Below are 56253 nucleotides of genomic sequence, written 5' to 3' on the forward strand. Positions count from 1 at the left end.
GACAACCACCTGGGACATGCCATCCCGATCCCGCAGATCCAGGAAAATTACCCCACCGTGGTCACGGCGGCGGTGTACCCATCCGCAGAGTGTAACTTCCTGATCAATGTGAGATTCGTTGATCCCACCGCAATAATGACTGCGCATATCGGTTCCCGTTACGTTTAATGTGTACGTTTGACTTTGAATTCTGGGCGATCGGCGCCCGCATCAGGTGGGGGAAAGGCCTTCCGAAAAACGCTCGAGACATCCCTGTGCGCTTCTGCTCCGCCATCCATGGCTCCGCAAATTTTCGGAAGGCCTTTCCCCCACCTGACGCTATTGTGTTCCCGACCTCAAAGATGTTGGCCCGGCACAAATGAAAGCCGCTCATTATAAACATATTGGGATTGAAAATCAGGCGTCAGGCACCGCAAATCGGGCGTAAAGGTGACTATCAAAAAACCGGGGGCTAGAATGCATGGTTTGACCGGCGGATGGAGTTGTAAGTTGGCCACCAGAGCGGAACAGAAACAGAAAACCCGGCGGGCGCTGATGGACGCGGCCCTGGCACAGCTGAGCGCGGATCGGGGCTTTGGCAGTCTCAGTTTGCGGGAGGTTGCCCGGGAGGCCGGGATTGCGCCAACGTCGTTTTACCGGCACTTTGCCGAGCTGGATGAGCTGGGGCTGGCATTGGTGGACGAAGGCGGTGTGGCGCTGCGGCAGCTGATGCGGCAGGCCCGCAAGCGGATTGTGCGCGACGGCAGTGCTATTTCTACGTCGGTGGATACGTTTATGGAGTATCTGGGCAATAACGCCAATCTGTTCCGGCTGATGCTGCGGGAGCGTACCGGGGTGTCGAAGCCGTTCCGGACGGCGGTGAAGGTGGAGATTGATCACTTCGTGACCGAGCTGGCCGATGATTTGCGCCGGTTTGCCGAGGAGCAGAACAAGCCGCTGGCGGATGCCCGCCTGGTGGCCGAGGCCATGGTTACCCTGGTGTTCAATCAGGGCGCGGAAGCGCTGGATGCCACACCCAAAGAGCGGGAGGAGCTGAAAGCCAAGCTGAAGACGGAGCTTCGGATGATTCTGGTAGGTTCCCAGACCCTGGCGCAGTGGCAGCAGGGCCGGGAGTAATACCAAAGAGTACTCAGGCCAGTTGCTGGAGCAGCGGCTTGAGTTTTTCCTTGATCTGTTCCAGTTCGCCGTCCTCGTAGGGAACCGGCGGCTGCTTACCCCATACCGGGCCCGGCCAGGCCGGGTCGCCTTCAAAGCGTACGATGTGGTGCAGGTGAAGCTGCGGCACCATGTTGCCCAGCGCCGCCACGTTCATCTTGTCGCCACCGAAGATCTCCATCATGCCCTGGCTCAGGGTCGATGATTCTTCCAGCAACCGTTGCTGTTGCTCTTTGTCCAGCTGGTAGATCTCGCGAATATCCGGCACCACCGGCACCAGGATAATCCAGGGCCAGGTGCGGTCGTTCATCAGCAGGATTTCGCACAGGCGGCTGCGCCCCAGGTTATGGGTGTCCGCCGCCAGGCGTTCGTGCAACTGGAACATCACCCCCCTCCCCGGCTCAGAGCGCCGAATGGAACTGGTTGCGGCCGCGGCCGATGGCGTAGTAGATCAAACCATAGCGCTCGAGCATTTCCGGCTCGTACAGGTTACGACCATCAAAGACCACCGGATGCTTGAGGGTGTTGGACACCACGTCGAAATCCGGGGAACGGAATTCTTTCCACTCGGTGCAGATGGCCAGGGCATCGGCGCCTTTCAGGGCCTGTTCCTTGGTACCGCACAGGGTCAGGCCATCCTGGTCACCGTAGATACGCTGGGTTTCTTCCATGGCTTCCGGATCGAAGGCCTGCACGGTGGCCCCGGCTTTCCAGAGGTCTTCCATCAGGGTGCGGGCCGAGGCTTCACGCATGTCGTCGGTGTTCGGCTTGAAAGCCAGCCCCCACAAGGCAATGACTTTACCCTTCAGGTCGCCCTGGAAGTAATGGCTGATCTTGTCGAACAGCACATGCTTCTGGGCGTAGTTCACCGCTTCTACGGCATTCAGCAGCTTGGATTCGTAATCACAGTCTCGGGCGGTGCGGGCCAGGGCCTGGACGTCTTTCGGGAAGCAGGAGCCGCCGTAGCCGCAGCCGGGATAGATAAAGTGGTAGCCGATACGGGGGTCGGAACCGATACCGCGGCGCACTTCCTCGATATCCGCGCCCAGGCGCTCGGCCAGGTTGGCCACTTCGTTCATGAAGCTGATCTTGGTGGCCAGCATGGCGTTGGCGGCGTACTTGGTCAGCTCGGCGGAACGGATGTCCATGAAGATCATCCGGTCGTGGCTGCGGTTGAACGGGTAGTAGACTTCGCGCAGCAGGTCCGCGGCTTGCTCGCTGTCGGTGCCCACCACAATCCGGTCCGGCTTCATGAAGTCGTTGATGGCCGCCCCTTCTTTCAGGAATTCCGGGTTGGAAACCACATCGAAATCCAGCTCCAGGCCGCGATGATCCAGCTGGGCACGAACCGCTGCTTTCACCTTGTCGCCGGTGCCAACCGGTACAGTGGATTTGTCCACCACCACCTTGTAATCATCCATGTACTGGCCGATGGACTTGGCCACGGCCAGCACGTATTGCAGGTCGGCAGAGCCGTCTTCATCCGGCGGCGTGCCCACGGCGATGAACTGCAGGGTGCCGTGTTTGACGGCTTCTTCGGTATCGGTGGTAAAGGACAGACGGCCCGCTTCAACCGTGTGCTTCACGATGTTATCCAGGCCTGGCTCATAGATGGGGATCTGGCCGTTCTTCAGTTTTTCAATCTTGCCCTGGTCGACATCCATGCACAGCACGTGGTGCCCCACGTCCGCCAGGCAGGCACCCGTCACCAAGCCAACATAACCGGTTCCGAAAATCGTGATTTTCATGTAACTGTTCCTGAATTTCGTTGAAAAGGGCGTCAATCAGAGGCTTTTTTCTGCAGCCAGATCTTTTCCCAGGCCAGCGCGGTGCGCACGATGGTATTGAGGTCATCGTAATCCGGCTGCCAGCCCAGAACTTTCTTGATTCGCGTGTTGTCGGCCATCAAGGCAGCCGGGTCTCCGGCGCGGCGGCCGGTTTCGGTGACCGGGAAATCCACACCGGATTCCTGCTTTACCACATCAATCACTTCCCGCACGGTAAAGCCGCGGCCGTAGCCACAGTTCAGCACCTGCGATTCCCCGCCTCCGGCCATATAATCCAGCGCCATCACATGGGCCTTGGCCAGGTCTTCCACGTGGATGTAATCGCGGATGCAGGTGCCATCGCGGGTTTCGTAATCCGTGCCGAATACGCTCATGCCCTCGCGCTGCCCGGTCACGCACTCGCTGGCCACCTTGATCAGGTGAGTCGCTTCCGGCGTTGCCTGGCCCAGAAGTCCTTCGGGGTTGGCACCGGCCACGTTGAAGTAGCGCAGAATCACATAGTTCAGGCTGCTGGCTGCGGCCAGGTCCATCATCATGCGCTCGCTCATCAACTTGGATGCACCGTAGGGATTGATGGGCGCCAGCGGGAGGTCTTCGGTCAGTACCGTTTCTTCCGGCATGCCATACACAGCAGCCGTGGAGGAAAACACCATGTAGGGCACCTGGTGGCTTTCCACCGCTTTGAGCAGGTTCAGGGTGTTGCGGGTGTTGTTGCTGTAATACTTGAGGGGATTGCTGACCGACTCCGGCACCACAATGTTGGCGGCAAAGTGCAGGACCGCCTCAAACTTATGCCGGGCGAAAACCGCCTCAATCGCCTGCTCGTCCGCCAGGTCGCCCACCACCAGCTCGCCGGCAGTGACCGCCCAGCGATAGCCGGTGGACAGGTTATCAAATACCACAATGTCGTGGCCTGCTGCGGCCAGCTGCCGGACCACATGGCTGCCGATATAACCGGCACCGCCGGTGACAAGTACTTTCACGTAGAATTACTCCTTCCCTGAATTCTGTTTACGCCGCCGTCGAATCTCGGCCCGCCGCCGGCTGAAAAAATCGCTGATAATCTGGCCGCACTCGCCTTCCAGAACCCCGCCTTCTGCATCCACTTGCCAGTTAAGGTGGGCTTCGTCCAGCGTGCACCGGGCAGATTCAACCGCGCCCGCTTTGGGCTCGCGGGCACCATACACAAGACGACTGATGCGGCTGTGCACAATGGCTCCCACGCACATGGTGCAAGGCTCAAGCGTGACGTATAAGGTTGCCCCGGTCAGCCGGTAATTTCCTGCCCTGGCGGAGGCGTCGCGCAAGGCCCGAATCTCCGCATGGGCCGTGGGGTCACAACCGGTAATGGGTGCATTGTAACCCACGCCCAGCTCCTGGCCATGACGGACAACAATCGCACCAACGGGCACTTCGCCTATCGAGGCCGCCCGTTCCGCCAGCACCAGTGCACGAGCCATCCAGTATTCGTCATTCTTTGGTAATTCCGACATAAACGCGGCTCTGCTGATAGCGCCTTATACAACTACGATAGTGGCCAACCCCGAAAGCGCCACGAAAATACCATTATTCGCCTTCTTAACCAAGCGACGGCGCCGGGCACGCCCTCGCCAGAAGAAGGATCTTCAGTCTTTAAACTGCCATACATTTTCCCCACTCACTGCCTATAATGACATGAGTCAGTTTCAATCAGCGCAGTCTATGCAAGGCTATCGTTGCCCAGGCTGGCAGTGGCAGCCTTGCACCCTTCAAGGAGAGAACGTTATGAAAGCACTGGTATTTCACGGACCAGGAAAGCGCAGCTGGGAAGACAAGCCACAGCCTGCAATCGAGAAACCCACAGATGCCGTGGTGCGCATCACCCATACCACCATTTGCGGCACCGACCTCCACATTCTGAAAGGCGATGTGCCAGCGGTCACGAAAGGCCGTACTCTCGGCCACGAAGGCGTGGGAGTGGTTGAAGAAGTTGGTGACGGTGTAACCAACATCAAAGTTGGCGATAAGGTGTTGATTTCCTGCGTCACCTCCTGCGGCCGTTGCGACTACTGCAAGCGCGGCATCTATGCCCATTGCCGGGACGGCGGCTGGATTCTGGGGCATTTGATCGATGGCACCCAGGCCGAGTATGTACGCATCCCCCATGCCGACAACAGCCTGTATCCCCTGCCTGCAGGCATGGACCCGGCTGCTGCGGTGATGCTCAGCGACATCCTGCCCACAGGACACGAGATTGGCGCTCTCAACGGCGAAGTCAAACTGGGGGACACAGTCGCCATCATCGGCGCCGGCCCCATCGGACTGGCCGCCGTAATGACCTCCCGCTTCTACTCACCTTCGCGCATCATCATGATTGATCCGGACGAGAACCGCCTGGCGATGGCCAAGATGCTGGGGGCCACAGACACCATCGCCAGAAATCCGATCGAAACCATCAAAGAACTGACCAACGGTGAGGGTGTAGACGTCGCCATGGAGGCGGTCGGTATACCCGAGACCTTCGATATCTGCCAGAGCATTATTCGCGCCGGCGGCAACATCGCGAACATCGGTGTACACGGCAAGAGCGTGGAGTTCCGGCTGCAGGACCTATGGATCAAAAACATCACGGTGCGCACCGGCCTGGTAAGCACTAACACCATTCCGGTATTGATGAAGGTGGTCGAGAGTGGCGATGTGAAGCCTGCTGACCTGGTCACTCACCGCCTCAAACTCAATGACATCGAAAAAGCCTACGACATCTTCAGCCAGGCGGCGAAGGAGAAAGCGGTCAAGATGTTGCTGACCGCCGAATGACGACCTGAAAACGAAAAAAGGCGGCAAGCATTTCTGCTTGCCGCCTTCTGATGCTAGTCAGCCCTGCCCCCTACTCCCATTCAATGGTCGCAGGCGGCTTGGAAGAGATATCGTAGGTAACCCGCGAGACGCCGGAGATTTCGTTGATGATCCGGTTGGAGACAGTCTCAAGCACTTCGTACGGGAGCCGCGCCCAGCGTGCGGTCATAAAGTCCACGGTTTCCACGGCACGGATCGCGATCACGTATTCGTAGCGGCGGGCATCACCCACTACACCCACCGATTTCACTGGCAGGAACACCGCAAAGGCCTGACTGGTCTTGTGGTACAGGTCGGCACGGTGCAGCTCTTCCAGGAAGATGGCGTCGGCGCGGCGCAGGATCTCGGCGTATTCCTTCTTTACTTCGCCAAGGATACGCACACCCAGACCCGGACCCGGGAACGGGTGGCGGTAGACCATGTCATACGGCAGGCCAAGCTCGAGGCCGATCTTGCGGACTTCGTCCTTGAACAGCTCGCGCAGCGGCTCCACCAGTTTCATCTTCATGGTTTCCGGCAAGCCACCCACATTATGGTGGGACTTGATGACATGGGCTTTACCGGTTTTGGACGCAGCGGATTCAATCACGTCCGGATAGATGGTGCCCTGGGCCAGCCAGTTCACATCCTTGATCTTCGCGGCTTCAGCATCGAACACATCAATAAAGGTGTTACCAATGATCTTCCGCTTCTGCTCCGGATCGTTCTCGCCCTTGAGCTTGGACAGGAACAGGTCTTCGGCATCGGCTCGGATAACCTTCACGCCCATGTTGCTGGCGAACATGTCCATCACCTGGTCGCCCTCGTGCAGGCGCAGCAGGCCATTATCCACGAACACGCAGGTCAGCTGATCACCAATGGCCTTGTGCAGCAGCGCGGCGGTGACCGAGGAATCAACGCCACCGGACAGGCCCAGCAGCACCTTGTCGGAACCCACCTGCTCGCGAATCTGGCGAACGGCATCGTCAACGATCTTGGCCGGGGTCCACAGAGCCTCACAACCGGAGATGGTCAGGACAAAGTGCTCGAGGATGCGCTTACCCTGCAGGGTGTGAGTGACTTCCGGATGGAACTGAACGCCGTACAGGTTGCGGCTCAGGTCCTGCATGGCGGCAACCGGCGCGCTTTCGGTAGACGCCAGCAGCTCGAAGCCTTCCGGCATGGCAACTACTTTGTCGCCGTGGCTCATCCAGACGTCCAGCAGGGAATCGCCAGCCGGCGTCAGGTGGTCGGTAATATCTGCCAGTAGCGGGCCCTTGGCACGAACCTTAACCTGGGCATAACCGAACTCGCGCTTCTCGGAGCTGGCCACTCGGCCGCCGAGCTGCTCGGCCATGGTCTGCATGCCATAGCAAATGCCCAGAACCGGGATGCCCTTGTCGAACAGGCCTTCCGGAGCACGGGGACCACCCAGCTGGGTTACCGACTCCGGACCACCGGCCAGAATGATGCCTTTGGGATTGAACTCGGCGAGTTCTTCGTCTGTGATATCAAAGGCCTTGATCTCGCAGTAAACCCCGATTTCCCGAACGCGACGGGCGATCAGCTGGGTGTACTGGGAACCGAAATCAAGAATCAGGATACGGTGGTCGTGAATGTTCTGAGCCATGGAGTCCTCGGGCTTTAAAAAAACAACGCGGCCCGGAAACCGGGCCGCATCAGATCAGGCTGAATTAACCGATGCGGTAGTTCGGCGCTTCCTTGGTGATGGTCACGTCGTGAACGTGGCTCTCACGCATACCGGCATTGGTAATCCGCACAAATTCAGGCTTGGTACGCATGTCGTCCATGGTGGCGCTGCCGGTGTAACCCATGGAGGCACGCAGGCCGCCAACCAGCTGGTGCACGATGTTACGCATCGGGCCCTTGCAGGCAACACGACCTTCGATACCTTCCGGAACCAGCTTTTCGATACCTTTGCTGGCGTCCTGGAAGTAACGGTCGCTGGAGCCCTGCCCCATGGCACCCAGGGAACCCATACCACGGTAGGCCTTATAGCTACGACCCTGGAACAGTTCGACTTCACCCGGGGCTTCGTCAGTACCGGCCAGCAGGCTGCCAACCATCACCGCGTGGGCGCCAGCGGCAATGGCCTTGGCGATATCACCGGAGAACCGGATGCCACCGTCGGCAATCAACGGCACACCGCGCTCTTTCAGGGCAGCGGCTACATTGGAAACCGCAGAAATCTGGGGCACGCCAATACCTGCCACAATACGGGTGGTGCAGATGGAGCCGGGGCCGATACCAACCTTCACGGCATCTGCGCCTGCGTCGGCCAGGGCGATGGCTGCTGCGGAAGTCGCAATATTGCCACCAATCACCTGCACATCCGGGTAGTTCTGCTTGACCCAGCGAACCCGGTCAATCACACCCTTGGAGTGGCCGTGGGCCGTGTCTACCACGATCACGTCTACACCGGCTTCGGCCAGTGCGGCAATACGGGCTTCGGTGTCGCCACCGGTACCCACCGCAGCACCAACACGCAGTCGGCCTTGCTCGTCTTTACAGGCCAGTGGGTAATCCTTGGCCTTCTGAATATCTTTAACAGTAATCAGGCCGCGCAGCTGGAAGTCGTCGTTTACCACCAGCACTTTCTCGATGCGATGGCGGTGCAGCAGCTCTTTCACACCTTCAAGGCTGGCGCCTTCTTTGACAGTCACCAGCTTGTCTTTCGGCGTCATGATATCCCGCACCGGGGTATCCATGCGGCTTTCAAAGCGGATATCACGGCCGGTAACGATACCTACCAGGTCGTTGCCATCCACCACCGGCAGGCCAGAGATGCTGTTGGCCATGGTGATATCAACCAGTTCCCGCACAGTGGTGTCCGGGTTAACGGTAATCGGGTCTTTCACCACACCGCTTTCGTATTTCTTGACCTTGCGTACCGCAGCAGCTTGCTGTTCAACCGTCATGTTCTTGTGCATGATGCCAATGCCGCCTTCCTGCGCCATGGCGATCGCCAGCTCAGCTTCGGTTACCGTGTCCATGGCCGCTGATACCAGCGGAATGTTCAGGGTGATACCTTTGGTCAACTGGGTTTTCAGCTCAACCTGGTGAGGTAGAACTTCCGAGAATCCGGGAACCAGGAGAACGTCATCAAACGTGAGGGCTTCTTCGGCAATACGCAGCATTTGGGTCCGCCTTTTGAACATGCTAAGTTTGGAATTTCCCAGCTGCACCCGCGGCGGTGCAACAAAGCAAAATCCTTAATCGATCTATTATAAAGTGGTGACAGAACACAGTAAACCGCAGGGTTTTTGCGGTTTGGTTGCATCTTTCTGAATTTACGTTATTTTTGCCTGTCACCTTCGGCTATTGCGTATGAAAAAACCGGGAGCCCGCCCTTTGATACCCCCCTATCCGGACACCCGCCCAAGAGCACTGAGCGTTTCCGAACTCAATCATCAGGCCAGGCACCTGCTCGAATCCAGCTTCATGCAGGTGTGGGTGGAAGGCGAATTGTCCAGCTTTTCCCGGCCATCGTCCGGCCACTGGTACTTTTCGCTGAAAGACCAGAAATGCCAGATACGCTGCGCCATGTTTCGCGGGGCGAACCAGCGTATTCGCACCCTGCCGAAAGAAGGCGACCAGATCCGCATTCGCGGCAAGGTGACCCTCTACGAGAACAGGGGTGACTTCCAGATCATCGTAGAACACCTGGAACCTGCCGGCCTGGGGCCGCTGCAGCAGGCATTTGAAGCCCTGAAAATGAAACTGCAGGCCGAGGGCCTGTTCGACCCGGCTCGCAAAAAGCCCCTGCCCGTTACCCCGCGCCACATCGGCGTGGTCACTTCACCCACCGGCGCAGCCATTCACGACATTCTCACCGTGCTGGCACGGCGTTGCCCGGCCATTCCGGTCACGCTCTACCCCACTGCCGTTCAGGGCCAGGCCGCCACAGCGGATATTGTTAACGCAATTGATCGCGCCCGGCGCCATGGCGTGGCGGATGTGCTGATCATTGGCCGGGGCGGCGGCTCGCTGGAGGACCTCTGGTGCTTTAACGAAGAAGCCGTCGCCCGGGCGATTGCCGGATGCTCTATTCCCACCGTCAGTGCAGTGGGCCATGAAGTGGACGTTACCATTGCCGATTTCGTGGCAGACCTTCGGGCACCCACCCCCTCTGCCGCAGCGGAAAAAATCTCGCCGGATCAAAGCCAGTGGCTGCGCCGGCTGGCTGAACAGCAACTCCGGCTGGGGCAATCCGCCCGCCGTTTGCTGCTCCGGCTGGACCAGCAACTCGGCCACCTGGCCGCAAGGCTTCGGGACCCGCGCCGGGAACTCCAGGACAAAGCCCAGCGCATGGACGAGCTGGACATGCGCCTGAACAAGGCCATGAACCTGACGCTGCAGCAACAGCAACTTAAAACCGGACACCTGGCGCAGCGCCTGGGCACCCAGTCGCCAGCAAAAACCCTGCAGAATGCCGGGGAGCAGGTGCAGCGGCTGAATGAACGGCTGGACAAAGCCATTCGCCAGAACCTGCGGCAGCAGCAGGAAAAGCTCCAGTTGAATGCCCAGACCCTGAACGTGGTCAGCCCGCTGGCCACCCTAGGCCGCGGCTACGCCATCGTGCGGGATGACCGGAATCGCATCGTACGGAGTGCCGATCAGCTGTCAGCCGGCCAGGCCATCAGCGCCCGGTTTGGGCAGGGCAACGTGTCGGCGGAAGTGACGAAAGTCAATTCCGTCACAGAATAGGCCCGGAACCGATCAAAACTACGCCTATGGTCTAGTAGCCCCCTTTTTCAAAGCCCCTACAGTTGTAGCCATCAACCCTAAAATAAAAAACGATACAACTGAGGTGGAGCACATGAGCTACAACGCCGAATTCCGTCGGTCGATTGATCAGCGGGACGACTTCTGGCGCGACCAGGCGCAAAACATCGACTGGATCGAGCCACCCAAGACCATCTGGCAGGCCAAGGATAACGGCCACGGCGAATGGTTTCCCGATGGTGTACTCAATACCAGTGACGTAGCGCTGGACGCCAACATCCGCGCCGGCCGCGGCGACCAGACCGCCCTGATTTACGACTCCCCCGTTACCGATACCCGCCAGAAATTCACCTACAACGAACTGCGTGACGAAGTGGCCAGCTTTGCCGGCGCCCTGCGTGATCGCGGTATCGAAAAAGGCGACCGGGTAATCATCTATATGCCGATGATTCCCCAGGCCGCCATTGCCATGCTGGCCTGCGCCCGCCTTGGTGCCATCCACTCGGTGGTGTTCGGAGGTTTTGCCGCCCACGAACTGGCGGTACGGATTGAAGACGCCAAGCCCAAGGCCTTGCTGACGGCCTCCTGCGGCATCGAAATCACCAAGGTGATCGAATACAAGCCGCTGGTGGATAAAGCCATCGAGCAATCCAGCCACAAGCCGGAATTCTGCGTGGTCTACCAACGCCCGCAGGCAAAGGCAGACATGCAGGACGGCCGGGACTTTGACTGGAACACCGTTTCTGCCGCAGCCAGCCCCGCAGACCCGGTACCGGTTAAAGCCAATGATCCGCTGTACGTGCTGTACACCTCCGGCACCACCGGCAAGCCCAAGGGCGTGGTAAGGGATAACGGCGGCCACGCCGTCGCCCTGAAATACAGCATGGAACTGGTCTATGACGCCAAGCCCGGAGATGTGTTCTGGGCGGCCTCGGACGTCGGTTGGGTGGTTGGCCACAGCTATATTATCTACGCGCCGCTATTTACCGGCTGCACCACCATCCTCTATGAAGGCAAGCCGGTACGCACCCCGGATGCCGGCGCTTTCTGGCGCGCGGTTGAGGAACACAAGGTGAACATGCTGTTCACCGCTCCGACTGCCTTCCGCGCCGTGCGCAAGGAAGACCCGGAAGCGGATCATCTGGCCAAGTACGATGTGTCTTCCCTCAAGCGTATCTTCCTGGCCGGTGAGCGACTGGACCCGCCCACCTACGAGTGGCTGAAAGAACACACCGGCCTGCCGGTGCTGGACCACTGGTGGCAGACCGAAACCGGCTGGGCCATTTGCTGCAACCCGGTGGGCATTGAAATGATGGCCACCAAACCCGGCTCCGCCACGGTACCCTCCCCCGGCTTCAACGTTCAGGTGGTGGATATGGGCGGCCGCCAGGTACCCGCCGGCGAGCAAGGCCAGATTGCCGTTAAATTACCGCTGCCACCGGGCTGCCTGATGACCGTATGGGGCGACGACGAGCGCTTCCTGAACAGCTACCTGCGGCCCATCGAAGGCTTCTACAGCTCCGGCGATGGTGGCTTTATTGACGATGACGGCTACGTGTTCGTGATGGGCCGTACCGACGACGTGATCAACGTGGCGGGCCACCGCCTGTCCACCGGCGAAATGGAAGAAGTGGTTGCCTCTCACCCGGCCATCGCCGAATGCTGCGTGGTAGGTGCCCACGACGATATGAAAGGCCAGATCCCGGTCGGCCTGGTACTGATCAAGGACGGCGCCACCATCGACCAGGACGAGCTCGAAGAGGAACTGGTGGAAATGGTGCGGGAGAAGATCGGCGCTATCGCCTGCTTCCGCCGCGCCATTGTGGTGGAAAGGCTACCGAAAACCCGGTCAGGCAAAATCCTGCGGCGGGTAATCCGGCAGATCGCCGACGGTGAACAGTACAACGTACCCAGCACCATCGACGACCCGGCAATCCTGGAAGAAATCAGCGAAAAATTCGGACGCTGATCCGCCCCGGACCCTACCGTAAGAAAACCCATCAAGGCCTGCTCCCGACGGAACAGGCCTTGATGTCATTTTAATTACAACTCATTGTTTTTTATCAACAAAAACAAGAAAATCAATCTTCAGAAAATAATTGACGCCCCACAAACTCGGTCTATACTGAAAATTGCTGTGAACCTCTGCAGCGGTATTTGGCGAATGCGTTCCAACGTCCTGCCCCGGCTTTTCGTTGCCCCTTCCTCAGTACGCTCCGGATGTTTCAGCTCATAACTGCCTAAGTGCAAAAATGAAGGTCCCGTGAGGGCAAATTTCAGTAAGACAGGAAAGATCGATGTCCGATACCAAAACCGGCCACGTGAAGTGGTTCAACGAATCCAAGGGCTTTGGCTTCATCGCCCAGGAAGGCGGCAGTGACGTTTTCGTTCACTACAGTGCAATCAACTCAAACGGTTTCCGTACCCTGGCTGAAGGCCAGCAGGTACAGTTTACCGTTACCCAGGGCCCGAAAGGCCCGCAGGCGGAAAACGTAACCCCTCTGTAAGGGCGCGCGTTCCCCGCCGGATGCCCCTCACGGGCAGACGGAAAACAAAACGGCCGGCAAATTTGCCGGCCGTTTTGCGTTCTGGCTTGATCGCCGGAGTCTTCAGGCGGTTTCAGTCGGTTCCGGCGCCTTGGCTGCCGGCATTTCCGTACCTACAGCCTGGGCCACAGCAGAGAACAGGGCCTGCAGGGTCGCCGAGGTGGTGTCTTCGGCCAGGGCAGCAGCGCTGCAGTGCTGGCCATTGGCCGTCAGGCGGATACACGCCAGTGCGTTGGCGTTGGTGCCCTCACCCAGCGCAAACTCGTCATAGGCCTCTACGGCGACGGTTACACCAAAGCGCTTGGCCAGGCCGTCCGACACGGCTTCTACCGCACCCAGACCGCGCCCTTCCAGGGTAACCGGTGCCTTCTCGCCACCTACAACCACTTCTGCGCGCACGCCGTCTTCGTCCCGGTGCAGGTCATACGAACGCAATGACCAGTCACCGTACACCTTCAGATAGCGGTCTTCGAACAACCGGTGAATGGTGTGGGAATCGATCTCGCCACCATTGGTTTCGGCCTCACGCTGCACCACCTTGCTGAACTCAATCTGCAACCAGCGCGGCAGGGTAATGTCATAGTCCCGCTCCAGCACGTAGGCAACGCCACCCTTACCGGACTGGCTGTTGATACGCACCACTTCTTCGTACCGGCGGCCCACGTCGAACGGGTCGATCGGCAGGTAGGCTACGTTCCAGACGTCGCCTTCCTTGCGCCGTGCCAGGCACTTGCGAATCGCATCCTGGTGACTGCCGGAGAAGGCGGTAAATACCAGCTCACCTGCATACGGATGGCGCGGATGAGTGGAAATCTCGGTGCAGGCTTCCACCACCTCGGTGATTTCCGCCATACCGGACAAATCCAGGGTCGGGTCGATGCCCTGGGAGTACAGGTTCATGGCCATGGTCACCAGGTCCATGTTACCGGTGCGCTCACCATTGCCCATCAGTGTACCCTCTACCCGGTCAGCGCCGGCCATGACACCCAACTCCGCGGCGGCAACCGCACACCCCCGGTCATTGTGGGTGTGCAGGCTGATGCTGATGTGCTCGCGGTAGCGAATGTTCTCGCAAATCCACTCTACTTGGTCGGCAAACACGTTGGGCGTGGACATCTCCACCGTGGCCGGCAGGTTGATAATTACTGGCTGGCCCTGGTCCGGACGCCAGACGTCGGTGACTGCATTGATCACTTCCGCGGCAAAGTCCAGCTCGGTGCCGGTAAAGCTCTCGGGCGAATACTGGAAGGTCCAGTCGGTATCCGGGTGGCGAGCCGCGATTTCTTTCACCAGGGTGGCGCCATTTACGGCAATCTCGCGGATACCGTCACGATCCAGGCCGAACACCTGCTCCCGCTGGACCGTAGAGGTGGAGTTGTACACGTGCACAATCGCCTGCTTCGCACCTGCCAGCGCTTCATAGGTACGCTCGATCAGTTCCGGGCGGGCCTGGGTCAACACCTGGATTTTCACATCCTCAGGAATGCGGTTTTCCTCGATCAGCTTACGGCAGAAATCGAAGTCCGGCTGACTGGCCGCCGGGAAACCGATTTCGATTTCCTTGAAGCCAAGCTTGACCAGCAAATCGAACAAACGCTGCTTCTGGGCAACGGACATGGGCTTGATCAGGGACTGGTTACCATCCCGCAGGTCAACGGCACACCAGGTGGGGGCTTTTTCGATAACCTGGTCGGGCCAGCGGCGGTCTTTCTTGGCAACCGGCTTGAAGGCAACGTATTTACGATGATCAAAGGCCATATCTGACAATTCCTTTCACGGGTCTGTGTAATGACACCATTCTAACGCCGCTGCGGCGCTATTTGGTTGCTATTTCGGGGCGCTTTCACTAACTTTACGACATATAATTGCCATCTTTAAAGGTTATAAAGAATAAAATGCCCACAAAAGAAAAGACCCTGATACAAATCGACAAAACAGACAGGAAAATCCTCGAACAATTGCAGAAAGACGGTTCGCTGACCAATCAGCAGCTGGCCGAAAAGGTGGGGTTATCGCCGTCGCCCTGCCTGCGCCGGGTCAGGGCCCTGGAGGAAGCGGGAATCATCATCCGCACCGTGACCATCCTGGATCACAAGAAACTGGGGCTGGCGTTGACGGCGATTACCCTGATCGGCATGGACCGGCACACACCGGAGCGGTTTGCCGCCTTCGAGGAACAGGTTGCCGAATACCCGGAAGTCCAGGAGTGCTACCTGATTACCGGCCAGAGCGCCGACTACATGCTGAAGATTGTGGTGCCCGACATGGACCACTATCACCAGTTCCTGCTGAACCGGATTACCCGTATCCCGGGGGTCAGTGGCGTGCATTCCAGCTTTGTTCTGCGGCGGGTAATCGACAGCACCGCCCTGCCCCTGGGCTACCTTTCCTGACGGATCAGCTCGGCCACATAGGCCTGGGTCATCACTTTCAGTTCACCGACCAGTTGCCGGCCCTGCTGGTCCGGCAGTGTCGCTGCCAGCCGCAGAATGGATCCGGCCGCCCGCGGCAGTAACAGGCTGGCATTCCAGCGGCGGTCATCCGGCAGGTTAGGGTATTCCTGTTGCAGGCGTGCATCCAGGTCACTGGCGTTGTTGTAGAGCTCTCGCAGGTCCAGGTCCCGCAACTCGGGCATGGCTTCAACGCCACTCCAGATGGCCGAATAGGCAGGCTCGGTGCGGTAGAAGGTGTAGAACTGCTCGATCAGCACTTCGATGGCCTCATCCAGGCCAAGTTTCGGCAGCTTCTCCCTGAGTGCACGTTCCATTTTCTCCACATGGCCTTCGGCAATGGCGTGGACGATGGCCGCCTTGTTCGGGAAATACCGGTAAAGGGAGGCGAGCGACATGTCCGACTGCCGGGCAATGGCCGACATGCTGGTGCCGTCTACCCCGTTCTCGTGAAAGATCGCAGCGGCGTGCCGCAAGATGGCGTCTACACGCTCCCTGCTCCGGGCCTGTACAGGCTTTCGGCGTGGTGTTACGTCGATAGATTCGTCAGTCATTATCTGTACCTTGTGCAGCAGGCTCCGTACAATAACGCCCACTTTACGACAAAGAAAGGCAGAGTCAGGCCAACAGACCTGCCAATTAGTCTTAACCCCGGATTTCAAAAAACGGAAGACACCATGCGAGCAAGCCGCTACCTGATTGCCACCCAGAAAGAGACCCCCGCCGATGCCGAGATCATCAGCCACCAGCTGATGCTGCGCGCCGGCATGATCCGCAAACTGGCCGCCGGCCTTTACACCTGGCTGCCCATGGGGCTACGTACCCTGCGCAAGGTAGAGCGGATTGTTCGTGAAGAAATGGACAAGAGCGGTGCCCAGGAAGTGCTGATGCCCGCCGTTCAGCCCGCAGAACTGTGGCAGGAATCCGGCCGCTGGGAGCAGTACGGCGGCGAACTGCTGCGCCTGAACGACCGCCATGGCCGGGATTTCTGCTTCGGCCCGACCCATGAAGAAGTCATCACCGACCTGATCCGTAACGAGCTCAAGAGCTACAAGGAACTGCCGGCCAACTTCTACCAGATCCAGACCAAGTTCCGCGACGAGCGCCGCCCGCGTTTCGGTGTGATGCGCGCCCGGGAATTCATCATGAAAGACGCCTACTCGTTCCACGTGAACGCGGCGTCCCTGGATGATACCTATCAGCTGATGCACCAGACCTACTGCAACATCTTTGATCGGCTGGGCCTGGATTATCGCCCGGTGCAGGCGGATTCCGGTTCTATCGGCGGCAGCGCTTCCCACGAGTTCCACGTGCTGGCCTCCTCCGGTGAAGATGCCATCGTGTTCAGCACCGAAAGTGACTACGCCGCGAACATCGAGAAAGCCGAGGCCGTGGCTCCGGCGGGCGAACGCGCAGCACCGGGCGAAGCCATGCAGGAAGTACACACCCCGGGCCAGAAAACCATTGAAGCGGTGTCTACGTTCCTGGGCCTGCCGGCAGAGCGCAGCGTGAAAACCCTGCTGGTAAAAGGCGAAGCCGACGAGAACGGCGAATCCGGCCTAGTGGCGCTGATCCTGCGCGGCGACCACACCCTGAACGAGATCAAGGCTGAAAACCTGGCCGGCATTGCCGAGCCGCTGACCATGGCCACCGATGAAGAAATCGTGGAAGCCATTGGTTGTAATCCCGGCTCCATCGGCCCGGTTAACCTGCCGGTGCCGGTCATTGTCGATCGCAGTGCCGCCCACCTGGCGGACTTCGTATGTGGTGCCAACAAGGATGACTATCACCTGACCGGCGTGAACTGGGAGCGTGATGTAGCCCTGGGCCGGGTGGAAGACCTGCGCAACGTAGTGGAAGGTGACCAGAGCCCGGACGGCAAGGGCACACTGGAGATCCGCCGCGGTATCGAAGTGGGCCACATCTTCAAGCTGGGCAACAAGTACAGCCAGGCCATGAATGCCACTGTACTGGACGAGAACGGCAAGGCCGTGATCATGGAGATGGGCTGCTACGGTATTGGTGTGTCCCGCATCGTGGCGGCGTCCATTGAGCAGAACCACGATGACAAGGGCATTATCTGGCCCGACGCCATTGCTCCGTTCGAAGTGGCTATCGTTACCCTGAACGCCCACAAGAACGCCGTAGTGGCCGAAGCCGGTGACAAGCTTTACGAACAACTTCGCCAGGCTGGCTACGATGTGTTGCTGGATGACCGGAACGAGCGCCCGGGCGTGAAGTTTGCGGACATGGAACTGATGGGCATTCCGCACCGGTTTGTGGTTTCCGAGCGGGGCCTGGCGGCCGGTACCCTGGAATACAAGGGCCGTCGCGATGAAGATAAACAGGATATTGCCCTGGAAGAAGCCCTGCCCTTCCTGGTGAAGGCCTCACCCAAAGGCGGGCTCTGACCCGCCCGTCTGGTCTTTGGCGGGTGGCCGGCTTGGCCGCTCGCTGAAGGCAGGTAACACTGCAACAAAGTCTCAGTTACCGACGATACCCGGTTCCTGCTCCAGCCCCACCCCGAACTTGTTCCGCACCGATTCCCGCACCTCCTGCGCCAGTGCCAGGATGTCCTGCCCGCTGCCCCCGGAATGATTGATCAGCACCAGTGCCTGGCGGTTATGCACGCCGACCGTTGCGTTCCGGTAACCCTTCCAGCCGGCCTGGTCGATCAGCCAGGCTGCCGCCAGTTTGACGCCTTCGGCGACCGGGTAGGACACCACGTCCGGGAAACGGCTAACGATATCTTCAAATTGCGCCTGGCTGACCACCGGATTCTTGAAGAAGCTTCCGGCATTGGGCAGCACAGCCGGGTCCGGCAGTTTTCGGCGGCGAACTGCCATCACCGCTTCCGCCACAGCCAGGGGCGTCAGTTGATCAGTTTCCTCGCATCCCAGGTACTCCTGCAAGTCACGGTAACCGAGTTTCATCGGCTCGGTTCGGGACAGGGCTAGGCGGATTTCAAGAATGATGTAACGACCGGGCTGATGCTTGAACAGGCTGTCCCGGTAGGCGAACTCGCAGTCGGCCGCCGGTAACTCGACCACTTCCATGGTCGTGCGATCCAGGGCCGTGACCGTTTTCAGGGTGTCGCACAGCTCCACCCCGTAGGCACCGATGTTCTGGACAGGCGCGGCTCCAGCGGTGCCGGGGATCAGTGCCAGGTTTTCGATACCCCGGTAACCAGAGCGGGCCGCATACAGCACCGCATCGTGCCAGTTTTCCCCGGCCGCCAGCACCAGTACCGCGTCGTCTTCCCGCACCTGCTCCCAGGTACGACCCCGGAGCGCCATGTGCAGCACCAGACCGTTGAAGTCCCCGGCGAAGACCAGGTTACTGCCACCACCGAGTACCAGCGTTTGCTGGCCATTCTCGCGGGCCCAGTCAAGGGCCGCTTCAAGCTCGTCGGCGGTGGTAATATCCGCAAAATAACGGGCCTTAGCCGGCACTGCCAGGGTGTTCAGGCCTTGCAGGCTGACCTGCTCACGGATCTCGGGCAGTCGGCTCAAGCCAGCCGCTCCCGGATGGATTCCAGCAGGCCTTCGCTGGCCTCATGGATCAGGTCCAGCACCTGCTCGAAGCCGTCCTCACCGCCGTAGTAGGGGTCTGGCACCTCGGCATGGCCGGATCGACCGAACTCCAGGAACAGCCGGGGCTCTGTGCCACCGTTCTGGTTCCAGATATCCCGTACATCGGCCAGGTTGGAACGGTCCATCACCAGCACATAGTCAAACCGGTCAAGATCTTCGGCCTGGATCTGCCGCGCCCGAAGCTCCGCAATATCGACGCCGCGACGCTCCGCTGCGGCGGTGGCGCGGGCATCCGGGGCCTTGCCGATGTGCCAGTTACCGGTGCCGCAGGAATCAATATGCAGGCTTTCCAGCAAGCCCTGTTCTGCGGCCAGCTGCCGGAATACGCCCTCCGCGCTCGGCGAGCGGCAAATGTTACCCAGGCAGACAAACAGAACGCTGACTTTTCCAGATGCTGCATCAGACATAGCGCCCTCCCGCTTCAAGCAATGCCCGAATCCGGGCCAGGTCTTCTTCGGTGTCCACGCCAGCCGCCGGTGGCCGCTCGGCAATGTCCACATGGATACGGGCGCCGTTGTACAGCGCCCTCAATTGTTCCAGCGCCTCTACCTGCTCGGTAGGCGCAGGCGGCCAGGTGACGAACTGCCGCAACACGCTGGCGCGGTAACCATAGATGCCGATATGGCGGAAATAACCCACACCGTCGGGCAGGTCTACATCCACCGCTGGCGCATTGGCCGGCCAGAAATCCCGGGCCCAGGGAATGGGCGCACGGCTGAAATAGTGGGCCATACCACGGGCGTCGAACACCACTTTCACCACATTCGGATTAAACACCTGGCGGGCATCGTGGAGCCGCTCGCACAACGTAGCGATCTCGGCTTCCGGGTACAGCTCCAGGTTCTCGGCCACCTGGTTGATCAGGGCCGGTGGAATCAGCGGCTCGTCGCCCTGTACATTCACCACCCGGTGGTCGGCATCGAGCTCAAGCTTGCGGGCCACTTCTTCCAGCCGGTCGGTGCCACTGGCGTGGTTCGGTGAGGTCATCACCACCTCGGCTCCGAACCCCCTGCAGGCTTCTTCAATGCGGGCATCATCGGTGGCAACCACCACGCGGCTGGCACGGCTTTCTGCCGCGCGTTCGCACACATGCTGGATCATCGGCTTGCCGGCTATCATTGCCAGGGGCTTGCCGGGCAGTCGACTGGAAGCGTAACGGGCCGGGATAACAACGGTGAAAGACATGGACTACCCCGTACAGATCAGTGCTTGTCGAGACGTTCGTCGGTGCTCAGTGTCCGTGCCTCAACCGCCAGCATCACCGGAATACCCTCACGGATCGGGAATGCCATGGCATCCTGGTAACAGATCAGTTCGGTGCGGGCTTCGTTAAGCTTGAGTTCACCCTTGCAGACCGGGCAGGCCAGCAGGCCCAGCAGTTTCTTATCCATGGTCAGATCTCTCGGTATCATGTGGTTTCAGCTGCCCGGAACACTCCCTGAGCCGCTCGATAAAACGTTGTTCAAAAGGTTCCGATACCCGGGCCTCTACCGTCAACACCCAGGCGTTGTCTGGCGCAAAGCCACGGCATTTCACCGCATCCTTGGCGGTCATCACCAGCCACTCCAGGGCGCCGGAGGCCAGGTCTTCCGGGCGGAAATGGTGATGGTCAGGAAATGGCACTTCATTAACGTGGGCACCCAGGCCACGAAGCGTGTCGAAGAATCGCCCGGGGTTGCCGATACCTGCCACCGCCCGTACCGGTTTGCCTTTCAGCTTTTCCGGGGGCACGGTCTCACCGGAATTCAGGTTCACCAGGGCGGAGGGCACCAGCTCCATGGCATGGATATCCGGATGGTCAACGCCGGCAAAGCTGTCCAGGGTCTCACCTGCTTCGGGGAATCCGGCGCCGTTAAGGATGACAAAATCGACACTGCCCAGGCGCTCGACCGGCTCCCGCAATGGGCCTACCGGAATAATCGCACCGTTGCCGATGCCCCGCCGGGCATCAAACACCGCCAGCTCGATATCTCTTGGCAGCCGGTAGTGCTGCAGTCCGTCATCGCAGATCAGCACGTCGCCCAGACCGTTCTCCAGTGCCCAGGCAGCGCCCCGGCACCGTTCCGGATCCACCACCACCGGGCAACCGGTTGCCTGGGCCAGCATCAGGGGCTCATCACCGCTCACACCCGGCGAAGTGCCTTCACTGACTAACAGGGGGTAGTGATTGCTTTTGCCGCCGTAGCCCCGGCTCAGAATGACCGGTTTCCAGCCTTCCTGCTTCATGCGCTGCACCAGCCGGGCGGTCAGGGGCGACTTGCCGGTGCCACCGGCGGTGATGTTACCCACCACCACCACGGGTACCGGGAGGGATTCGTTACGGGCCTGCCAGGCCTTCCGGCGCCGGGATTCCGACACCGCCCGGTAAAGCCAGGCCAGTGGCGTCAGCAGGGCCAGTGGCCTGCCCCGCCCGTACCAAAGCCGATCGACCAGGCTGGTACTCATGCCTGCTCGCTGAACTGAATCTGGTGCAGCTGGGCATAGGCGCCATCGGCCGCCAGCAGTTCGTCGTGGTTACCGGATTCAACAATGTGGCCCTTGTCCATCACCAGGATCCGGTCGGCTTTCTCGATAGTGGAAAGACGGTGCGCAATCACCAGCGTTGTCCGCCCTTCCATGACCGTTTCCAGCGCTTCCTGGATATGCCGCTCAGACTCGGTATCCAGCGCCGAAGTGGCCTCATCCAGAATCAGGATCGGCGCGTTCTTCAGCAGCGCCCGGGCAATGGCCAGCCGCTGTCGCTGACCACCCGACAACATCACACCGTTATCGCCGATCATGGTATCCAGCCCTTCCGGCATGCGGTCGATAAACTCCAGGGCATGGGCCTTGGCCGCTGCTTCCCGAATCTCCTCACGGCTGCAATCCCGCAACGCGCCATAGGCAATGTTGGCGGCGATGGTGTCGTTGAACAGCACCACGTTCTGGTTTACCAGGGCAATCTGCGAACGCAGCGCCTGCAGGGAGAATTCTTTCAGGGAATGGTCGTCGATGCGGATATCACCGCCAGTGAACTCGTAGAACCGGGGCAACAAACTCACCAGTGTGGACTTGCCACTGCCGGAGCGCCCGACCAGGGCAACGCTCTGGCCCGCCGGAATGCTCAGGGAAATGCCTTCCAGTACGTTATCCAGCTGGTCGCGGTAGCGGAAAGATACCTGGTCAAACTCGATACGGCCTTCCACCCGCTCCGGCGCGAATCCGCCACGGTCTTCTTCCGGCTGTTCGTCCATGGTTTCGAACACGTCGTAGGCGGCGGCCACACCCTTCTGGATCTTGGCGTGCACCGAAGTTACCTGGCGGATCGGCTTCGCCATGGTGGTTGCTGCAGTGATAAAAGCAACCAGTTGTCCGGTGGTCATTTCACCGCGAATTTCCGGGGCCAGCATGGTCCAGACCAGGGCCGCAATGGCAATTGCCACCAGCACCTGGATCACCGGCACACTGATGGCCTGGGTGGAAGCCATTTTCAGGCTCTGCTTCAGGTTGCGCTCGCTGACATCGCGGAAACGCTCCCGCTCGTAGTCTTCGCCTCCAAAGGTACGCACCACCCGGTAACCGGTGATGGACTCCGAGGCCACGTGGGTAATATCACCCATGGAGCCCTGAATGCGCTTGCTGATCCGGCGGAAGCGTTTACTGGCATAGCTGACCACGAAACCAATCACCGGCCCCACGGTGAGGAACACCAGGGTCAGTTTCCAGTTGGTGTACAGCATGAAGCCCAGCAAGCCGACAATGGTCAGGCCTTCGCGCAGGGTAATGGTGATGGCATTGGTGGCCGCTTCCGCCACCTGCTCCACGTTGAACGTCAGCTTGGACACCAGCCGGCCGGCGGCGTTGTCGTCGAAGTAACGGGATGGCAGGGTCATCAGCCGGTCAAAAACATCGTTACGCAGGGCGTTGATGACATTACGGCCCACATAGCTGATGAAATACTGACTGAAGAAGGTACCCAGGCCGCGCAGGGCAAACACACCAACGATCAGGCCGGTCAGGAGCATCCGGTTCTGGTCGGTGGGGTTTTCGATGGCGGTGATCACATACTCCATGGCTGCCGCCATACCGGTAGACGCCGCCGCGTAGATAATGTTGCCCAGCACCGCCAGCGAAAACGCCAGCCAGAAAGGTTTTACGTAGGTGAGCAGGCGCTTGTAGGTTGTCCAGCTTCCAACCGGCGGAGCTTTGAGCGGTTCCGGCCTTAAATCGATCACTGGCTGTCAGCCTCCCGCTCTGTGGTTATGCTCAGTTTCGCAAACCCCAGGCGACCGGCCACATCCATGGCGCGCACAACAAATTCGTGGGGAGTACGGGCATCTGCCGTGATGATAAACGGCAGGTTGCTATCTCCCTCAGCCAGTTCCCTGACACCCCGCTCCAGGGTCTCGCGCCGGTTGTTCACCAATGTCCTGTCATTCAGGATGTACTGGCCTTCGACATTGATCACCACGTCAATCTGGCGCACTTCAGACGGCGTTGCCGGATCACCACTGGCTTGCGGCAATTCCACTTCCAGGTGGCTTTCCCGGGTAAAGGTGGTGGATACCATAAAGAAAATCAGCAGCAGAAACACCACGTCGATCAGTGGCGTCAGGTCTACCCCGACTTCCTGGCTTCGTTGGCGCTTGAACTTCACTGTGTTCAGGCTCCTTCCACGTCGATTTCACGGTCACCATGAACCACTTCCACCAGCTTTATGGCTTCCTGTTCCATGTTAACCACCAGCTCGTCAACGCGGCGGATAAAATAGCGATGGCAGATCAGTGCCGGAATAGCAACGCTCAGGCCTGCAGCCGTGGTGATCAGGGCTTCGGAAATACCGCCTGCGAGGTTGCCTGCGTTACCGACACCGGCCAGCTGGATCTCGGCGAATACCTTGATCATACCGATAACCGTCCCCAACAGACCCAGCAGCGGGGTAATGGTAGCAATGGTTCCCAGCGGGTTCAGGAACCGTTCCAGCTCGTGGATAACCTGGCTAGCTTCGTGTTCGATGCTTTCTTTCATGACCTCACGGCCATGCTTGGCATTGATCAGACCACCGGCCAGAACCCGGCCCAGCGGAGAGGAGCCCTGCAAGGCTTTGAGCTTGCGACCGTTAAGCTCTTTTTTCTTGATCCAGCGCCAGAGCTCATTGATCGATTGCGGCGGCGCTACGCGGGAAGCACGCAAAGACCAGAATCGCTCCAGAACGATGGCAAGGGCCAGAATGGAACAGGCAACAATAGGCACCATCAGGATGCCACCGGCTTTCAACAGCTCGAACACGCTTGATCTCCCTGATTAATTACAAGCCGCGCTACTTTAGCATAGCTGCCGGTGCAGGCCACACCCGGAATGTCACGGTATATTACATTGGTCACGGGCCAGGCCCGGAGCGGCTACCCAGAAGGGTGCGGAATGGCGGATTTCTTCGATTTCCGGGCCTGTCGCCGGCAAGGTAATGGCAATCTGACCGGAACAGGCTGTATTCAACGCCCGGGCTCCAGCCTGGCGATAGCGGGCCGTCACCTCCGGATGGGGGTGTCCGAAACGATGGCGATATCCGGCGGTGTAGATGACCTGGTCGGGCCGCAGAGTTTCCACCCAGCTTTCTGACGACGAGGTTTTGCTGCCATGGTGGGGTGCCAGCACCAGGCGGTGGGCCGGCTGCCGGTGGAACCAGTCCAGCTCCGGGTCCGCCAGCATCCGGGCTTCTACCCCGTCGCTGATATCACCGGTCAGCCAGATCTCGGTATCGGACAACCCATGGCTTACCCGGAGCACGCAGGATGCATCATTACCCGCCCTTGCATCCGGCGCTTGCCAGAATGCCAGCTCCAGGTCTCCCCAGTGCTCAGCGACTGCCGGGCAGTCATGCACAAGGCGCAGGCCGTCCAAACTCCCGGATAACTCCCCGGCTTCACCGCTGGATATCCTCACCACATCGAAGGTATCGAGCAACACAGGCAAGCCGCCGGCATGGTCGTTATCGGCATGGCTCAGCACAAGGTGGTCTATCCGCCGGATACCCCGGGCGCTCAGCTCCGGTATCAACACCGAATCGGCCGCAGAAAACACGCCTTTCACCTCCGGGCCGGTGTCATAGAGCAGAACCTTGTCATCCACCCGGATCAGAACTGACAGCCCCTGCCCCACATCCAGGATGCGAATTTCCGGAACCGCCACTGACGAGTTCTCCGGCTCGCGATGGTACAGCGCCGCAAGACTCCATAAGGCGATGGCAGCGAATGCCGCGGGCCGGAACCCGGGCACCGGCAGCCGGATCATGACAACCACCACCAGTACCAGCAAGCCGGATTGCGCAACCTTGCCTCCTCCGGGCACAGGCCAGTCCAGAACCTGGACCCACTCAAGCCAGCCCCAAAGCAATGCCAGTGCCCCGTCCATCAGCACCATCGCGAAGCCCGACAACCCGCCGCCGGACAGCGCCGACAGCAACGCACCCACAAACAACACCGGCATCACCACCAGGGACACCCAGGGAATGGCCAACAGGTTGGCCAGCAATCCAGCCAACGGCTGGCCCAGGCCGAAGTGCAACAGAACCGGCCACAAACCGGCGAACACCGCAAATTGTGCGAGCACCAGGCCTTTCAGCCAGCCCGGAGCCGATACCCTGCCGGCAAACACCAGCAACAACACCGCCACCGCACCAAAGGAAAGCCAGAAGCCCTGATCCAGCGGCGCAAATGGATCCAGCAGCAACACCAGGAACAGCGCCGCCATAAAGGGTTGCCAGGCACTGGCTTCCCGGGCCATCAACAGATACCAGCCACCCACAACCACCATGATCAGGGCCCGGCGGGTAGGTACCGTAAACCCCGCCAGCAGGGCATAGGCCAGGCTGCACAGCATCACCAACGCAAACACCGCCACCCGGCCTTGATGAACGGACACCCACCCCGATGGCACCAGCAACAACAGCCGGTGCCCGAGCAACCCCACGGCTACCGCCACCAAACCCAGATGCAGGCCGGAAATAGCCACCAGGTGAATGGTGCCGGTGGCTTTCAGGGCATCCCAATGGGCGTTTTCCAAATGCCCGCGGTTACCGATCAGCAGCGATGCAATCAGGGGAAACTGTTGTGCCTCACCAAACCAGTCTTCCACCACAGCCGCCACCGACTGGTGCCAGGCCCGGTATTGGCAGTGCCAGCCACAGGCAAGCCCGGGCTCCGGGGCAACGCTCCTGACGCTGCCAGTGGCCCGGAAGCCGTTTCGAAACAGCCAGTCCTCGTAGCGAAAGCCGGCCTGGTTCAGGTTGCCGTGTGGGCGTTTGAGGACCACTTCCAGGCGCAGCCGGTGCTCAGGCAGGTCTTTACCGTCACGCCCGTACCAGGCCAGCCGCAGGGTTTCCGGCAAGCGGGTGCCTTCGGGCACCGTCGCAGGTTCGTGCCAGCGCTGGACACAGAAATTGAAACGGAGACTGCCAAAGCTGCCCGGTTGAGGAAGGCTGCACAGATGACCGGAGACTGTCACCTGCTCGCCCTCAAGCCCCTGGGGCAACCGCTCTGCCAGGCGCCCATCGGCATGCCAGGTGGCCCAGAGCAGGCCCAGCAACCCGAAACAAACCAATAAACAGAGACTGGAGAACCGGCTGCCCCGCCCCCAAAACGCGGCGGCACCAACCATGAAGGTAAGCACAAACAACCATGTATAAGGTGGTAAGACTGTCAGCCAATACAGTAAGATAACGCCGCTAGAGAAGGCGACCATGCAGGATGCGGCCAGCGCCGGTTTTATGCGCTCACAGCCATTATGAACTTGCCCGGACACTCCCTGTCCTCCTCTGGTAAAAGCTGACAATTTCCGTTTGTCAGTGGTGTTTCACTGCAACGCAACAGGCCGAACTTCCAATGCCGAAGAAGTTCATGAAACGGTATTTGCCCAGCCCCGAGAGAGTGCGCGCCATGCGTTCGCTGCACTTTCTGGGCGATATCCTCCATGAACCCAACCTGTGGCACATCAACCGGCATTGCGTAGCACGGGCGTTCCTGGTCGGCGTCTGGTTCTGTTTTATTCCTATGCCCTTTCAGATGCTGGCCGCGGCCTTCTGTGCCATCTGGATCAACGCCAACCTGCCCTTGTCGGTGGCACTGGTGTGGATCAGCAACCCGCTGACCATGCCGCCCATGTTCTATTTCAACTACAAACTCGGGGCCTGGCTGCTGGATCGCCCGGTGCTCGACTTTGAATTCGAACTTACCTGGCACTGGATCAGCCACCGCCTGGTGGACATCGGCATTCCGCTGTACCTGGGGTCACTGATCATCGCCACCCTCTGTGCCTGCCTCGCCTATCTGGGCATCCAGTATCTGTGGCGGCGAAAAATCCGCACCGACTGGCGCCACAGACGCATAGCCAGGCGCGCTGGCCGCGCCCCTGGTAATCAGACTTCCTGAACCAGCCGGCCCTGTTCCAGGCGCAACACCCGCCCCAGACTCCGGGCCATGGTCATATCGTGTGTCACCATGATGAACGCGATGCCGGACTGATCACGCAGCTCCTCGATCAAAGCCCGAATCCCCTCACCGGTGTGCTGGTCCAGGTTACCGGTAGGCTCGTCCATCAACACGCAATCCGGCTCGTTCACCAGGGCACGGGCAATGGCCACGCGCTGGCGCTCTCCGCCTGACAGTTCACCCGGCTTATGACGAAGCCGCTCCGTCAGGCCCACACGCCCCAGAAGCGCTTCAGCTTTCGGAAGGGCCTGGGCCGGCGACAAGCCACCCAACACACAGGGCAGCATCACATTCTCCAGTGCGGAGAATTCTGGTAACAGGTGATGAAACTGATACACAAACCCCAGATGGCGATTACGGAAGCGGGCCCGACCGGCTTCCGAGAGTTTGTGAATGTTCTGGCCACAAATCTCGATCTGGCCGGACGAGGGCTTGTCCAGCCCGCCCAGCAGGTTCAGCAGGGTAGTCTTGCCTGCACCGCTGCTACCGACAATGGCAACGGTTTCTCCGGGCGTCACCTCCAGCGAGATGTCAGAGAAAATCGTGAGCTTCTCCGGGCCCTCACTGTAGGTTCGGGTCACCTGCCGGCAGTCGATCACTAGAGGCTTGCCTGCCTCGTTCGCTGTGACATTACTCATAGCGCAAAGCCTCCGCCGGTTCGACCCGCGATGCACGCCAGGCCGGGTAAATCGTTGCCAGCAGGCTCATGGCAAGGCCGGCACCGCTGATAATAAACACATCCTGCCACTGCAGCTGCGATGGCAGATAGCTGATGAAGTACACATCCGCGCTCAGGAACTGGTGCCCCATGGCGCTTTCCAGCCAGGCAATAATGCCGCTGATGTTGAGTGCGCCCAGCACGCCCAGGGTGGTACCGACCAGCGTACCGAACACGCCGATTACCGCCCCCTGGATAATGAAAATGCGCATGATCCGGCCCGGAGTCGCCCCCATGGTTCGGAGAATGGCGATATCCGCAGTTTTGTCGGTGACCACCATCACCAAGGTGGACACAATATTGAAGGCAGCCACCGCCACAATGAACATCAGCAACAAGCCGATCATGGTTTTTTCCATGCGGATAGCCTGGAACAGGTTGCCGTGGGTGCGGGTCCAGTCGGATACGTAATAGCGGCCACCCAGCTCCTGGGCCACCTGGTTAACCACACGGGGCGCGGCAAACAGATCATCCACCAGCAAGCGCACACCTTCCGCCTTGCCACCGGTACGCATCAGCCGCGCGGCATCGTCCATGTGAATCAGGGCGTAGTTGCCATCAAGTTCTGCGCCGACACTGAAAATACCCTTCACGGTGAAGCGTTTGAGCCTGGGCAGCACACCGGCCGGAGTCACCGACGCTTCCGGCAACACCACCGTCAGCTTGTCGCCAATCGCCAACCGCAGGCTGTTGGCCATCAACCGGCCGATAATGATGCCGAATTCACCGGATTTGAGATCGTCCAGCCCACCTTCAATAAAGTGGTTCTCGATGATCGAAACCGAGGCTTCTTCTTCCGGCAGAACACCGCTGAGCATCACCCCGCGCACATTGCCGCCACCGGTCACCATGCCCTGCCCCTGGATAAACGGCGCAGCCGCCAGCACCCTGGGGTGTTCCTGCACCAACTGGTCAACCTGCTGCCAGTCTTCCAGCGGGCCATTGGCGCCCTGAATGGTCGCGTGGGGCACCATGCCGAGAATTCTCTGCTTGAGCTCCCGGTCGAAGCCGTTCATCACCGACAACACAATAATCAGCACCGCCACACCCAGCATAAGGCCGATCATGGAGGTCAGGGAAATAAAGGAAATAAAGTGATTGCGCCGTTTGGCGGCCGTGTATCGCAGGCCTATATAAAACGATAAGGGTCTGAACATTAGGAGGTGCCTGTCGCCACTTTCAGAGGGGTAGATGCCGGCGCGCATTATCGCCTTGGATCAAAATGCGTTGCAACCGCACCACCCGCCGCACCATGGCCGGCAGCCTGCCCGCAAATTTGCCCCCGATGTGATCCAATGACTGAAAACACGGGGGCAAACCGGATAAACTCTCGAAAATATACTGACTTTTGCTAATATTTTCGGGATATTACGTTTTATACACATTCCGTGGACACACCACAGCATTCCGGCATCAGTGGAGAGCCATCTATGAACAACAAACGGAACCTGGTCGCTGCCTTTACCATGGCCGCAGCAGTGGCGGTTGCAGCCCTGCCCCAGGCCCACGCAGAACAACTGACCGTCCCGGTTGGCAGCCAGGCCGACCGCAGCCTTGTCAAAATGCCGGCCAACGGCATGACCGGGGGTTCCGTGCAAAGCCGCTGGGGTGCCCCTATGGAGATTCGGGGCCCGGTTGGCCAGCCACCGATTACCCAGTGGCACTACCAGGACTTCGTGGTGTACCTGGAACACGACCGGGTTATCCATGCGGTCATGAAGCGCCGCAAATAACCGGCCGGGGGCAATACACCGGTTTTTCATTGCCCATGTCCTGACGTTGCCTTAGCGGTCAGATAGAATGACTGCTTTTTGCGAACCAAGGTGGCAGATAACAGTGACTTCCAGACGAGTGTTGCCTGCGGAATGGGCTCCCCAGAGCGCAGTAATGTTGACCTGGCCTCACCCCGGAACCGACTGGGCCCGGATGATGGCAGATGCAGAACAGGTCTTCCTCGACATCGCCAAAGCGGTACTGCGCTTTGAACATTTGGTAATCAGTTGCGAGTTTGTGGCCGGGCTGCAAAAGCTGGGGCAGGAACTGAACCAGTACGCTGAAGACAACCATCTCCCCGGCCGCGTTGTGGCCGTACCGGCCCCGGCCAATGACACCTGGGCACGGGACCACGGCCCCATTACCGTTACCGATGCTGACAGCGCCACGCTTCTGGATTTCAGCTTCAACGCTTGGGGCGGCAAATTCCCCTGGGAGAAAGACAACGCCCTCAACCGACACCTGGCCAATGCAGGCGTATTCGGCAAGACACCGATGCAAGCGGTGGATTTTGTCCTGGAAGGCGGCTCCATTGAGTCTGACGGCCAGGGCACCATCCTGGCCACCAGCGAATGCCTGCTGACCCCCACCCGCAACCCGGACCTTGATCGCTCAGACATCGAACATCGGCTCTCCGAGTTACTGGGCGCAGACCGCATATTGTGGCTGAACCACGGCTACCTGGCCGGCGACGACACCGACAGCCACATCGACACCCTCGCCCGCTTCTGCGCCCCGGACCACATCTGTTATGTCACCTGTCCGGATGTGGCAGACGAACACTACAGCGCCCTGGCCGCCATGGAAGAGGAACTGCAGGAGTTCCGCCAGCAGGATGGCAGCCCCTACAAACTGACCGCTCTGCCCTGGCCCGATGCCATCTATGACGAAGAGGGCGAGCGCCTGCCGGCCACCTATGCCAACTTCCTGATTATCAACGATGCAGTTCTTTTGCCAGTCTACGATGTGCCGCAAGATCCGGAAGCCATTCGCATCATGGGTGAGATCTTCCCGGAGCGGGAAATCATTCCCGTTAACTGCCGTCCACTGATCCACCAGCATGGCAGCCTGCACTGTGTCACCATGCAGATTCCTGCCGGAGTCGTTTCCCTATGAGCCAGCTGAAAATCGCTGCTATCCAGCAAAAGTGCAGTAACGACAAAGCCGCCAGCCTGGCAACCTCCGAAAAACTGGTGCGGGAAGCCGCCACCGGGGGTGCGCAACTGGTGGTACTTCAGGAACTGCACGCCACCCTGTATTTTTGCCAGACCGAAGACACCGCCGTTTTCGAACTCGCCGAACCCATTCCGGGCCCCACCAGCAACCGCCTGTCGGAGCTGGCCAGGGAGCTGGGCATTGTGCTGGTAGGCTCTATCTTCGAACGCCGGATGAACGGGGTGTATCACAACACCTCGGTAGTGTTTGATACCGACGGCAGCCTGGCCGGGATCTACCGGAAAATGCACATCCCGGACGACCCGGGCTTCTACGAAAAGTTCTATTTCACCCCGGGCGACGCCCGCTTCAACAATGGCGACAGCGGCTTTACCCCGATCAATACCTCCGTCGGCAAGCTCGGGGTATTGGTGTGCTGGGACCAGTGGTACCCGGAAGCCGCCCGCCTGATGGCGCTGGCCGGCGCGGAAATCCTGATCTATCCCACGGCCATCGGCTGGGACATTACCGACGAAGCCGACGAACAGGCCCGCCAGCTGGAAGCCTGGGTGACCGTTCAGCGGGGCCACGCGGTGGCTAACAACCTGCCGGTGATTGCCCCCAACCGGGTGGGCACAGAACCCGACCCGTCCGGCCAGGGCGACGGCATCCGCTTCTGGGGCAACAGTTTTATCTGCGGGCCCCAGGGCGAATTCCTGGCCCGGGCCGACGATGAAAGCGAATGTATTCTGACCGCCACGCTGGACCGCGACCGGACTGAATCCGTCAGGCGTATCTGGCCGTATCTTCGGGATCGGCGCATTGATGCCTACGACGACATTCTCAAACGGGTACGGGACTGAGGCCTGCATGAAACAGAAAATGGACAGCGTGGTTGCCGAGCTCAACAAGATCTTGCTGGGCAAAGACAACCAGATCCGCCTGGCCCTGTGTGGCCTGCTGGCCCGCGGCCACCTGCTGATCGAAGACATTCCGGGCATGGGCAAGACCACACTGTCCCATGCGCTGGCGAAGATCATGGGGCTGAGCTATCAACGCATCCAGTTCACCAACGACCTGCTACCGGCGGATGTTCTGGGTTATTCCATGTACGACCGGGAGGCCGGCAGCCTGGTGTTTCACCCGGGCCCGATCTTTGCCCAGGTGGTGCTGGCAGACGAAATCAACCGGGCCTCGCCCCGCACCCAGAGTGCGCTGCTGGAAGCTATGGAAGAGCGCCAGGTATCCATTGAAGGCGAAACCCGGCCACTGCCCTCTCCGTTCTTTGTGATTGCCACCCAGAACCCCATTGAACAGGGCGGCACCTTTCCGCTGCCGGAATCCCAGCTCGACCGTTTTCTGATGCGCCTGCAGCTGGGCTACCCGGATCCGAAAGCAGAAAGAGAGTTACTGGAAGGCGAAGACCGCCGGGCCATCACCGGGCGGCTGCAAGCCATACTGCCCCAGCCTGAACTGGAAGCAGCTCAGGCCGCCGTCGAAAAAGTCAGCGCCAGCCCTGCCCTGCTGGACTATCTGCAGCGATTGCTTGAACAAAGTCGGCGCATGCCTGGCCTGGTCTACGGCCTGTCGCCGCGAGCCGGCCTCGGGCTGTTAAGGGCCGCCAAGGCCTGGGCCCTGATGGCAGGGCGCGACCACGTGCTGCCAGACGACGTCCAGGCAGTGTTCCCCTCCGTGGCCGAGCACCGGCTTGAGCAGGGCGAATCCGGTAAGAGCAAGGAGCGGGTACGACAGCTGCTGACCACGGTCTCGGTACTTGAATAATCCGGCTCCGGCCTCATACATCCAGATTACATATCACATACCAGCGAGATTCCCATGAGCGAAACACAGCACTCCCGACTGATCATTCTTGGTTCCGGCCCCGCAGGTTACACCGCAGCAGTCTATGCCGCCCGCGCCAACCTAAACCCGACCCTGATTACCGGCATTGAAGTGGGTGGACAGCTCACCACCACCACAGACGTGGACAACTGGCCGGGTGACAACGACGGCGTTCAGGGCCCGGAGCTGATGCAGCGCATGCAGAAGCACGCCGAGCGCTTCGAAACCAGCATCGTGTACGACACCATCAATGAAGCCGACCTGCAGAACCGTCCGTTCCGCCTCAAGGGCGACAACGGCGAATATACCTGTGACGCCCTGATCATCGCCACCGGCGCCTCGGCCATGTACCTGGGCCTGGAATCCGAAGAGAAGTTCAAGGGCCAAGGCGTATCAGCCTGCGCTACCTGCGACGGCTTCTTCTACCGCAAGCAGAAAGTCGCTGTGATCGGTGGTGGCAACACCGCCGTTGAAGAAGCCCTGTACCTGTCGAACATTGCCGATGAAGTGACCCTGGTGCACCGCCGTGACAAGCTGCGCTCTGAGAAAATCCTGCAGGACAAGCTGTTCGAAAAGGCCGAGAACGGCAACGTGAAGATCGTCTGGAACCACACCCTGGATGAAGTACTGGGCGACGGCACCGGTGTAACCGGCATGCGCATCAAGAGCACCGAAGACGGCAGCACCCGGGACATCGACCTGGCCGGCGTATTCATCGCCATCGGCCACAAGCCGAACACCAGCCTGTTCGAAGGCCAGCTCGACATGGACAACGGCTATCTGCGTATCCAGTCCGGCCTGAACGGCATGGCCACCCAGACCAGCATTCCAGGCGTATTCGCCGCCGGCGACGTAGCCGACCACGTTTACCGCCAGGCTGTCACCTCCGCCGGTTTCGGCTGCATGGCCGCCCTGGATGCCGAGAAATTCCTGGACCAGCAGGACTAAAACGGCCGACACTGAATGACCTCTCTACCCTGGCTGGAGCCGGAGGAACTCTGGTTCCCTCCGGCCGACGAAGCACTGGACGATCCGGACGGTCTTCTCGCCGTGGGTGGCGACCTGTCCCGGAGCCGACTCCTGCTGGCTTACCGGAACGGCATCTTCCCTTGGTTCAGTGACGACCAGCCCATTCTCTGGTGGTCCCCCAATCCCCGTTGCGTCCTGTTTCCGGACGAAGTCCACGTGTCCCGCAGCCTGCGCCGCACCCTGAACCAGCACCGGTTCGAGGTTACCGCAGACCGATGCTTCAGCCGCATCATCCGGTTGTGTGCCACCACCCGCGCAGAAGGCACCTGGATTACCGACGACATGATCCAGGCCTATACCGACCTGCACCGGCACGGCACCGCACACTCCATCGAAGTCTGGAACCGCAACGGCGAGCTGGCCGGGGGCATGTACGGCATTGCCCTGGGGCGCTGCTTCTTCGGTGAATCCATGTTTTCCCTGGAAACCAATGCTTCCAAGGTTTTGATGGTGCACCTGGCCCGCCAGCTGGCACAATGGGGTTACAGACTGATGGATTGCCAGGTCGAGAGCGACCATCTGCTCAGCATGGGTGCGCGAACTATTCCCAGGGACGAGTTTTTATCTATACTCGGGAAGTACGTGGATCAAAAACCGGAAAAGGAAGACTGGGCCTTCAACTGGCGCTGGCCCGGGCCGGAGGAATGAATGAGCAATCTCAGAACGCTGGTCTTCTTCGCAACGCCGCCCCACGACTGCAGCTATCTGCCGGATCGCGAAGCCACCACTATGTTTGTGGACCCAAGGGCCAACGTCGACAAGAAACTCTACAGCCAACTGACGGCACTGGGGTTCCGGCGCAGTGGCTCCCACTATTACCGCCCCCATTGTGAACATTGCAATGCCTGCGTGCCGGTACGCCTGAAGGTAGATCAGTTCCAGCCGGACCGTAACCAGCGCCGTGTCTTGCGCAAGAATGAAGACTTGTCGTGCCGCCTGGTGCCCGCCGCGTTCAGCGAGCGTTATTACCGGCTGTACGCCCACTACATTGAAGAGCGCCACCGCGATGGCGATATGTACCCTCCCTCCAGGGAGCAGTTCACATCGTTCCTGGTAGACGGCGCCACCGACTCCTGGTTCCTGGAAATTTCCCTGGGAGACGAACTGGCCGGCCTGGCGGCGGTCGACCTGCTGGATGACGGCTTGTCCGCCATCTACACCATTTTTGCTCCGGAGCTGGAAGACCGGAGCCTGGGCACCTTTGCCGTGCTCTGGCAGATTGAAGAAGCCCGGCGCCGCGGCCTGCCCCATCTGTACCTGGGTTACTGGATCCGGGAGTGCCGTAAAATGAACTACAAAACCCGTTTCAAACCCATCGAAGCGCTACGCGACGGGCACTGGCGAGAACTGCAATCAGACTGACTTTTGCCAAACGGCAAGAATTCAGGCAGAATTGCGCAATTTAAAATCACCGAAAAGCATTCCGAACGAGGTTTCTACTGAATGGCGAAATCAGATGTCATTGAAATGGAAGGCGTTATTATCGACACCCTTCCCAACACCATGTTCCGCGTTGAGCTGTCCAACGGCCACGTTGTGACTGCCCACATCTCAGGAAAAATGCGCAAGAACTACATCCGCATCCTGACCGGAGACAAGGTCAAGGTTGAGCTGACTCCCTATGACCTGAGCAAGGGCCGCATCGTATACCGCGCCCGTTAATCTGCTCGAGTGACATCTGAAAAGCCCCGCAAGTGCGGGGCTTTTTTGTTGCTTCAGAGGGCTTCTGCCGGCTCGTTCTCGTACTCGAACACCAGCTCGTCGCCTTTCAGGTGGATGAACACATCCCCACCCTTCTCTGCCAGGCTTCCGAACAGGATCTGCTCGGCCAGTGGCCGCTTGATCTTGTCCTGGATCAGACGCGCCATCGGGCGTGCGCCCATGGTCACATCGTAACCCTTCTCGGCCAGCCACACCTTGGCAGCTTCATCCACATGCAGCACCACATGTTTCTCGTCCAGTTGCGCCTGCAACTCGGTGAGGAACTTGTCCACCACATGGGTAATGGTGGCCTTCTGCAGGTCGGCAAACTGGATAATGCCATCCAGGCGGTTACGGAACTCCGGCGTGAAGGTCTTGCTGATCACTTCCATGCCGTCAGTGCTATGGTCCTGCTCGCTGAAGCCGATGGAACGGCGAGCCATGCTCTCGGCACCGGCGTTGGTAGTCATCACCAGGATCACGTGGCGGAAATCCGCCTTGCGGCCGTTGTTATCGGTCAGGGTACCGTGGTCCATCACCTGCAGCAGCAGGTTGAACACCTCGGGGTGCGCCTTCTCGATTTCGTCCAGCAGCAACACGCAGTGCGGATGCTTGTTGACCGCCTCGGTCAGCAGGCCGCCCTGGTCGTAACCGACATAGCCCGGAGGCGCGCCGATCAACCGCGATACGGTATGTCGCTCCATGTATTCGGACATATCGAAGCGAACCAGTTCGATGCCCAGAACCTTGGCCAGCTGCTTGGTCACTTCCGTCTTACCAACACCGGTCGGCCCGGCAAACAGGAAGGCACCTTCCGGCTTCTCAGGTGCTTTCAGGCCGGCGCGGGCCAGCTTGATGGCGGTGGCCAGGGATTCGATGGCCGGATCCTGCCCGAACACCACCATTTTCAGGTCCCGCTCCAGGTTACGCAGCAGGTCTTTGTCGCTGGTGGAAACGTTCTTCGGCGGAATGCGCGCAATATTCGCCACCACGTCTTCGATATCCGAAACTTCGATGGTCTTCTTGCGCTTGTCTTCCGGCTGCAGCCGCTGCCGGGCCCCGGCTTCGTCGATCACGTCAATGGCCTTGTCCGGCAGGTGGCGGTCGGTGATGTACCGGTCCGCCAGCTCTGCAGCCACCCGCAGGGCCTGGTCGGTGTAGGTCAGGTCGTGGTGTTTCTCGAAATTCGGCTTCAGGCCTTTGAGAATCTGGTAGGTATCTTCAACACTCGGCTCGTTCACATCGATTTTCTGGAAGCGACGGGCCAGGGCGCTGTCTTTCTCGAAGATTCCCCGGAATTCCTGGAACGTTGTCGAACCGATGCAGCGCAGTTCGCCGGAACTGAGCATCGGCTTGAGCAGGTTCGAGGCATCCATCACACCGCCGGATGCCGAGCCGGCACCGATGATAGTGTGAATCTCGTCGATAAACAGGATGGCATGATCCTGTTTTTTCAGGTCGCTCAGCAGGCCTTTCAGGCGCTTTTCGAAATCACCGCGGTACTTAGTACCGGCCAGCAACGCGCCCATATCGAGGGAATACACCACCGCATCGGAGATGATATCCGGCACCTGGCCGTCAACAATGCGCTTGGCCAGGCCCTCGGCGATGGCGGTTTTACCGACACCGGCCTCGCCCACCAGCAAGGGGTTGTTCTTGCGACGGCGCACCAGGATCTGTACCACCCGCTCCACTTCGTGCTCGCGGCCGATCAACGGGTCTATCCGGCCCTGCCGCGCCTGTTCGTTCAGGTTGGTTGCGTAGCTGTCCAGCGGGCTGGACTGGCTGCCTTCTTCTCCGGCTTCTTCGTGGGCGGAATGATCCATCCCGTCCTGGTCTTCTGCACCCTGTACCCGGGAAATTCCGTGGGAGACAAAGTTGACCACATCGATCCGGGCAATGTTCTGCTTCTTCAGCACATACACCGCCTGGCTTTCCTGCTCACTGAAGATCGCCACCAGTACGTTGGCGCCGGTGACTTCTTTCTTGCCGGAAGACTGCACATGGAATACCGCCCGCTGCAGCACACGCTGGAAGCCCAGTGTCGGCTGGGTTTCGCGTTCACTGTCGGTGCTCGGTATCAGAGGTGTGGTTGAATCCACGAATTCGACCAGCTCTTCCTCGAGCCGCTGGAGGTCTGCACCACAGGCTTTGAGAACGCCCACCGCCGATTCGTTGTCGAGAAGGGCCAACAACAAATGCTCCACGGTCATGAATTCATGACGCTTGTCCCGGGCATTTTTGAAGGCCGTATTCAGCGTAATTTCAAGATCTTTGCTCAGCATGGGCCACCCCGCCGTCTATCAGTCAGCACGTTCAATCTCACAAAGGAGCGGATGCTCACATTCCGAAGAATACTGATTCACCTGTGCCGCCTTTGTTTCTGCGATGTCACGGGTATATACCCCACATACGGCTTTTCCCTGCGTATGGACGAGCAGCATCACCTGCGTCGCCTTTTCCTCATTCATTCCGAAGAACTTCATCAATACTTCCACCACGAAGTCCATGGGTGTGTAATCGTCGTTCAGGAGCACCACCCGGAATCGGGCCGGGCGCTTCAGGGCAGGCTTTTCAGGCGCAACACTGACCCCCTCATGGCGCCCTGGCTGTTCGTCCTCCCCCTGATTGAATACTAGTAGAGAATTCTTAATTGTCCGCATGGTTCTGTTTACCGGTTATTCGGTTTCCTGACTAAATGTGGTTGCCCGACTGCGGCTTTTCAAGCCGGAATCGGAGCAAGCGTGCGTTATTTATCAATACGGACATGATACAGCTTCCAGACCTGCTTCAACCACTCATTCACCCCGTCAGAACTCTTGACTCAGACGCCAGATTGGCAGAGAGTTAACCTGCATTGTAAAACAATGTAAATAAACGCAAGACTTATGTAACCAGAAGCAACACTCGCACAACGCTCAATCCAATAATAAGACAGACAGGGAACAAGGGAGTTCATCATGCCAAGAGGCAAAGTCAAATGGTTCAACAACGCCAAGGGATACGGCTTTATTATCGAAGACGGCTGCAGTGACGATCTGTTCGCCCATTTTTCTTCGGTACAGATGGAGGGTTATAAAACCCTGAAGGCGGGCCAGTCGGTCACCTTCGACAAAAAGCCGGTCGAAAAAGGCGTTCACGCCATCAACATCGTACCCGATGAAGCGCCAGCAAAGCGGGAACCGGGCCAGGAGTCCAGGCAAGGCGGCGAGTCCCCGGATAGCGGGCTGTCAGGCCACTCGGGGTATCCTCCGAGAGCTGTTAACGGCTGAGACAGTCGCGGCGATTATTTCCCCGATTCCTGCCGGGTAGCCGGCAGGCCGTGTTTTTTTTTGCTTTTTCCAGAATTCCGAATCCTTTAGGCTTGCCACTCCTCCGTATTACCAACAGGAACCGTGCATGGCCGAGCTGATTCTGTTCAACAAACCTTTCCAGGTGCTGAGCCAGTTCACCGATGACCGCGCCGGACAACCCCGCGCAACCCTTGCCCAATGGATTAAAAAGCCCGGTTTCTACCCCGCCGGCCGGCTGGACTATGACTCCGAAGGCCTGTTGCTGCTGACCAACCACGGCGCGCTGCAGCACCGGATTGCCTCCCCCACCAACAAAATGCCGAAAACCTACTGGGTGCAGGTTGAAGGGGAGATCTCCGACGATGCAATCGGACAACTGTGCAGCGGTGTCGAACTGAAAGACGGCCTTACCCGTCCCGCCAGCGCCAGGCGGATAGCAGAACCGGAGGTCTGGGCCCGGGTACCTCCGGTGCGTTACCGTGAATCCGTCCCCACCAGCTGGCTGGAACTCACCATTACCGAAGGCCGTAACCGGCAGGTGCGGCGCATGACAGCCGCCGTGGGCTACCCTACCCTGAGACTGATCCGCTACCGGATAGGGGACTGGACACTGGATGGCCTGAAACCCGGCCATTTCCGCCTTGAAACCATTCACTTGCCAGACACTCCGCCGGCTGGCAAGCAAAACCCGCGCAAGACCAAGCCCGGGCGCCGCACGACCAACAGGAGGCCAAGCCGAAAATGACCTGGAAACCCCATGCCACCGTGGCCGTTGTGACCGAAGACGAACAGGGCCGCTTTCTGCTGGTTGAAGAGGAAAGCCACGGCAAGGTCGTTTTCAACCAGCCTGCCGGGCATATCGAGGAAGGCGAAGCCATTCTGGATGCAGTCCGGCGCGAAGCTCTGGAAGAAACCGGCTGGCAGGTTGAGCCGGAGTCCTTCCTTGGCGTTTACACCTACAAGGCCCCGGCCAACGGCGTTACCTACTACCGTTTCTGTTACGCCGCCAAAGCCATCAGGCAAATCACCACCGAGCTGGATACCGGCATTATCGCCCCGCACTGGCTTACCCTGGACGAAATCCGCAACCTGGGCACCCGGCTGCGCAGCCCGCTGGTGCTGCAGTGCATCGAGGATTACCGAAACGGCCGGCGATTCCCCCTTGAAGTGGTGGTCGACGGACAGACGTAACCGCCACAAGATGGTAAAATCGCCCCTTTACAGCGGTAACCCGGAAAACCAATGACCCAGACTGCAGAACCCAAGACTCCCCAGAACACCCGCGTGATCGTCGGCATGTCCGGCGGCGTGGACTCCTCCGTAGCTGCCTGGTTGCTGAAAGACCAGGGCTACCAGGTGGAAGGCCTGTTCATGAAGAACTGGGATGAAGACGACGGCACCGAGTACTGCACTGCCATGACAGACCTGGCCGATGCCCAGGCGGTGGCCGATGCCATCGGTATCAAGCTGCACACCGCCAGCTTTGCCGCCGAATACTGGGACCGGGTGTTCGAGCATTTCCTGTCCGAATACAGCGCCGGGCGCACCCCGAACCCGGACATCCTGTGCAACAAGGAAGTAAAATTCCGCGCTTTCCTGGATTACGCCGTCACCCTGGGCGCCGACTACATTGCCACCGGCCACTACACCCGCCAGCGCCCCCTCAACGATGGCAGTGGCAAAGCGCAACTGCTGAAGGGACTGGATCCGAACAAAGACCAGAGCTACTTCCTGCACGCCGTCTCCGGCGACCGCATCGCCCGCACCCTGTTCCCGGTGGGCGAACTGGAAAAGCCGGAAGTTCGCCGCATTGCCGAAGCCCAGGGTTTTGTAACCCACGACAAGAAAGATTCCACCGGTATCTGCTTCATCGGCGAGCGCAAGTTCACCGACTTCCTGAAGCAATACCTGCCGGCCCAGCCCGGCAACATTGAAACGCCGGACGGCAAGGTGATCGGCAAGCACCAGGGACTGATGTACCACACCATTGGTCAGCGCCAGGGTCTGGGCATTGGCGGCCTGGCGGAGTTTGGCGATGAACCCTGGTACGTGGCAGAAAAAGACCTGTCCCGCAACGTGCTGATCGCCGTTCAGGGCAAGAACCACCCGCTGCTGTTTTCCCGGGGCCTGGTCTCCGGCGCCATCGACTGGGTCGCAGGCGAACCGCCGGCGCAGCAGTTCCGGTGCAAGGCCAAAACCCGTTACCGCCAGCCGGACCAGGACTGCGAAGTCACGATCATCGATGGAGGCGTGAAGGTGGTCTTTGACGATGCCCAGCGTGCGGTGACCCCCGGGCAATCTGTAGTGTTCTATCAAGGCGCAATCTGTCTCGGTGGCGGTGTGATTGAAGAAACCTGGCGCGATGGCGAGCCCCTGCCCGCCCGCCTGGCTGCGGAAGCCGACGCATGAGCCGTTCCCTGCACGACCAGACCCTGGCCCTGGCGGGTATCTTTCAGGCAGCCGCGCTGGTGCGGGAAATTGCCCACACCGGCTACTGCAACGAAGCGGCCATGGAAACCTGCATCCGCTCGCTGTTTGCCACAGATCCTGAGACCACGCTGGATGTTTACGGTGGCGAGTTGTCCGACATCCGCGATGGCCTGCAGGTGCTGTCGACCGTATTCGCCCAGCAAGCCCGTCCGCAGGACGCAGAGGTCCTGCGCTATGTGCTGAACCTGATTCACCTGGAATCCAAGCTCAAGCGCAAGGGCGATGTAATGGATGTGCTCGGCAACCGCATTGAGCAGGCCCGCCACACCGCCAGCCATTTCGGTTACACCCACAGCAACCTGCTGAGCAACCTGGCATCCGTATACAGCGACACCATCAGTACCCTGGGCCCGCGCATCCAGGTCAGCGGTAACCCCAACATGCTGCAGCGGGAAGACAACCAGCACAAAGTCCGTGCCCTGCTGCTGGCCGGCATCCGTTCGGCTGTACTCTGGCGCCAGAGTGGCGGCCACCGCTGGCAACTGATCTTCAAGCGCAAGAAAGTGATCCTGCACGCCAGGGAGCTGCTGCGCTGATTCGCAGCGTCCTCTGGTGTATCATTAACGCCTTCATATTTTCCCGATCCGATTTTTCTTTGATGAACTGAGAGGTTTTCGATGGAACTCACCGCCCTGACCGCTATTTCCCCGGTCGATGGCCGCTACGGCAGTAAAGTCAGCGTATTTCGCAGCATCTTCAGTGAATACGGCCTGATCCGTAACCGGGTAACCGTCGAAATCCGCTGGCTGCAACAATTGGCCGCACACCCGGCCATTACCGAAGTGCCGGCGTTCTCTGCCGAAGCCAATGCCTTCCTGGACAAGCTGGTCAGCGAATTCAGCCTGGCCGATGCCGAGCGCATCAAGGAAATCGAACGCACCACCAACCACGATGTGAAAGCGGTCGAATACCTGATCAAAGAAAAGATCGCCGATGTGCCCGAGCTGCACGCAGTGACCGAATTCGTGCACTTCGCCTGCACCTCCGAAGACATCAACAACCTGTCCCACGCCCTGATGCTGCGCGAAGGACTGGACCATGGACTGCTGCCAGGCATGGAAAAGGTGGTCGACAAGCTGGCCGAGCTGGCCAAGGAACACGCCGAACAGCCGATGCTGTCCCGCACCCATGGCCAGACCGCCTCTCCCACGACCGTGGGCAAGGAACTGGCCAACGTGGTTTACCGCCTGCGCCGTCAGTTGCTGCAGATTCGTGAAGTGGAAATCATGGGCAAGATCAACGGTGCCGTGGGCAACTACAACGCCCACCTGTCTGCCTATCCGGATGTAGACTGGGCCGCCAACGCCGAAGAGTTCGTCGAGAGCCTCGGCCTGGACTGGAACCCGTACACCACCCAGATCGAGCCCCACGACTACATTGCCGAGCTGTATGATGCCATTGCCCGCTTCAACACCATCCTGATCGACCTCGACCGGGACATCTGGGGCTACATCTCACTGGGTTACTTCAAGCAGAAGACGGTGGCCGGCGAAATCGGCTCCTCTACCATGCCCCACAAGGTGAACCCCATCGACTTCGAAAACTCCGAAGGCAACCTGGGCATCGCCAACGCCATCTTCGGCCACCTGTCTGCCAAGCTGCCGATTTCCCGCTGGCAGCGTGACCTGACCGACTCTACCGTACTGCGCAACCTGGGCGTTGGTTTCGCACACAGCCTGATTGCCTACGAAGCCTCCCTGAAAGGCCTGGGCAAGCTGGAAATCAACCCGGCGCGCCTGAACGAAGACCTGAACAACGCCTGGGAAGTACTGGCCGAGCCGATCCAGACCGTGATGCGCCGCTACAACATCGAAAAGCCCTACGAAAAACTCAAGGACTTGACCCGCGGCAAAACCATGAGCGCGGAAGTCATCAAGAATTTCGTGGAGACCCTGGAAATTCCGGAAGAAGCCAAGGCCGAACTGCGCAACCTGACTCCGGACACTTACATCGGTAATGCCGTCGAACAGGCCGGCAACATTTAAACGGGAGCAACACCATGGACATGCTTGGCGGATTGACAGCTTCTGAATTTCTGCGGGATTACTGGCAGAAAAAGCCCCTGGTGATCCGTCAGGCATTTCCCGGTTTCCAGTGCCCGGTCAGCCCGGACGAACTGGCCGGCCTGGCTTGTGAAGAAGCGGTGGAATCCCGCATCGTCATCGAGAACGATGCCGGCAAACCCTGGCAACTGCACAACGGCCCGTTCAACCCGGATCGCTTCAGCGACCTGCCGGAACAGGACTGGACCCTGCTGGTTCAGGGCTTGGACCACTGGGTACCGGAAATTGCCGACCTGCTCGACAACTTCCGTTTCGTCCCCAACTGGCGCCTGGATGACATCATGGCCAGCTATGCCCCGAAAGGTGGCAGCGTTGGCCCTCACTACGACATGTACGACGTCTTCCTGCTGCAGGCCCAGGGCCATCGCCGTTGGACCTTTGGCGGCCACTGCGACCATGCATCGCCACGGGTGGAAGGCACGCCCCTGCGCATTCTGAGCAGCTGGGATGGCGAAGAAACCGTCACACTGGCACCGGGCGATATGTTGTACCTGCCCCCGGGTATCGGCCACCACGGTGTGGCGGAAGACGACTGCATCACCCTGTCTGTCGGCTTTCGTGCGCCCACCATCGACGACATCCTGACCAGCTTTACCGATTTCCTGAGCCAGAAAGAAAAGGCCGCCGAACACCTGGACGACCCGGACCTGCAGGTTCAGGACAACCCGGGCACCATCGGTGCGGAGGTTATCGACCGGCTGGATACGGTAATCCGCGAACAGCTGGGCGACCGCCGCAACCTGGCCCTGTGGTTCGGCCAGTTCACCACCGCTCCCAAGAGCATGGACATCGTGGTGCCGGCAGAGGAGCCCGCTGAAGCAGAAGACCTGGCGGAAGCCATCCGCGCCGGCGAGCAGCTGCGCTGGAACGAAGGCTCCCGCTTTGCCTACCATGAACTGGCCGGTGAAACCGCCCTGTTTGTGGATGGTGAGCAATACCTGCTGAAAGGCGATGCCCAGCTACTGGCACCCGTGCTGTGTGCCGGAGCCCGCATAGATATGTCGGCCCTGGCCGAATTTGCCGGTGACGAGGCCCTGCTGGGCCTGCTGACCAACCTGTATAACCAGGGTTCATTGTACTTCGAGTAAGCCATGACTCCGAGATTTCGCAAATACAGCTGGCAACTGGCCCCTGCCTCCATCCGCGACATCCGCCAGCGGGTGTTTATCGATGAGCAGAAGGTGCCGCCGGAGCTTGAGTGGGACGACACTGACGAGATTGCCGATCATTACCTGGCAGTCGATCAGGCCAATACCCCCATGGCCACGGCCCGGCTGTTTTCCACCATGGAAGAAACCGGTTTTATCGGGCGAATGGCCGTGCTTCCGGAATACCGTGGCCAAGGTGTGGGCGAGGCGCTGCTGCGGCACCTGATTGCGGAATCTGCCGGGCGCTTCCAGGAACTTCGGCTATCAGCCCAGAACCACGCCACCGGCTTCTACGGGCGCTTCGGCTTCCATATTTGCTCCGAGCCCTACGATGACGCCGGCATCCCCCACCTGGATATGCGTTGCCTTGCGCCCTCGCTGGCCCACCAGGCACTCGCTGACCGCACCCAACCGCTGATTCTCGGGGCCGACACCGAGAGCTGGCTGTTCCACGACGAAGCCACCATGCTCGGCCTGATGGATTCGCTGGTGGGCCAGGCCGGCCAGCGCCTGTGGCTGTATGACAACCTGCTGGACCACGACCTGTATGACCGTTACCGGCTGCGGGAACTGATTTCTGCGGTAGCCCGCCGACACCGCCTGAGCGAAGTCCGCCTGCTGATCCACGACGACAAACCCCTGGTGAAACGCCGGCACCAGCTGGTTGAGCTGATGCGTCGCCTGAGCAGCCGCATGGAGCTAAGGCTGGTAAACGCCGACTACCCGATGGAAGACCAGCCGTTCATGCTGGTTGACCGTGAAGGGGTTCTTTACCGCCACCACTTCAACAAACCCGACGGCTTTGCAGGCTTCGCCGCATCAGGCCGGGTAAAGCTGATGGAAGAATCCTTCCAGCGCATGTGGGACGCCGCCCGTCCCTCCATGGAACTGCGGGAACTACCGCTCTGAGTGTTGCCCGTAGATTGCCTGGGGCGATTCGAAACGGGCACCGAACGGCGCAAATTCCTCATCCACCTCCTCGGCCACTTCAATGATCAGCCGGCGCAACCACTGATGGTCACTGTTGTGCTGCAGCAAGGGACTCCAGGCCATTTTCAGTTCGAACGGCGGGATTTCGAACGGCGGCACCTTCACCACCAGGTTCGGATTATCTTTCTGCAGCCAGGCCGCCCGTGACGGCAGCGTTGCAATCAGGTCGTGCTGCTCGGCCAGCAACATGGCCACCTGGTAATGGCGGGTAAACACGGAAATCTGGCGTTTACGCCCCATCCGCCCCAGAGCTTCGTCTACCCACCCCAAACGCTGGACATCTTTCGGGTTTACCCCGACACCCACACCAAAACCGGTTTTGCTGACCCAGATATGGCTGGCTTCCAGGTAGGTGTCCAGGGTGAACGGCTGCCTGAGGATCGGATTGTGGGAATTCATCAGGCAGGCAAAGTATTCGGTCCAGAGGGTTTTCTGGTGAAACGACTGGGGAATCTTGTCGAAGCGGTTGATGGCCATGTCGAGCCGGCCCTGCTCCACGTCCAGGAAGCTGACATCACTGGGGGTCAGGACATCCAGGGTCACATGGGGCGCTTCCTGGCGAATCCGCCGCAATACCCTCGGCATCAGGCAGGATTCGGCGTAGTCACTGGCCATGATCCGGAACACCCGCTGGCTGTCGTGGGCCGCAAACGGCGTCTTTTCCTGCACCGCCTGTTCGATGTTCGACAAGATCCCCCGCACCAGGGGCTGCAGCTCCCGGGCCCGTTCAGTCGCGGTCATGCCTTCGCTGGTACGAACCAGCAAGGGATCGCCGAACAAGTCCCGCAAGCGGCGCAGGCCGTTACTCATGGCCGGCTGGGTAATGCCCAGATGGTTGGCGGCCTTGGTTACATTGCGCTCCCGCAGCAACACATCCAGGTATACGAGCAGGTTGAGGTCTACGCGGGAAATATCCATGGGCAACTCCATCAGGGGTTCTCGGCCCGACAACCGGCCGACTATTCACCGCTTCAATATACAGGAATCACATGATTCATTAAATGAATGGCCAATGCGGTTACGCAGGTTAACGGACTGACCCGGAGAATTCTGCTACGCTCTGGCGCAAAACACCGCGCTTATCCAGGGATCCACCACCACCGTGTTCAAAAGTTTCAGGCAACGGCTCTCCTACCGCCTTACCCGGGACACCGTTCTGGTTGCCATGGCCGTAGGCCTGGTGCTGAACCTGATCCAGATTACCCTGGATTATTTTGACGCCCGCGATTCCATGGAGCGGGAAGTCCAAGCCCTGATTGAAACCAGCCACAGCCCCGCGTCCCAGATTGCCTACAACATAGACATGCGGCTGGCCGATGAACTCCTCGACGGCCTGCTGCAGCACCCGGCCGCCATCGATGCCCGGCTGATCGATAACGAAGGCCAGACCATGTCGGCCTCCAGCGAAAGCAGCCCGGAATCCCGCTACCGCTGGGCCAGCGACCTGTTGTTCGGCGCAGACCGGGTGTTCCGGGAAAACCTTCGGGTACCCCAGCTGGCAGACCTGCCCCTGGGCCAGCTGGTGGTGACCATCGATACCTACCACTACGGCATACGGTTCCTTGAGCGTGCCACCTACACCCTGGTTATCGGGCTACTGAAAAGCCTGGCGTTATCCGGGGTGTTGCTGGCCATTTTCTACTTTGTGCTCACCCGCCCCATGCTCAACGTAATCAACGCCCTGAGCCAGGTAAACGCCAGCTCCCCGGAAAAAGTTCGCCTGCCGGTTCCGGAAAACCACCGGGAAGACGAGATCGGCACCATGGTGGGCATTATCAATGAACACCTGGAAAACATGGACAACAGCGTTTCGCAACTGCGAACGGCTGAAGCTACCATGAAGAACTATTCCAGCCAGCTGGAACAGGAAGTTGCGGACCGGACCCGGGAAATTTCCGAGAAAAACGACGCCCTTCAGCGGGGTAACCGGGCCCTGGTCAAGGCGAAGGAAGATGCGGTACGGCGTGCCCGCACCAGGGCCGACTTTCTGGCCAGCATGAGCCATGAAATCCGCACCCCCCTGAACGGCGTGCTTGGGATGCTGGGGCTGGCGCTGGAAAGTGAAAAAGACCAGGGCCAGCGCAATCGCCTGGAAATTGCCCTGAATGCCGGGGAAAACCTGCTTGGTTTGCTCAACGACATCCTGGACATTTCCAAGGTAGAGGCCGGAAAGCTAAGCCTGGAGACCATACCGTTCAGCATGCGCGAGCTGATCGACGAATGCACCACGCTGCATCGCCAACAGGCCGAAGGCAAACAGATCCAGCTGATCAGCGAAACCGATCCGGACTTACCCGCCTGCTTTCTGGGTGATCCCACCCGCACCCGGCAGATCATCAATAACCTGCTGGGCAACGCCATCAAATTCACCGACACCGGCAGTGTGAAAGTACGCACCAGCTGGACCGGTGGCAGCCTGCGTATCGAAGTGATAGACACCGGCATCGGCATGTCTGACGAAGGCCTTGACCGAATTTTCTCGCCATTTTCTCAGGCGGATACCGGCACAACCCGGCTCTATGGCGGAACCGGTCTGGGCCTGGCCCTGTGCAGGCAGCTCGTGGAACACATGAAGGGCCGGATCCTGGTCGATTCGCGCATAGACGCTGGCACCCATTTCACCGTCATCCTGCCCCTGGCAGTGGCGAAGACCGAACCCCGGATGCCAGCCTCCGAACCAGCAGACGAATCTTCAAAGGTGTCACCCCTGAAGATTCTGCTGGTGGAAGATAACCGGGTAAACCAACTGGTTGCCAGCGGGCTGCTGAGAAAACTCGGGCACCGGGTTGACATGGCCGAGAACGGCGAGCGGGCGCTGGCTGCACTGCAGCGCCAGCAATATGACATCATCCTGATGGATTGCCAGATGCCCGTCATGGACGGCTTCGAGGCAACCCGGACCATTCGCCAGAACCCCGAGTGGGCCGAACTTCCGGTTATTGCCGTTACCGCCAACGTGTTACAGGGCGACCGGGAACATTGCCTGGCCTGCGGCATGAACGATTACATCACCAAACCCTATAAACGGGACGAGCTCAGGGCGGTTATTGAGCGCTGGGCTCCGCCTGCTCAAGAGCCGCCAGCAGCCCCCTGAGTTGCTGGCGCAGCGCCACCAACTGAGCGGGCTCCACGTCAAGCCCGCACAACAACTGTTCCGGTATGCCCGCGGCCCGGGCCTTCAGTTCGCGGCCAGCATCGGTCAGGGCTATGCGCACCACCCGCTCGTCATCCCCCCGGCGGGTACGCAACAGCAATTTGCGTTCTTCGAGCCGCTTGAGCAAGGGTGTCAGGGTTCCGGAATCCAGCCGCAACCGCTGCCCCAGGTCAGACACCCTTGGCCCGGCTCCACCGTCATCCAGCTCCCACAGCACCAGCATCGCCAGGTACTGCGGATAGGTGAGCCCGAGCCCGGCCAATAAAGGACGGTACCGGGCCGTCACAGCCCGGTTGGCCGCATAGAGCGCAAAACAAATCTGGTTATCGAGTGCCAGCATCGGGCTCTGGTCCGTCATGGATTCAGAGCAGCTTCTCAATGTCAGCGCGGATATCCTCCGGCTTGGCGGTGGGTGCATAGCGCCGGACTACAGCACCATCACGGTTTACCAGAAACTTGGTAAAGTTCCATTTGACCTTCTCCGACCCCATCACACCCCGGGCTTCTTTTTTCAGGAACCGGAACAGCGGATGGGTGCCCTCGCCGTTCACCTCAATCTTGGCAAACATCGGGAAGCTCACGCCGTAGTTTAGCGAGCAGAACTGGCTGATAGCGTTATCGTCACCCGGGTCCTGGCTCAAAAACTGGTTGCAGGGAAATCCCAGCACCTCAAAGCCCTTTTCTCCCAGGTCCTTGTGCAAGGCTTGCAGCCCCTCGAACTGGGGCGTGAAGCCGCACTTGGATGCGGTATTCACGATCAGCAAAACTTTGCCCCGATAATCCGCCAGGGACGTTTCGTTGCCCTTGATGTCCGTGGCACTGAAATCGTAAACGGTTGCTTCCGACATAAATCACCTGTCCTGTTGTGAGCCGAATGAATATCAATTGTGCACAATTTAATTGCTTAAAACCAGAGCTGCTATGTGATCAATCCGTAATTCGCCACAATTGGTCACAATTGCCCCTGTTACCCCGGTACATCCCTCCGCTAGAATAGTAAGCTTCCGTTATCCGGAAACTTTTCCCGTTTTTCGTTAAGGACGCATCACGCCATGCAGAACTATTTCAAATCCGCCAAACTCGACAACGTATGTTATGAAATTCGTGGCGTGGTTCTGCGTGAGGCGCGTCGGCTCGAGGAAGAAGGCCACCGGGTACTCAAGCTCAATATCGGCAACCCGGCCGCCTTCGAACTGGATGTGCCCGAAGAGATCCAGCAGGATGTGATCTACAACATGCACCAGGCCCAGGGCTATGTGGAGTCCAAGGGCCTGTTCTCTGCCCGCAAGGCGGTCATGCATTACAGCCAGCAGCGCGGCATTCCCCGGGTAGACATTGATGATATCTACCTGGGTAACGGCGTCAGTGAACTGATCGTGATGTCCATGCAGGCCATGCTCAATACCGGCGACGAAGTGCTGATACCAGCCCCGGATTACCCGCTGTGGACTGCAGCCGTCACCCTGTCCAGCGGCAAGCCGGTGCACTACCGTTGCGACGAGCAGCAGAACTGGTTCCCGGATATCGACGACATCAAGAAGAAGATCACCCGTCGCACCAAGGCCATTGTTCTGATCAACCCGAACAACCCCACAGGCGCGGTGTATTCGGATGAGCTGCTGCACCAGGTGATCGAACTGGCCCGCAAGCACAACCTGATCATCCTGGCTGACGAAATCTACGACAAGATTCTGTACGACGGCACCGTGCACACGTCCATCGCCTCCCTGGCCGAAGACGTGCTGTTCTTTACCTACAACGGCCTGTCGAAAAACTACCGGGCTGCCGGCTACCGTTCCGGCTGGATGATCATCAGCGGCGCCAAGCACCGGGCACGGGACCTGATCGAAGGCATCGAGATGCTGTCGAACATGCGCCTGTGCGCCAACGTGCCGGCCCAGCTGGCCATCCAGACCGCCCTGGGCGGCTACCAGTCCATCAACGACCTGGTGGCACCCGGCGGCCGGCTCTATGAACAGCGCGAAACCACCTGGCGCATGCTCAACGACATTCCGGGCGTCAGCTGTGTGAAGCCTCAGGGCGCCCTGTACATGTTCCCGAAGCTGGACCCCAAGCACTTCCCCATCGCCAACGATGAAAAACTGGTGCTGGACTTGCTGCTGCAGGAAAAAATCTTGCTGGTACAGGGGTCCGCCTTCAACATCGACGACAAGCAACACCTCCGGGTGGTGTTCCTGCCCCGCCAGGACACCATGGCAGACGCCATGGGACGGCTGGCCAACTTCCTGGAACACTACCGCCAATAATCGGGATCTATTATGGCCGACATTCATGTCGAGGAATTTTACAAGGACGTAGCCATCGCCCTGGCGCAGTTGTACGCGACCTTCCCCAGGCGCACCAACCTGTTTGTGGAAGACATTGCCGGCCCGGATGAGCCGGACGAATTCGGGCTGCACAGCAAACGCCACATGGCTTGCTTCGGCGCCCTGCTGTGGCTGCAGGAAGAAGGTTTGCTGCGATATGTCGACACCATCCGCCAGGAAGCCCTGGACCAGGCGGTGCTGACCCGGGAAGCCTTCGTTCGCCTCAGCGCACCGGCACCACAATCACTGGCCCGGAAGCTGAATGCCCTGCCCGAGGAAGCGAACCTTCCGGCCTCAGTCCAGCAGGACCTGTCTACCTATACCCACCTGCTTCGGGCCGCCCTGAAAAACGGCAGTTCCACCCGTATCAGCCTGGCCGTGCAGGCCGCTTTCTTTACGGATTTCAGTGCCGAAGGGCTGCATTAAATCGCGGTAAGGATCTTGAAGCAGTGAACCCGGGCCACATATAACGGTCAGACAGCCAACACGATTCAGCGTACGTCACTACAGGAAAACTCTATGCGCATTCTGTTGTTTCTGGCCACTAACCTGGCCGTTATTCTGGTGGCAAGCTTTACCCTGCGCCTGCTCGGGGTCGACAGCTACCTGGCCGGGCAAGGCATTGATTACGGCTCCCTGCTGGCCTTTGCCGCCGTCTTCGGCTTTGCCGGTGCGATCATTTCCCTGCTGATCTCCAAACCCATGGCCAAGTGGAGCACCAAGGCGCAGGTGATTGAGTCGCCCCGCACCCCTGCCGAGCGCTGGCTGGTGGATACCGTCGCGGAACTGGCGAAGAATGCCGGCATCGGCATGCCGGAAGTCGCGATTTTCCCGGCGTCCCAGTCCAACGCCTTTGCCACCGGCTGGAACAAGAACGACTCGCTGGTCGCCGTCAGCGAAGGCCTTTTGCACCGTTTCAACAAGGATGAAATTCGGGCCGTGCTGGGCCATGAAATCGGCCACGTGGCCAATGGCGACATGGTGACCCTGACCCTGATTCAGGGCGTGGTGAACACCTTCGTTATTTTTGCATCCCGGGTGATCGGCTCGTTTGTCGACCGGGTGATTTTCAAGAACGAAAACGGCCACGGGCTTGGCTTCTTTGTGGTCAGCATCGTTGCGGAAATCGTCCTGGGTATCCTGGCCAGCACCATAGTGTTCTGGTTCTCCCGTCGCCGGGAATTCCGGGCTGATATTGCCGGCGCCCAGCTGGCAGGGCGCGGCGCCATGATCAATGCCCTGGCCCGCCTGAAACAGGAAAGCGAGGTGCCGGACCAGATGCCGGATACCCTGCAGGCCTTCGGTATCAACCGTGGAGCCCGCTCCGGACTGGCTGCCATGTTCATGACCCACCCTCCGCTGGAAGACCGGATTGCCGCGCTGCAGAACGCCAAGCTGTAAGCGGATCAGCCAGGCCATAACGAAGAAGGGGCGCACTATGCGCCCCTTCTGCTTTTCGCCAACCAGGCAAGAACCAGGCAAGCATCCTGGTCAGATTTTCAGCTTGAAACCGATGGCCTTGAAACTGTCCTGCAGCGACTTGCTACTGCCTTTGAGCTGAACCTTCAGGCTGGAGCATTCCCGCCGTACCGGGTAGTCCCGGCGCAGCTGGTCAAAAGCCATGCCCCACTCTTCCGGGGCTCCTGTCATCGCCAATCGCAGGCGGGCGTCGTCCTGGCGGGGGTCATAACAAGCCCGGAGCGCAATGCGGATCGCCGCATCCTCGGCGGCATTGCTGGTAAACGAGACCTTGCTCATGGCCGGTTCCGGCAAAAACTGGCCGGCCTTCTTGCGCACCGGCAACCCCAGAAACTGACTCAGAGCCTGGTAGATCATCTCTGTGCCCTGAACCTTGCCTTCCAGGCTATAACCGGCAATATGGGGCGTCGCCAGCCAGGTCAGCGCCACCAGTTCGGGATCGATACGGGGCTCGCCTTCCCAGACATCCAGCGCTGCCAGTGGTGCATCAGCCTGTTCGAGGCGATGTTTCAGGGCCTGGTTATCGATGACTTCGCCACGGCCAGAATTGATCAGCAGCTGGTTGGGCCGAAGTGCCGCAAGCTCCGCTGAGGAAATCATATGGTGGGTAGCATGGGCACCGGTTCGGGTCAGCGGCGTGTGCAGGGTGACGACATCGCACTCCAGCGCTTCCGCCAGGCTCACAAAGGCTTCGTCTGACTCCGGCTCGGCGTCCTGCCTCGGCGGATCACACAACCGAACCTCGAAACCGAGCCGGTCAAGAACCCGGGCGAGGGTTCCGCCAACATTGCCAACGCCGACAATCCCGACACTCAGAGAGCTCCAGTCATCACGCCCCTGGCGCTCGGCAAACAGCGAAAGCACCGACAACACATATTCCGCCACGCTGCTGGCATTACAGCCGGGGGCAGCCGCGAAGGCAATGCCCTGCTGTTCCAGCCAGTCCAGGTCCACGTGATCGGTGCCGATGGTGGTGGTACCGACAAACTTTACCCGGGTGCCTTCCAGTAACCCGGGCCCGACCGGGGTTACCGACCGCACCAGCAGGATGTCGGCATCTTCCACCTGGTCCCGGCTCAGGGTTCTTCCGGTAACCCGGCGAATCTCCCCGATATCCCCGAAAAAGGCATCGAGTAACGGAATATTCTCATCTGCAACGATCAACATAACCTGTCTCCGGGCTCCCGATCAGTTGCGGCGCGGGCGCGGGCCACCACGGCCACCGGAGCCACGGTTGCCCTGAGGCCGGCGACCTCCGCGCTTGCGGGTGATCGGCGGATTTTCCATGGTCGCCATCAGGTCCTCGTCCGGCACCGCGGTCTTCAGCTTCTGGCTGATGTATTTCTCGATCTCCGGCAGCGCGAACGCATCTTCTTCGCCGGCAAAACTCACCGAAACACCGGTACTGCCTGCCCGGCCGGTACGGCCGATCCGGTGCACGTAGTCCTCGGCGTTCTCCGGAAGGTTGTAGTTGAACACGTGGGTGACACCGTTTACGTGAATACCCCGGCCCGCCACGTCGGTTGCCACCAGCACCTGGATCTGCCCTTTCTTGAACTGGTCCAGGGTTTTCAGGCGCTTGTTCTGGGCAATTTCTCCGGACATCAGGGAAACTTTCACGCCCTGGTTACGGAGGTCTTCTTCCAGGTCACGGCACTGGTCACGGCGGTTGGCGAAGACAATAGCCTTGTCCACTTCCGGACGCTTCAGGTAATTCACCAGTACTGGCAGTTTGTCCTCGTCAGACACCAGGTAGACCGTTTGCTCAACCCGCTCGGCGGTTTTCTGTTCCGGCTCGATTTCCACAAACTCGGCGTTACGGGTCCACATGGAGGCCAGGTTCAGTACGTCCTGGTTAAAGGTGGCGCTGAACAGCAGGGTCTGGCGCTCATCCTTGGGCGTGCATTTGCGGATAATACGTTTTACGTCCGGGATAAAGCCCATGTCGAGCATCCGGTCTGCTTCGTCCAGGATCAGGATGTCGAGCTGGTCCAGGAACACATCCTGGGAGCCTAGGAAGTCGATCAGCCGGCCCGGGGTAGCCACCAGGATGTCCACGATTTCGTTCTGCAGCTGTTCCCGCTGCTTGTCGTAGTTCATGCCGCCCACCACGGTCACCACGTTATGGCCGGTGTACTGGCAAAGCTGCTCGGCATCCTTGGCAATCTGCATGGCCAGTTCACGGGTCGGCGCCAGGGCCAGGACCCTCGGTTCCGAGGCAAAGCGGTCTTTCTCGTCGATCGGGGTTTCCAGCAGGGTCTGGATGGCGGTAATCAGGAAGGCCGCGGTTTTGCCGGTGCCGGTCTGAGCCTGGCCGATCAGGTCTTCACAGGCCAGGGTCCAGGGCAGGGTTTCCGCCTGGATAGGCGTGCAGTATTCAAAGCCGATTTTGGTAATGGCATCCAGCAGGCGTTGATCCAGGTTGAGGTCACCGAAGCGTAGGTCGCCCGTATGTTTGATTTCAGATGTCATAGAGTGTCTGCTGTCCTTGATTTAAGGTATTCATTCCCCGCCGGCGCTATGCGAACCTTGTCGTGGTTCCAGTCTTGGCCGATGCGGGTTGAAGTGTTGTAGAACTGCTTGAGTGTGTCAAAAAACTGCTGGGCCCGTTCCGGCAGGCCATGCTCGAGGTAATCCGCAGCCTGTTTGCAAACGTTGCGCCGGAAGGCCTGTTCGTCGGCCGCGCCGTCGCCTGCCAGGTTGTCCACACTGATATGGAACCGCGAACCGGCCGCCAGCGAAAACAGCCACTCGATGGCCTGGGGCCGGATTTCAACATTCTCGAAGGCCTGCTGCTGCTCCGGGGTACGCCCGTCCGGACAATACCAGTAACCATAGTCGTGCAGTGTGCGGCGGTGCTCACCGGCAATACACCAGTGGGCAATTTCGTGCAGGGCGCTGGCAAAATATCCGTGGGCAAAGACCACCCGGGCAAACCCCTCGGGCTCGCTGGCAGGAATGTATTCCGGTTCGTCGCTGCCCCTGACCAGTAGCGTCCGGCAGCTTTCCCGGAACAGGTCATTGAACAGCATGATAAGATCGTCTGGATTGTGGTTCATCGGTTGGCTATTGTGCGACTTTACTCCGGCCAATACCAGAGGGAACTTTAGCGGGGCCCCCGTGTCCACCCCCGGCAGAACGACTTCATGCATTTACGACACAGGATTATCACGAATTCATGACAACGCTCTCTGATCCCGGCGTCCGCCGCCACGCCCTGTTGCTGCCTGCACTGCTTTTGCTCGCTATGCTGGGCCTGCTGGCGTCCTCGCCCGCGCAGGCTTTCGGCAACTCCGGAAACTCTCTGTTCGGCGGCGGAAACGGGGACTTTCTGCCCGTGGATGAAGCCCTGCCCTTCAACTTCTCCACCGATCAGGGTGCTGTTGTGCTGTCCTGGGACATCACCCCCGGGCACTACCTGTACAAGTCCCGTATCAGGATTAACCCCGTCACCGAGGGCGTCACCCTCGGAGAACCCGACTTTTCCCTGCCGGGAACCCTGACCGAAGACGACTTCTTCGGTGAAATGGAGGTG

57 protein-coding genes (2 of these 57 running past the window's edge) are annotated in these 56253 nt (G+C 59.6%); 29 read left to right on the forward strand and 28 right to left on the reverse strand.

Translation table 11 applies throughout. The features are described from left to right. Nucleotides 1-147 carry the beginning of an aspartate--tRNA ligase gene (aspS, locus tag B9Q17_RS03765; protein ID WP_094624163.1) on the reverse strand. It extends 1653 nt beyond the left edge of the window, so the window shows 147 of its 1800 coding nt (coding positions 1-147); its start codon is at nt 145-147; its stop codon lies off the left edge, out of view. A gap of 342 nt (nt 148-489) precedes the next feature. On the opposite strand from aspS, the gene fabR reads away from it, so the two are divergent. Continuing rightward, nucleotides 490-1116, forward strand: a complete 627-nt coding sequence (fabR, locus tag B9Q17_RS03770; protein WP_094624164.1) for an HTH-type transcriptional repressor FabR — start codon at nt 490-492, stop codon at nt 1114-1116. 13 nt (nt 1117-1129) lie between these two features. Here the strand turns inward: fabR and B9Q17_RS03775 are convergent, their stop codons facing one another. The 4 genes from B9Q17_RS03775 to tadA are packed head-to-tail and all read right to left on the reverse strand — an operon-like array spanning nt 1130 to nt 4435. Further along, complete coding sequence (locus B9Q17_RS03775; protein WP_094624165.1) at nt 1130-1540, reverse strand: HIT domain-containing protein; 411 nt, start codon at nt 1538-1540, stop codon at nt 1130-1132. Between the two features lie 16 nt (nt 1541-1556). After that, the gene (locus B9Q17_RS03780; RefSeq protein ID WP_094624166.1) at nt 1557-2903 is read right to left on the reverse strand and encodes a UDP-glucose dehydrogenase family protein; all 1347 of its coding nucleotides are present in this window, start codon (nt 2901-2903) and stop codon (nt 1557-1559) included. 32 nt (nt 2904-2935) lie between these two features. Beyond that, nucleotides 2936-3925, reverse strand: a complete 990-nt coding sequence (gene galE / locus B9Q17_RS03785; RefSeq protein WP_094624167.1) for a UDP-glucose 4-epimerase GalE — start codon at nt 3923-3925, stop codon at nt 2936-2938. 6 nt (nt 3926-3931) lie between these two features. Beyond that, a complete protein-coding gene (gene tadA, locus B9Q17_RS03790) occupies nt 3932-4435 on the reverse strand; it encodes a tRNA adenosine(34) deaminase TadA (protein WP_058340717.1) in 504 nt (167 codons plus the stop codon). 271 nt (nt 4436-4706) lie between these two features. Between tadA and B9Q17_RS03795 the strand changes: the two genes are divergently transcribed. Continuing rightward, nucleotides 4707-5738, forward strand: a complete 1032-nt coding sequence (locus B9Q17_RS03795; RefSeq protein WP_058340716.1) for a zinc-dependent alcohol dehydrogenase family protein — start codon at nt 4707-4709, stop codon at nt 5736-5738. Nucleotides 5739-5808: 70 nt separating this feature from the next. Here the strand turns inward: B9Q17_RS03795 and guaA are convergent, their stop codons facing one another. Both guaA and guaB read right to left on the reverse strand, forming a co-directional pair. Then, nucleotides 5809-7386, reverse strand: a complete 1578-nt coding sequence (guaA, locus tag B9Q17_RS03800) for a glutamine-hydrolyzing GMP synthase (protein WP_094624168.1) — start codon at nt 7384-7386, stop codon at nt 5809-5811. A gap of 64 nt (nt 7387-7450) precedes the next feature. Further along, on the reverse strand, nt 7451-8914 hold the full coding sequence (guaB, locus tag B9Q17_RS03805; RefSeq protein WP_094624169.1) for an IMP dehydrogenase: 1464 nt from the start codon (nt 8912-8914) through the stop codon (nt 7451-7453). 190 nt (nt 8915-9104) lie between these two features. On the opposite strand from guaB, the gene xseA reads away from it, so the two are divergent. From xseA to B9Q17_RS03820, 3 genes are all read left to right on the forward strand, one after another. Beyond that, nucleotides 9105-10484 carry an exodeoxyribonuclease VII large subunit gene (xseA, locus tag B9Q17_RS03810; protein ID WP_094624170.1) on the forward strand — a complete coding sequence of 460 codons (1380 nt, stop codon included), beginning with the start codon at nt 9105-9107 and terminating at the stop codon, nt 10482-10484. Between the two features lie 70 nt (nt 10485-10554). Then, complete coding sequence (locus B9Q17_RS03815) at nt 10555-12471, forward strand: propionyl-CoA synthetase (protein WP_094624171.1); 1917 nt, start codon at nt 10555-10557, stop codon at nt 12469-12471. A gap of 328 nt (nt 12472-12799) precedes the next feature. Then, a complete protein-coding gene (locus B9Q17_RS03820; RefSeq protein ID WP_022989121.1) occupies nt 12800-13009 on the forward strand; it encodes a cold-shock protein in 210 nt (69 codons plus the stop codon). A 102-nt stretch (nt 13010-13111) separates the two neighbouring features. On the opposite strand, the gene leuA is transcribed toward B9Q17_RS03820, so the two are convergent. Then, complete coding sequence (gene leuA / locus B9Q17_RS03825; RefSeq protein ID WP_022989122.1) at nt 13112-14806, reverse strand: 2-isopropylmalate synthase; 1695 nt, start codon at nt 14804-14806, stop codon at nt 13112-13114. A 137-nt stretch (nt 14807-14943) separates the two neighbouring features. Between leuA and B9Q17_RS03830 the strand changes: the two genes are divergently transcribed. Beyond that, nucleotides 14944-15441 carry an Lrp/AsnC family transcriptional regulator gene (locus tag B9Q17_RS03830; protein ID WP_094624172.1) on the forward strand — a complete coding sequence of 166 codons (498 nt, stop codon included), beginning with the start codon at nt 14944-14946 and terminating at the stop codon, nt 15439-15441. Here B9Q17_RS03830 and B9Q17_RS03835 read toward each other — a convergent pair. After that, nucleotides 15429-16052, reverse strand: a complete 624-nt coding sequence (locus B9Q17_RS03835) for a TetR/AcrR family transcriptional regulator (RefSeq protein ID WP_094624173.1) — start codon at nt 16050-16052, stop codon at nt 15429-15431. The two genes, B9Q17_RS03830 and B9Q17_RS03835, sit on opposite strands and share 13 nt — an antisense overlap. Nucleotides 16053-16175: 123 nt before the next feature. On the opposite strand from B9Q17_RS03835, the gene B9Q17_RS03840 reads away from it, so the two are divergent. Next, entirely contained in the window at nt 16176-17909 is a 1734-nt protein-coding gene (locus B9Q17_RS03840; protein WP_094624174.1) for a proline--tRNA ligase, read from the forward strand. Between the two features lie 72 nt (nt 17910-17981). Here B9Q17_RS03840 and murB read toward each other — a convergent pair whose 3' ends face one another. The 9 genes from murB to B9Q17_RS03885 form a co-directional block, all read right to left on the reverse strand. Beyond that, a complete protein-coding gene (gene murB, locus B9Q17_RS03845) occupies nt 17982-19010 on the reverse strand; it encodes a UDP-N-acetylmuramate dehydrogenase (RefSeq protein WP_094624175.1) in 1029 nt (342 codons plus the stop codon). Continuing rightward, a complete protein-coding gene (locus B9Q17_RS03850; protein ID WP_022989127.1) occupies nt 19007-19498 on the reverse strand; it encodes a low molecular weight protein-tyrosine-phosphatase in 492 nt (163 codons plus the stop codon). Before B9Q17_RS03850 ends, murB begins: the two co-directional genes overlap by 4 nt. Continuing rightward, on the reverse strand, nt 19491-20276 hold the full coding sequence (gene kdsB, locus B9Q17_RS03855; protein ID WP_094624176.1) for a 3-deoxy-manno-octulosonate cytidylyltransferase: 786 nt from the start codon (nt 20274-20276) through the stop codon (nt 19491-19493). Before kdsB ends, B9Q17_RS03850 begins: the two co-directional genes overlap by 8 nt. 17 nt (nt 20277-20293) lie before the next feature. Beyond that, complete coding sequence (locus B9Q17_RS03860; RefSeq protein WP_022989129.1) at nt 20294-20482, reverse strand: Trm112 family protein; 189 nt, start codon at nt 20480-20482, stop codon at nt 20294-20296. Continuing rightward, nucleotides 20475-21536, reverse strand: coding sequence for a tetraacyldisaccharide 4'-kinase (lpxK, locus tag B9Q17_RS03865; RefSeq protein WP_058340705.1), 1062 nt, complete (start codon nt 21534-21536; stop codon nt 20475-20477). The genes B9Q17_RS03860 and lpxK overlap by 8 nt, the downstream gene beginning before the upstream one ends. After that, complete coding sequence (msbA, locus tag B9Q17_RS03870; RefSeq protein WP_094624177.1) at nt 21533-23305, reverse strand: lipid A export permease/ATP-binding protein MsbA; 1773 nt, start codon at nt 23303-23305, stop codon at nt 21533-21535. The genes lpxK and msbA overlap by 4 nt, the downstream gene beginning before the upstream one ends. Continuing rightward, nucleotides 23302-23727, reverse strand: coding sequence for an ExbD/TolR family protein (locus B9Q17_RS03875; RefSeq protein ID WP_094624178.1), 426 nt, complete (start codon nt 23725-23727; stop codon nt 23302-23304). Before B9Q17_RS03875 ends, msbA begins: the two co-directional genes overlap by 4 nt. A gap of 5 nt (nt 23728-23732) precedes the next feature. Then, the gene (locus tag B9Q17_RS03880; protein WP_022989133.1) at nt 23733-24359 is read right to left on the reverse strand and encodes a flagellar polar localization protein PocA; all 627 of its coding nucleotides are present in this window, start codon (nt 24357-24359) and stop codon (nt 23733-23735) included. Nucleotides 24360-24431: 72 nt separating this feature from the next. Next, nucleotides 24432-26810: a DNA internalization-related competence protein ComEC/Rec2 gene (locus tag B9Q17_RS03885; protein WP_094624179.1), complete on the reverse strand. Its 2379-nt coding sequence runs from the start codon at nt 26808-26810 to the stop codon at nt 24432-24434. A 140-nt stretch (nt 26811-26950) separates the two neighbouring features. Between B9Q17_RS03885 and B9Q17_RS03890 the strand changes: the two genes are divergently transcribed. Next, nucleotides 26951-27496, forward strand: coding sequence for a DUF2062 domain-containing protein (locus B9Q17_RS03890; RefSeq protein ID WP_094624180.1), 546 nt, complete (start codon nt 26951-26953; stop codon nt 27494-27496). Here the strand turns inward: B9Q17_RS03890 and B9Q17_RS03895 are convergent. Both B9Q17_RS03895 and B9Q17_RS03900 read right to left on the reverse strand, forming a co-directional pair. After that, nucleotides 27484-28194, reverse strand: a complete 711-nt coding sequence (locus tag B9Q17_RS03895; RefSeq protein ID WP_094624181.1) for an ABC transporter ATP-binding protein — start codon at nt 28192-28194, stop codon at nt 27484-27486. The two genes, B9Q17_RS03890 and B9Q17_RS03895, sit on opposite strands and share 13 nt — an antisense overlap. Continuing rightward, nucleotides 28187-29431 (reverse strand): lipoprotein-releasing ABC transporter permease subunit, encoded by a 1245-nt coding sequence (locus B9Q17_RS03900; protein ID WP_094624182.1) that lies wholly within the window; start codon nt 29429-29431, stop codon nt 28187-28189. The genes B9Q17_RS03895 and B9Q17_RS03900 overlap by 8 nt, the downstream gene beginning before the upstream one ends. 273 nt (nt 29432-29704) lie before the next feature. Between B9Q17_RS03900 and B9Q17_RS03905 the strand changes: the two genes are divergently transcribed. The 8 genes from B9Q17_RS03905 (at nt 29705) to infA (ending at nt 35735) form a co-directional block, all read left to right on the forward strand. Then, on the forward strand, nt 29705-30007 hold the full coding sequence (locus tag B9Q17_RS03905) for a hypothetical protein (RefSeq protein ID WP_022989139.1): 303 nt from the start codon (nt 29705-29707) through the stop codon (nt 30005-30007). A 103-nt stretch (nt 30008-30110) separates the two neighbouring features. Continuing rightward, nucleotides 30111-31163, forward strand: coding sequence for an agmatine deiminase family protein (locus B9Q17_RS03910; protein WP_279627992.1), 1053 nt, complete (start codon nt 30111-30113; stop codon nt 31161-31163). Continuing rightward, on the forward strand, nt 31160-32065 hold the full coding sequence (locus tag B9Q17_RS03915; RefSeq protein WP_094624184.1) for a carbon-nitrogen hydrolase: 906 nt from the start codon (nt 31160-31162) through the stop codon (nt 32063-32065). Before B9Q17_RS03910 ends, B9Q17_RS03915 begins: the two co-directional genes overlap by 4 nt. A 7-nt stretch (nt 32066-32072) precedes the next feature. After that, nucleotides 32073-32984, forward strand: coding sequence for an AAA family ATPase (locus tag B9Q17_RS03920; protein ID WP_022989142.1), 912 nt, complete (start codon nt 32073-32075; stop codon nt 32982-32984). Between the two features lie 54 nt (nt 32985-33038). Beyond that, a complete protein-coding gene (trxB, locus tag B9Q17_RS03925; protein ID WP_094624185.1) occupies nt 33039-33992 on the forward strand; it encodes a thioredoxin-disulfide reductase in 954 nt (317 codons plus the stop codon). A gap of 15 nt (nt 33993-34007) precedes the next feature. Beyond that, complete coding sequence (gene aat / locus B9Q17_RS03930; protein WP_094624186.1) at nt 34008-34721, forward strand: leucyl/phenylalanyl-tRNA--protein transferase; 714 nt, start codon at nt 34008-34010, stop codon at nt 34719-34721. Beyond that, nucleotides 34722-35435 carry an arginyltransferase gene (locus B9Q17_RS03935; protein ID WP_022989145.1) on the forward strand — a complete coding sequence of 238 codons (714 nt, stop codon included), beginning with the start codon at nt 34722-34724 and terminating at the stop codon, nt 35433-35435. An 81-nt stretch (nt 35436-35516) separates the two neighbouring features. After that, nucleotides 35517-35735 (forward strand): translation initiation factor IF-1, encoded by a 219-nt coding sequence (gene infA / locus B9Q17_RS03940; RefSeq protein WP_014421226.1) that lies wholly within the window; start codon nt 35517-35519, stop codon nt 35733-35735. 53 nt (nt 35736-35788) lie between these two features. Here infA and clpA read toward each other — a convergent pair whose 3' ends face one another. Further along, complete coding sequence (gene clpA / locus B9Q17_RS03945; protein WP_022987988.1) at nt 35789-38059, reverse strand: ATP-dependent Clp protease ATP-binding subunit ClpA; 2271 nt, start codon at nt 38057-38059, stop codon at nt 35789-35791. An 18-nt stretch (nt 38060-38077) separates the two neighbouring features. Next, entirely contained in the window at nt 38078-38437 is a 360-nt protein-coding gene (gene clpS / locus B9Q17_RS03950; protein ID WP_022987989.1) for an ATP-dependent Clp protease adapter ClpS, read from the reverse strand. 297 nt (nt 38438-38734) lie between these two features. On the opposite strand from clpS, the gene B9Q17_RS18465 reads away from it, so the two are divergent. The 8 genes from B9Q17_RS18465 (at nt 38735) to B9Q17_RS03990 (ending at nt 45677) form a co-directional block, all read left to right on the forward strand. Further along, nucleotides 38735-39046 carry a cold shock domain-containing protein gene (locus B9Q17_RS18465; protein ID WP_273133032.1) on the forward strand — a complete coding sequence of 104 codons (312 nt, stop codon included), beginning with the start codon at nt 38735-38737 and terminating at the stop codon, nt 39044-39046. 127 nt (nt 39047-39173) lie between these two features. Next, a complete protein-coding gene (locus B9Q17_RS03960; RefSeq protein ID WP_094624187.1) occupies nt 39174-39812 on the forward strand; it encodes a pseudouridine synthase in 639 nt (212 codons plus the stop codon). Beyond that, nucleotides 39809-40258: an NUDIX hydrolase gene (locus B9Q17_RS03965; protein ID WP_094624188.1), complete on the forward strand. Its 450-nt coding sequence runs from the start codon at nt 39809-39811 to the stop codon at nt 40256-40258. Before B9Q17_RS03960 ends, B9Q17_RS03965 begins: the two co-directional genes overlap by 4 nt. 51 nt (nt 40259-40309) lie before the next feature. Beyond that, the gene (gene mnmA, locus B9Q17_RS03970) at nt 40310-41476 is read left to right on the forward strand and encodes a tRNA 2-thiouridine(34) synthase MnmA (RefSeq protein ID WP_094624189.1); all 1167 of its coding nucleotides are present in this window, start codon (nt 40310-40312) and stop codon (nt 41474-41476) included. After that, nucleotides 41473-42093: a high frequency lysogenization protein HflD gene (gene hflD, locus B9Q17_RS03975; protein WP_022987994.1), complete on the forward strand. Its 621-nt coding sequence runs from the start codon at nt 41473-41475 to the stop codon at nt 42091-42093. Before mnmA ends, hflD begins: the two co-directional genes overlap by 4 nt. Nucleotides 42094-42174: 81 nt before the next feature. After that, nucleotides 42175-43542, forward strand: a complete 1368-nt coding sequence (purB, locus tag B9Q17_RS03980) for an adenylosuccinate lyase (RefSeq protein WP_094624190.1) — start codon at nt 42175-42177, stop codon at nt 43540-43542. 14 nt (nt 43543-43556) lie between these two features. Continuing rightward, a complete protein-coding gene (locus B9Q17_RS03985; protein ID WP_094624191.1) occupies nt 43557-44708 on the forward strand; it encodes a cupin domain-containing protein in 1152 nt (383 codons plus the stop codon). A 3-nt stretch (nt 44709-44711) separates the two neighbouring features. Then, nucleotides 44712-45677, forward strand: a complete 966-nt coding sequence (locus tag B9Q17_RS03990; RefSeq protein WP_094624192.1) for a GNAT family N-acetyltransferase — start codon at nt 44712-44714, stop codon at nt 45675-45677. Here the strand turns inward: B9Q17_RS03990 and B9Q17_RS03995 are convergent. Next, the gene (locus tag B9Q17_RS03995) at nt 45666-46676 is read right to left on the reverse strand and encodes a LysR family transcriptional regulator (protein WP_022987998.1); all 1011 of its coding nucleotides are present in this window, start codon (nt 46674-46676) and stop codon (nt 45666-45668) included. The genes B9Q17_RS03990 and B9Q17_RS03995 overlap by 12 nt on opposite strands. Nucleotides 46677-46860: 184 nt before the next feature. Between B9Q17_RS03995 and B9Q17_RS04000 the strand changes: the two genes are divergently transcribed. Further along, entirely contained in the window at nt 46861-48852 is a 1992-nt protein-coding gene (locus B9Q17_RS04000; protein ID WP_094624193.1) for an ATP-binding protein, read from the forward strand. Here the strand turns inward: B9Q17_RS04000 and B9Q17_RS04005 are convergent. Both B9Q17_RS04005 and B9Q17_RS04010 read right to left on the reverse strand, forming a co-directional pair. Next, entirely contained in the window at nt 48803-49270 is a 468-nt protein-coding gene (locus B9Q17_RS04005; RefSeq protein ID WP_094624194.1) for a MarR family winged helix-turn-helix transcriptional regulator, read from the reverse strand. The genes B9Q17_RS04000 and B9Q17_RS04005 overlap by 50 nt on opposite strands. 4 nt (nt 49271-49274) lie before the next feature. Further along, a complete protein-coding gene (locus B9Q17_RS04010) occupies nt 49275-49760 on the reverse strand; it encodes a glutathione peroxidase (RefSeq protein ID WP_022988001.1) in 486 nt (161 codons plus the stop codon). A 204-nt stretch (nt 49761-49964) separates the two neighbouring features. Here B9Q17_RS04010 and B9Q17_RS04015 point away from each other — a divergent pair, with 204 nt between their 5' ends. The 3 genes from B9Q17_RS04015 (at nt 49965) to htpX (ending at nt 52640) form a co-directional block, all read left to right on the forward strand. After that, on the forward strand, nt 49965-51179 hold the full coding sequence (locus B9Q17_RS04015) for a pyridoxal phosphate-dependent aminotransferase (RefSeq protein ID WP_022988002.1): 1215 nt from the start codon (nt 49965-49967) through the stop codon (nt 51177-51179). A 12-nt stretch (nt 51180-51191) separates the two neighbouring features. Next, on the forward strand, nt 51192-51665 hold the full coding sequence (locus B9Q17_RS04020; RefSeq protein WP_094624195.1) for a hypothetical protein: 474 nt from the start codon (nt 51192-51194) through the stop codon (nt 51663-51665). 93 nt (nt 51666-51758) lie between these two features. Then, nucleotides 51759-52640, forward strand: a complete 882-nt coding sequence (gene htpX / locus B9Q17_RS04025; protein WP_058340045.1) for a protease HtpX — start codon at nt 51759-51761, stop codon at nt 52638-52640. Nucleotides 52641-52730: 90 nt separating this feature from the next. Here the strand turns inward: htpX and pdxB are convergent, their stop codons facing one another. From pdxB to B9Q17_RS04040, 3 genes are read right to left on the reverse strand one after another with little or no spacing between them, the layout of a single operon-like run. After that, nucleotides 52731-53885 (reverse strand): 4-phosphoerythronate dehydrogenase PdxB, encoded by a 1155-nt coding sequence (gene pdxB / locus B9Q17_RS04030; RefSeq protein ID WP_094624196.1) that lies wholly within the window; start codon nt 53883-53885, stop codon nt 52731-52733. Between the two features lie 21 nt (nt 53886-53906). Beyond that, nucleotides 53907-55190, reverse strand: a complete 1284-nt coding sequence (locus B9Q17_RS04035; protein ID WP_094624197.1) for a DEAD/DEAH box helicase — start codon at nt 55188-55190, stop codon at nt 53907-53909. Next, the gene (locus tag B9Q17_RS04040) at nt 55187-55750 is read right to left on the reverse strand and encodes an elongation factor P hydroxylase (protein WP_425268608.1); all 564 of its coding nucleotides are present in this window, start codon (nt 55748-55750) and stop codon (nt 55187-55189) included. Before B9Q17_RS04040 ends, B9Q17_RS04035 begins: the two co-directional genes overlap by 4 nt. 146 nt (nt 55751-55896) lie before the next feature. Here B9Q17_RS04040 and dsbD point away from each other — a divergent pair, with 146 nt between their 5' ends. Next, nucleotides 55897-56253 carry the start of a protein-disulfide reductase DsbD gene (gene dsbD, locus B9Q17_RS04045; protein WP_244177302.1) on the forward strand. Its footprint extends 1560 nt past the window's final position, so only the first 357 of its 1917 coding nucleotides appear in the window; the start codon lies at nt 55897-55899; its stop codon lies beyond the right edge, outside the window.

The sequence above is a fragment of the Marinobacter vinifirmus genome, from assembly GCF_002258215.1.
Taxonomy (GTDB): Bacteria; Pseudomonadota; Gammaproteobacteria; order Pseudomonadales; family Oleiphilaceae; genus Marinobacter; species Marinobacter vinifirmus.

What these genes read in the sequence shown, in the direction of transcription:
- B9Q17_RS03840 (WP_094624174.1), top strand. Translation starts at nt 16,176, where the DNA reads ATGCGAGCAAGCCGCTACCTGATTGCCACCCAGAAAGAGACCCCCGCC.
- B9Q17_RS04040 (WP_425268608.1), bottom strand. Translation starts at nt 55,750, where the DNA reads ATGCTGTTCAATGACCTGTTCCGGGAAAGCTGCCGGACGCTACTGGTC.
- B9Q17_RS03960 (WP_094624187.1), top strand. Translation starts at nt 39,174, where the DNA reads ATGGCCGAGCTGATTCTGTTCAACAAACCTTTCCAGGTGCTGAGCCAG.
- mnmA (WP_094624189.1), top strand. Translation starts at nt 40,310, where the DNA reads ATGACCCAGACTGCAGAACCCAAGACTCCCCAGAACACCCGCGTGATC.
- B9Q17_RS03905 (WP_022989139.1), top strand. Translation starts at nt 29,705, where the DNA reads ATGAACAACAAACGGAACCTGGTCGCTGCCTTTACCATGGCCGCAGCA.
- B9Q17_RS03820 (WP_022989121.1), top strand. Translation starts at nt 12,800, where the DNA reads ATGTCCGATACCAAAACCGGCCACGTGAAGTGGTTCAACGAATCCAAG.
- aat (WP_094624186.1), top strand. Translation starts at nt 34,008, where the DNA reads ATGACCTCTCTACCCTGGCTGGAGCCGGAGGAACTCTGGTTCCCTCCG.
- B9Q17_RS03985 (WP_094624191.1), top strand. Translation starts at nt 43,557, where the DNA reads ATGGACATGCTTGGCGGATTGACAGCTTCTGAATTTCTGCGGGATTAC.
- guaA (WP_094624168.1), bottom strand. Translation starts at nt 7,386, where the DNA reads ATGGCTCAGAACATTCACGACCACCGTATCCTGATTCTTGATTTCGGT.
- B9Q17_RS03850 (WP_022989127.1), bottom strand. Translation starts at nt 19,498, where the DNA reads ATGTCTGATGCAGCATCTGGAAAAGTCAGCGTTCTGTTTGTCTGCCTG.
- clpA (WP_022987988.1), bottom strand. Translation starts at nt 38,059, where the DNA reads ATGCTGAGCAAAGATCTTGAAATTACGCTGAATACGGCCTTCAAAAAT.
- B9Q17_RS03895 (WP_094624181.1), bottom strand. Translation starts at nt 28,194, where the DNA reads ATGAGTAATGTCACAGCGAACGAGGCAGGCAAGCCTCTAGTGATCGAC.
- B9Q17_RS04005 (WP_094624194.1), bottom strand. Translation starts at nt 49,270, where the DNA reads ATGACGGACCAGAGCCCGATGCTGGCACTCGATAACCAGATTTGTTTT.
- B9Q17_RS04020 (WP_094624195.1), top strand. Translation starts at nt 51,192, where the DNA reads ATGGCCGACATTCATGTCGAGGAATTTTACAAGGACGTAGCCATCGCC.
- B9Q17_RS03780 (WP_094624166.1), bottom strand. Translation starts at nt 2,903, where the DNA reads ATGAAAATCACGATTTTCGGAACCGGTTATGTTGGCTTGGTGACGGGT.
- B9Q17_RS03965 (WP_094624188.1), top strand. Translation starts at nt 39,809, where the DNA reads ATGACCTGGAAACCCCATGCCACCGTGGCCGTTGTGACCGAAGACGAA.
- trxB (WP_094624185.1), top strand. Translation starts at nt 33,039, where the DNA reads ATGAGCGAAACACAGCACTCCCGACTGATCATTCTTGGTTCCGGCCCC.
- B9Q17_RS03920 (WP_022989142.1), top strand. Translation starts at nt 32,073, where the DNA reads ATGAAACAGAAAATGGACAGCGTGGTTGCCGAGCTCAACAAGATCTTG.
- pdxB (WP_094624196.1), bottom strand. Translation starts at nt 53,885, where the DNA reads ATGTTGATCGTTGCAGATGAGAATATTCCGTTACTCGATGCCTTTTTC.
- lpxK (WP_058340705.1), bottom strand. Translation starts at nt 21,536, where the DNA reads ATGAGTACCAGCCTGGTCGATCGGCTTTGGTACGGGCGGGGCAGGCCA.
- B9Q17_RS03795 (WP_058340716.1), top strand. Translation starts at nt 4,707, where the DNA reads ATGAAAGCACTGGTATTTCACGGACCAGGAAAGCGCAGCTGGGAAGAC.
- B9Q17_RS18465 (WP_273133032.1), top strand. Translation starts at nt 38,735, where the DNA reads ATGCCAAGAGGCAAAGTCAAATGGTTCAACAACGCCAAGGGATACGGC.
- B9Q17_RS04035 (WP_094624197.1), bottom strand. Translation starts at nt 55,190, where the DNA reads ATGACATCTGAAATCAAACATACGGGCGACCTACGCTTCGGTGACCTC.
- B9Q17_RS03830 (WP_094624172.1), top strand. Translation starts at nt 14,944, where the DNA reads ATGCCCACAAAAGAAAAGACCCTGATACAAATCGACAAAACAGACAGG.
- kdsB (WP_094624176.1), bottom strand. Translation starts at nt 20,276, where the DNA reads ATGTCTTTCACCGTTGTTATCCCGGCCCGTTACGCTTCCAGTCGACTG.
- B9Q17_RS03775 (WP_094624165.1), bottom strand. Translation starts at nt 1,540, where the DNA reads ATGTTCCAGTTGCACGAACGCCTGGCGGCGGACACCCATAACCTGGGG.
- xseA (WP_094624170.1), top strand. Translation starts at nt 9,105, where the DNA reads ATGAAAAAACCGGGAGCCCGCCCTTTGATACCCCCCTATCCGGACACC.
- tadA (WP_058340717.1), bottom strand. Translation starts at nt 4,435, where the DNA reads ATGTCGGAATTACCAAAGAATGACGAATACTGGATGGCTCGTGCACTG.
- hflD (WP_022987994.1), top strand. Translation starts at nt 41,473, where the DNA reads ATGAGCCGTTCCCTGCACGACCAGACCCTGGCCCTGGCGGGTATCTTT.
- infA (WP_014421226.1), top strand. Translation starts at nt 35,517, where the DNA reads ATGGCGAAATCAGATGTCATTGAAATGGAAGGCGTTATTATCGACACC.
- B9Q17_RS03900 (WP_094624182.1), bottom strand. Translation starts at nt 29,431, where the DNA reads ATGTTCAGACCCTTATCGTTTTATATAGGCCTGCGATACACGGCCGCC.
- clpS (WP_022987989.1), bottom strand. Translation starts at nt 38,437, where the DNA reads ATGCGGACAATTAAGAATTCTCTACTAGTATTCAATCAGGGGGAGGAC.
- purB (WP_094624190.1), top strand. Translation starts at nt 42,175, where the DNA reads ATGGAACTCACCGCCCTGACCGCTATTTCCCCGGTCGATGGCCGCTAC.
- htpX (WP_058340045.1), top strand. Translation starts at nt 51,759, where the DNA reads ATGCGCATTCTGTTGTTTCTGGCCACTAACCTGGCCGTTATTCTGGTG.
- B9Q17_RS03835 (WP_094624173.1), bottom strand. Translation starts at nt 16,052, where the DNA reads ATGACTGACGAATCTATCGACGTAACACCACGCCGAAAGCCTGTACAG.
- B9Q17_RS03885 (WP_094624179.1), bottom strand. Translation starts at nt 26,810, where the DNA reads ATGGTCGCCTTCTCTAGCGGCGTTATCTTACTGTATTGGCTGACAGTC.
- B9Q17_RS04010 (WP_022988001.1), bottom strand. Translation starts at nt 49,760, where the DNA reads ATGTCGGAAGCAACCGTTTACGATTTCAGTGCCACGGACATCAAGGGC.
- B9Q17_RS03935 (WP_022989145.1), top strand. Translation starts at nt 34,722, where the DNA reads ATGAGCAATCTCAGAACGCTGGTCTTCTTCGCAACGCCGCCCCACGAC.
- B9Q17_RS03860 (WP_022989129.1), bottom strand. Translation starts at nt 20,482, where the DNA reads ATGGATAAGAAACTGCTGGGCCTGCTGGCCTGCCCGGTCTGCAAGGGT.
- B9Q17_RS04015 (WP_022988002.1), top strand. Translation starts at nt 49,965, where the DNA reads ATGCAGAACTATTTCAAATCCGCCAAACTCGACAACGTATGTTATGAA.
- B9Q17_RS03990 (WP_094624192.1), top strand. Translation starts at nt 44,712, where the DNA reads ATGACTCCGAGATTTCGCAAATACAGCTGGCAACTGGCCCCTGCCTCC.
- leuA (WP_022989122.1), bottom strand. Translation starts at nt 14,806, where the DNA reads ATGGCCTTTGATCATCGTAAATACGTTGCCTTCAAGCCGGTTGCCAAG.
- B9Q17_RS03915 (WP_094624184.1), top strand. Translation starts at nt 31,160, where the DNA reads ATGAGCCAGCTGAAAATCGCTGCTATCCAGCAAAAGTGCAGTAACGAC.
- guaB (WP_094624169.1), bottom strand. Translation starts at nt 8,914, where the DNA reads ATGCTGCGTATTGCCGAAGAAGCCCTCACGTTTGATGACGTTCTCCTG.
- B9Q17_RS03995 (WP_022987998.1), bottom strand. Translation starts at nt 46,676, where the DNA reads ATGGATATTTCCCGCGTAGACCTCAACCTGCTCGTATACCTGGATGTG.
- B9Q17_RS03890 (WP_094624180.1), top strand. Translation starts at nt 26,951, where the DNA reads ATGCCGAAGAAGTTCATGAAACGGTATTTGCCCAGCCCCGAGAGAGTG.